Source organism: Streptomyces sp. M-16 (assembly GCF_052114405.1).
Taxonomy (GTDB): Bacteria; Actinomycetota; Actinomycetes; order Streptomycetales; family Streptomycetaceae; genus Streptomyces.
On sequence record NZ_JBFRER010000018.1, the window covers coordinates 1 to 55089 of the forward strand.

Genomic DNA, 55089 nt, shown 5'->3' on the forward strand with positions numbered 1-55089 from the left:
GCCCGCGCCCCGGCGGCCAGCACCGCGGCCGCCTCCGCACCGGCCAGCCGCACCACCGGCAGCTGGTGCACCCACGCCTGAAAGTCGTCCGGCAGCTCCAGCGGCTCCCGCGCCGTCACCAGCACCAGGCTCTCGGTCCGCTCCGGCACCACGGCCCGCACCTGCGCCACGTCCACCGCGTCGTCCAGCACCACCGTCACCGGGAACCCCTGGAGGTGCTGGTGGTACAGCTCGCCGAGCCGGCGCACCTGCTGCTCCGCCGTGGCCCCCTCCCGGAAGAGGAGCTGCTCGCGCGGGGCACCCAGCCGGTTCAGCAGGTGCAGCAGCGCCTCCCGCGTCGACAGCGGGGGCTCACCGGGAGCGGAACCACCGCGCAGGTCGACCAGGCAGGCCCCGCGGAACTGGTCCCGCAGCGCGTGCGCCGCCCGCAGCGCCAGCGCGGTACGGCCCACCCCCGGCTCGCCGTGCAGCACCACCACCACGGGACGCGTCTCGGTGCTGGCCCGGGCGGCCTGCACCCACTGGGCGATCCGGGTCAGCTCCGCCCGCCGGCCCGTGAACAGGTCCCCGGCATCCGGCAGCTGCGCGAACGACTGCTCCAGCATGCTGCGCCTGCGGGCCTCCGCACTGCGGTCCGCCCCGCGCAGCGGCTGCGCCGCCCCGGCCCCGGCCCCGGCTCCGACACCGCCGCCCCCGGCGCCCGGGGCCCCGCCCGCCGTACCGTTGCGGATGCCGCGCGGCGGGGTGCGCACCGCACGCTGCTGCTCCAGGAAGGGCCGTATCCCCCGCACCTCCAGCGCCGTCAGCCACTGGAGCCTCAGCTGCTCCGGCCCGCCGGGGCGTCCCGCGACCCCGGCGCGGCGGTTCGCGGCGGGCAGGTGCACGGCGGTCACCTTCGCCACCGTCGTCGCCGCCCCCGCGACGCCGACGACGACGCCCGCGCTGAGCGCCGTACCGGCGGAGACGCCGAAGGCCAGGTCCGCCCCGGCCGCGGCGGCGGCCGCGACCGCCGTTACCAGCAGGGCCGTCGAGGTGTTCCCGCGCCGGAACGCCTCGCCGAGCGACTCCTCCCCGGCCGCGGCCTCGTCCAGGGCCGCCACGTACGCCCCGTACTCCTCGGCCGCCGCCGCGGCGAGCCCCTCCAGGGCCTCCCGTCCGCGCGCCAGCAGGGCCTCCCGGCCGACCGGAGCGTCCGCCCGCCGGACCTCCTCCTCGACGGCCCGCACCAGCAGCCGTTCGGCCTCGACACGATGGCTGTCCCGCATCGGCGTCCTCCTCGGAGCGTTCCGTGCAACGTGCGCCAAGTGTGCTGCGGGACCACCGTGAGCGCGAGTGAATCTGAGCTAGATCAGAGGGAGTTGACGCCTCTTCGGTCGTCCTGGCGCATATATGTACGCCCCGGCCCCGCCGTTGGCCCGCTTAGGCTCGACGCATGTCCCGACGCCGGACGCCCACCCTGCCGACCGCGGCCCTGTGCGCCGCCCTCCTCGCCGTCCCGGCCTGTCAACACGCCCCGCCCGCCCGCGGGTTCACGATCCGCTACGAGGAACCCGCCCCGGCCGACGCGGCGGACGCGGCACTCCTGCGCACCCGGAAACCGGCCGAACGGGCCGTCACCGCCCTCAACGCCTACCTCGACCTCCCGAAGCCGGTCACCGTCCTCGCCCGCTCCTGCGCCGGCGAGGGCACGGGGTACGACCCGGACACCCGCCGCATCGAGCTCTGCTACGACGACGTGGCGCAGGAGCGGGAGCTCCTCACGGACGAGGCGGCCGTCGCCGACGTCGTGACCGAGACCGTCCACCACGAAGCCGGGCACGCCCTCGTCGACGCCCTGGACCTGCCGTTTCCCTCGGCCCGCGCCGAGGAGGACGCCGCCGACCGGTTCGCCGCGCTCATGCTGATCCGCGAGGGGCCGGACGGCGAGCGGGCACTGCGGACCGCCGCCGAGGAGTACCTCCTGACGGCCGCCGCCGGCCCGGAGGACGACCCCGAACACGCCCCGCCCGCCGAACGCGCCGCGACCCACCTGTGCCTCTTGTCCGAAGCCTCCCCGACCCGCCACCCCGACCTGGCCCCCCGAGCCCACACCTGCACCCCGGACTGGCCCACCACCCGCGACACCTGGACCCACGACCTGGCGCCGCTGCTGCGCTGATGTCGGATCCGGGCGGTGCGGCCGGGCGGGCCGCCCCGACCGCGGAGCCCAGGCCGAGCCGCGCAAGTACACGATCCGGCACGGCTGAAGGGTCGCGTACGAGGCGGCATGGTATCCGCAGGTAGGGCATCTGGTCCCGAGGCGGAGAATTCCCGATCACTCCGCGAAGAACCAGGATGCGGGCGCTATCGGTGAACGCCGAAAGCGGAGCGGCTTCTCCGTTCCTTACAGGACACCAAGATCGACCGTGATGGAGAAGGGCGCGATGGCCTTCACCGTGCCGGTGAACATCTCGCCGTCCCTGTAAGCCCTGGTGGCGGGGTCGAGGACGTAGGTGTAGACGATCGGGAGGCCGGTGGCGGCCTGCTCGACCCGCCAGTAGAAGGGAATGCCGGCCTTGGCGTACTGGTCCACCTTGACGATCCGGTCAGTGGTCTCCGAACCGGGCGACACGACCTCGACGACCAGGAGTACGTGCTCGGGGCGGGTAGGCGTGAGGTCGATGGTCTCCGCCCGGTAGACGATGACGTCCGGACGGCGGTTGGTGAGCGGGACGTCCTGCAGGCGGACGTCGAAGTCCGTGTCGGCGTTCCAGTCCGGCCCTGCGGCGGCGTCCAGCGCATTGGCCAGGAGCCGCGCCAGCCGGTTGTGCCGTTTGGAGGCGCTCGGACTCACGACGACCATCCCGTCCACGATCTCGATGCCGGCGCACTGCTCCTCGGACCAGGAGTCGTACTGTTCCGCGCTGATCTGCGCATGCATCCACGCGGGCGCCACCATCTCGGCGGTCATGGTGTACCTCCTTCGAGGGGCCTCGGCAGGTCCGGCGCTGGTGCGCCCAGCCTACTGTTCCGAGGTGTCGGGCCGCCCGACTTGGAGAAGCGCCGGGAGAAGTTCGACGCCGACCCGCAGGGGGGGGGCAGCCGCCCACCACGTGGTGACTCATCAGTGACATTCAGCCAGGCGGGGCAGGCCCGTGAGGGTTTCGTCGGTCGCGTCAGGCGCTGTGAGAGGCTGGGTCGTATGAACCGGTTGGCTGGTGTGACCTCGCCTTATCTGCTTCAGCACGCTGACAATCCCGTCGACTGGTGGCCTTGGTCGCCGGAGGCCTTCGAGGAGGCGCGGCGGCGCAATGTGCCGGTGCTGCTGTCGGTCGGATACTCCGCGTGTCATTGGTGCCATGTCATGGCGCACGAGTCCTTCGAGGACGGACCGACCGCCGCCTTCATGAACGAGCACTTCGTCAACGTCAAGGTGGACCGCGAGGAGCGGCCCGACATCGACGCCGTCTACATGGAGGCCGTGCAGGCCGCGACCGGGCAGGGCGGCTGGCCCATGACCGTGTTCCTGACGCCGGACGCCGAGCCCTTCTACTTCGGCACCTACTTCCCGCCCGAGCCCCGCCACGGGATGCCCTCCTTCACGCAGGTGCTCGAAGGCGTGCGGACCGCCTGGGCCGGGAGGCCCGAGGAGGTCGCCGAGGTCGCGCAGCGGATCGTACGGGACCTGGCCGGGCGGCAGCTGGACTACGGCAAGGCCGGCGTGCCCGGTCCCGAGGAGCTGGCCGGGGCGCTGCTCGGGCTGACGCGGGAGTACGACGCCGTGCGCGGGGGCTTCGGCGGCGCGCCGAAGTTCCCGCCGTCCATGGTGCTGGAGTTCCTCCTGCGCCACCACGCCCGCACCGGCTCCGAGGGCGCCCTCCAGATGGCCGTCGACACCTGCGAGGCGATGGCCCGGGGCGGGATCTACGACCAGCTGGGCGGCGGGTTCGCCCGGTACTCCGTGGACCGGGAGTGGGTGGTGCCCCACTTCGAGAAGATGCTCTACGACAACGCGCTGCTCTGCCGCGTGTACGCCCACCTCTGGCGGGCCACCGGATCGGACCTCGCGCGGCGGGTCGCGCTGGAGACCGCCGACTTCATGGTCCGTGAACTGCGCACCGAGCAGGGCGGTTTCGCCTCCGCCCTCGACGCCGACAGCGAGGACCCGGTCAGCGGGAAGCACGTCGAGGGGGCCTACTACGCGTGGACGCCGGCGCAGTTCGCCGAGGTGCTCGGCGAGGACGACGGGGCCCTGGCGCAGGCGTACTTCGGGGTGACGCGGGAGGGCACCTTCGAGCACGGCGCCTCGGTGCTGCAGCTGCCCCAGGACGGCCCCGCCCTCGACGCGGAGCGCCTCGCCGGGATCAAGGAGCGGCTGCTCGCCTCCCGCGCGCGGCGCCCCGCGCCCGGCCGGGACGACAAGGTCGTCGCCGCCTGGAACGGGCTGGCCATCGCGGCGCTCGCCGAGTGCGGGGCGTACTTCGAGCGCCCGGACCTGGTCGAGAGGGCCACCGAGGCCGCCGACCTGCTCGTGCGGGTCCACATGGACGGTTCCGCCCGCCTGGCCCGCACCAGCCGCGACGGCAGGGTCGGTCCCAACGCCGGGGTGCTGGAGGACTACGGCGACGTCGCCGAGGGCTTCCTGGCGCTGGCCTCCGTCACCGGTGAGGGGGTGTGGCTGGAGTTCGCCGGATTCCTCGTGGACCTGGTGATGGCCCGCTTCGCCGCCGAGGACGGCTCGCTCTACGACACCGCGCACGACGCCGAGCGGCTGATCAGGCGACCGCAGGACCCCACCGACACGGCCGCTCCCTCGGGCTGGACGGCCGCCGCCGGGGCGCTGCTCTCGTACGCCGCGCACACCGGTTCGCAGCCCCACCGCACGGCGGCCGAGCGGGCGCTGGGCGTGGTGCACGCCCTCGGGCCGCGCGCCCCGCGCTTCATCGGGCACGGCCTGGCGGTGGCGGAGGCGCTCGTGGACGGGCCGCGCGAGGTGGCCATCGTGGGGCATCCGGACGATCCGGCGCGGGCCGCGCTGCACCGGACCGCGCTGCTGGGGACGGCTCCCGGGGCGGTGGTGGCGGTGGGTCTGCCGCGTGCGGCGGACGGGAGCGGCGGGGAGTTCCCCCTTCTGGCCGAGCGCACACTTGTTCGCGACCTTCCGGCGGCGTACGTGTGCCGACACTTCGTCTGCGCGCGGCCTACGACCGAACTGGTCGAATTGGCGGATCAGTTGGGTGCGGTTCGTCCCTGAAGCACCCGGAGTGCCGTCAATTCCGCTTGTCGTACATCAACTCCGAAACGTGGTTTTTATCTGGGCGGCGCCTCCGCTTCACGTTCCCTGCCTAATCTCATGGCTTCGGGATTCGCCGAGCCGCGCACTGGGGGGTGCGCACGAGGGGGAAGCGGAGGCGGCGGGCCGGGGGGCCCGTGGTCCGCCTCCGGGGGGTTTTCCATCGCCGCCTGGGGTTGCGGCATGTCTGTGGGGGACGGTTTGTACACTTCTGTGTTCATTGCTGCCATTTCTCTGGCGCTCTTCTGGATGGCCGCCTTCACCCTGTGGTGGCAGATGCACGCGTGGCGCACGCCGGAGACGCTCGCGTCGACCCGGTTCGACCGCCCCGACGGCGGCGGCCGGCTGGCCTTCTCGCTGCTCCTGCCCGCCCGCCACGAGCAGGCCGTCCTGGAGCACACGATCGACCGGCTCCTCGAATCGAGCCACACCGACTACGAGATCATCGTGATCGTCGGCCACGACGACCCCGAGACGGCGGCCGTCGCCGAACGCGCCGCCGCCCGCGCGCCCGAACGCGTCCGCGTCGTCACCGACCACCACGAGGCGAAGAACAAGCCGAAGGCCCTCAACACCGCGCTCCCGCACTGCCGGGGCGACATCGTGGGCGTCTTCGACGCCGAGGACCAGGTCCACCCGGAGCTCCTCGCCCACGTCGACCACGCCTTCCGGGCCACCGGGGCGGACGTGGTGCAGGGCGGGGTACAGCTGATCAACTTCCACTCCAGCTGGTACAGCCTGCGCAACTGCCTGGAGTACTTCTTCTGGTTCCGCTCCCGGCTCCACCTGCACGCCGAGAAGGGCTTCATCCCGCTCGGGGGCAACACCGTCTTCGTGCGCACCGAGGTGCTGCGCGAGGCGGGCGGCTGGGACCAGAACTGCCTCGCCGAGGACTGTGACCTGGGCGTGCGGCTCTCCTCCGTCGGCAAGAAGGTGGTCGTCGCCTACGACTGCGACATGGTCACCCGCGAGGAGACGCCGGGCTCGCTGATGAGCCTGCTCAAGCAGCGGACCCGCTGGAACCAGGGCTTCCTCCAGGTCTACCGGAAGAAGGACTGGCGGCAGCTGCCGGGCCGCGGCCAGCGCTGGCTGGCCCGCTACACGCTGATGACCCCCTTCATGCAGGCGGCCTCCGGAGTGATCATCCCGGTGAACTTCGCCGTCGCGGTCTTCCTCGACGTGCCGGTCGGCATCGCGATCATCACCTTCCTGCCCATGATCACAGCGCTGGTGACCTTCGTCTTCGAGATCGTCGGCCTCCACGACTTCGGCCGCCAGTACGGCCTGCGGGTCCGATTCGTGCACTACGTCAAGCTCGTCGTCGGCGGCCCCTTCTACCAGGTGATGCTGGCGGGCGCCGCGATCCGCGCGGTCTGGCGCGAGCAGCGCGGCCGCAACGAGTGGGAACTGACCAGCCACACCGGCGCCCACCTGACCGGGGCGACGGCCTCCACCGCTTCCACCGCGATCCGAGAGGACAGCCACCGGTGACCGCCACCCTGCCCACGGCCACTGATCCCCAGCCTCAGCCCGGACCCGGCGAAGCCTCCGCCGGCGAAGCCTGCGCCACCCTGCCCGTCCGCCCCCGGGCCGGCGCGGGCGCCGCGACCGCGACCGCCACCTCCGCCTCCACCRCAACCTCCGCCTCCACCGCCATCGAGCCCAGAGTCCCCGCCCAGCGCCGCCCCGACGGACCCGGCACCGGCACCGGCCCCGGCACCCGCCCCGGCGGCGGCCTCGGCGTCCGCCCTCCCGCGCCCGCCCGGCCCCTGGTCCGCTTCCGTTCCTCCCGCCCCGACCTGCTGCTCTGCGCCACCCTGCTGCTGGCGATCCTCCTCGTCCAGGGCTGGAACATCACCCACTTCCCCACCCTGAGCGACGACGAGGGCACGTACCTCGCCCAGGCCTGGGCCGTCCAGCAGGGCAAGGGCCTCGCCCACTACACCTACTGGTACGACCACCCTCCGCTGGGCTGGATCCAGGTGGCCGGGCTGACCTACCTGCCCTCCCTCTTCGTGCCCGACTGGATGACGGTCGCGCCGATGCGGCTCTCGATGCTCGCCGTCTCCGGCGCCAGCGCGGTGCTGATCTACGTGCTGGCCCGCCGGCTCTGGCTGCCGCGCTGGGCGGCCGGACTCGCGATGGCCCTCTTCGGGCTCTCCCCGCTCTCCGTCGTGCTCCAGCGGGAGATCTTCCTCGACAACCTCGCCGTGATGTGGATGCTGCTGGCCTTCTGCCTCGCCGCGTCCCCCAGCCGCCACCTCTGGCACCACTTCGGCTCGGGTCTGGCCGCCGCCACCGCCGTCCTGACCAAGGAGACGATGCTGGTGGTGCTCCCGGCGCTGCTGGTGACGATGTGGCGCCACAGCCACCGCGACACCCGCAAGTTCGCCGTCACCGGAGCCGTCACCGCCTGCGCCCTGATCGGGCTCTCGTACCCGCTGTACGCCCTGCTCAACGGCGAACTGCTGCCCGGCGCCGGACACGTCTCCCTCATCGACGGCATCACCTACCAGATGGGCCGCCCCGGCTCCGGATTCATCCTCGACCCCGGCTCCGGCTCGTACGGCGTGTTCCGGTCCTGGCTCTACTACGACACCGTCCTGCCGCTCGGCGGGCTCGCCGGCGCCGTCCTGCTGCTGGCCACCACCCGCTGGTCGGTCACCGCGCGGGCCCTGGCCGGACCGGCCCTGGCCGCCGTGCTCCTCGCGCTCGTCGCACTGCGGCCCTCCGGCTACCTGCCCGCCATGTACGTCATCCAGGCCCTGCCCTTCCTCGCCCTGGTCCTCGCCGCGGCGGCGGCCAGCGTCACCCACGCCGTCCTGCGCCGCCGCAGCACCCCGGGGGAGCGCCGCGCCCTGGTGTGCGCGCGCTGGGCGCTGACCGTCGTCCTCGCCGCCTCCGCCGCCGTCTACGTCCTGCCGCGCTGGTACGACGGCAACCGCACCGCCCTCACCGTCGACGCGAACGCCCCCTACCGGCAGGCCGCCGCGTGGCTCGCCGCGGTCGCCGAACCGGCGAACACCCGCGTCCTCGTGGACGACGCCCTGTGGCTCGACGCTGTTCACCACGGTTTTGCACCCGGAACGGGCGCCATCTGGTTCTACAAGGCGGACCTCGACCCGGCCGTCACCAGGACCCTGCCGCGCGGCTGGCGGGACATCGACTACGTCGTCTCCTCGCCCACCGTGCGTCGTGATGCGGCGGACCTGCCCAACGTGAAGGCTGCACTGGAGCATTCGACCGCGGTCGCCGTCTTCGGTACGGGCGAGGACCGTGTCGAGATCCGCCGCACCGACCGCGAGAGTGGGAGCTGAACCACCATGAGCGAGGACCTGTGGCCCCCGCGCGCCCTGGACGCGCCGGAGGCCGTCGCGGGGCGGGCGCCCGCCCCCGGCAGCGTCACCGTGATCATCCCGACCTTCAACGAGGCGGCGAACGTGGAGGAGGTGCTGAGCAGGCTCCGCAGCTCGCTGCCCGCCGGCCCGCCCTGCGAGGTGCTCTTCGTCGACGACTCCACCGACGACACGCCGGCCGTGATCGAGAAGGCCGCCGCGGACTGCCCCTTCCCGGTGGCGGTCCTGCACCGGCAGGTCGCCGAGGGCGGCCTCGGCGGGGCCGTCGTCGAGGGCGTCAAGCGGGCCGGCTCCGAGTGGATCGTCGTCATGGACGCCGACCTCCAGCACCCTCCCCACCTCGTCCCCGAACTGGTCGGCGAGGGCACCCGCACCGGCGCCGACCTGGTCGTCGCCTCCCGCTACATCGCCGGCGGCAGCCGGGCGGGCCTCGCCGGCAGCTACCGCGTCGCCGTTTCGCGCGGTGCGACCTGGCTGGCCAAAGGCCTCTTCCCGCGCGCCCTGCGCGGGATCAGCGACCCGATGAGCGGCTTCTTCGCGATGCGCCGCTCCGCGGTGAGCGCCGACGCCCTCAAGCCCCTCGGCTACAAGATCCTGCTGGAACTGGCCGTCCGCTGCCGCCCCGCGAAGACCGCCGAGATCCCCTTCGTCTTCCAGGACCGCTTCGCCGGGGAGTCCAAGTCCGGTGCCCGCGAAGGGATCCGCTTCCTCGCGCACCTGGCCGCCCTGCGCTCCGCGAGCCCGCTCGCCCGGATGATCGGCTTCGGCCTGATCGGCCTCTCCGGCTTCGCCCCGAACCTGCTGGCCCTGTGGCTACTGACCCACGCCGGGGTGCAGTACCTGGCCGCCGAGGTCCTCGCCAACCAGGCCGGGGTGCTGTGGAACTTCCTCCTCATCGAGACCCTGCTCTTCCGTGACCGCCGCCGCCACCGCCACTGGGCGGACCGGATCGGCCGCTTCGCCCTCCTGGCCAACGCCGACCTGCTCCTGCGGATCCCGCTCATCGCGCTGTTCGTCGCCCGGCTCGGCCTCGGCGTCCTGCCCGCGACGGCCCTCGCGCTCGTGACCACCTTCGTGCTGCGCTTCGCCGCCACCGAAGCCCTCGTCTACCTGCCGCGCGGGCCACGTGCGGCGGCCTCACCCAGGAGTTGAGCCGCACCGAAAGGACACCCCGCATGCAGAGGAAGATCCGACGGAGGTCAGGGCGCCGGGCCGCCCTCCTCGCCGTCGGGGCGATGACCGCCGGCCTGCTGCTCACCGCACCACAGCAGGCCACGGCCGGACCGCCCAACCTGCTCACCAACCCCGGTTTCGAGACCGCCGGACCGGCCGGCGCCGACATGCCCTCCTGCTGGGAGAAGTCCGGCTGGGGCGACAACGACTTCACCTTCGCCACCGTCGCCGACGCGCACGGCGGCACCAAGGCCATGAAGGTCTCCCTCACCCGCCGCGTCGACGGCGACCGCAAGGCCCTGGTCACCGAGAACGCCACCTGCGCCCCCACCGTCACACCGGGCAGGCAGTACGACCTGTCCGCCTGGTACAAGTCGAACACCCCCGACGTCTCCGTGACCGTCTTCCGCCACGACACCACCGCCGGCTGGCAGTACTGGACCGACCTGCAGAACCCGCCGGTCAGCGCCGCGTGGGCGCGCACGCAGGTCCGTACGCCCACCGTCCCGCCGAACACCGACAAGATCACCTGGGGGCTTTCTGTCTACGGCGTCGGCACCCTCACCAGCGACGACTACGCGGTGGAGGAGGCCGGGGCCGTCCCTCCCCAGCCCGCCTGCACGGGCACGCCCGACCAGTGCGCCAAGGGCACGTGGGAGGTGATGGCCGCCCAGAACCCGGTCCGCTCGATGCACGCCGTGGTCCTCAGGAACGGCAAGGTGCTCCTGATCGCGGGATCGGGCAACGACATATCCCAGTTCAACGCCGGGACCTTCACCTCCGCCGTGTACGACCCGGTGGCCGGCTCGGTCAGGACGATCCCGACGCCGGTGGACATGTTCTGCTCCGGCCACGTGCAACTGGCGGACGGCCGGGTGCTGGTGATGAGCGGCAACAAGGGCTACCCGTCCGCCGACGGCAAGATCGGCTACCAGGGGCTGAAGGACTCGTACGTCTTCGACCCGGCGACCGAGACGTACACGAAGACCAACGACATGAACGGCGGCCACTGGTACCCGTCCGCCACGATCCTCGGCAACGGCGACGTGATCACCTTCGGCGGTCTGAAGGAGGACTCCACCGGCAACGTCACGGCGGAGAAGTTCTCGGCGGCGCAGGGCAGGTGGCTGCCGATGAACCAGGTCAACCAGACCTGGTCGTACTGGGGCCTGTACCCCTCGATGATCCTCATGCAGGACGGCCGGCTCTTCTACTCCGGCAGCCACACCTTCGGCAACGGCACCGCCGGATCCGGCTCCTCGATCTACGACTACGACGCCAACACCGTCACCGACGTGCCCGGACTGCGCGGTAAGGACGCGCGCGACGAGTCGGCGAGCGTGCTGCTGCCCCCGGCCCAGGACCAGCGGGTGCTGACCGTCGGCGGCGGCAACAACGAGACCAACCCGCCCGCGAACCGTCTCACCGACATCATCGACCTCAAGAAGCCGAGCCCCGGATACACCGCGGGCCCCGACCTCCCGCAGGGCCTCGTCGACGTGGGCGCCGGCAAGCGCCCGCAGACCGGCGCCGAGGGCAAGATGTACGTGTCCGCCGTGCTGCTGCCCGACGGCAAGGTGCTGGAGACCGGCGGCGGGCTGCACGACCGGGCCGACCCGGTCTTCGAGGCCTCCTTCTTCGACCCGGCGAACAACACCTACCAGCCGGGCCTGGCCACCGACCCGATCCCGCGCACCTACCACTCGGGCGCCTTCCTGCTGCCCGACGGCCGGGTCATGTCGGTCGGGGACAACCCGGGCAACGGCACGTACAACCACGCGGTGTCGATCTACACCCCGCCGTACCTCTTCAAGGGCCCGCGCCCCCGGCTGACCTCGGTGATCGACACCGAGTGGGTCTACGGCGACACGCAGCGGATCACCGTGGACCGGCCGATCGCCAAGGCGGAACTGATCCGCCCGGCGGCCGTCACCCACTCCTCCGACCCCAACCAGCGGTTCGTGGACCTGCCCATGACCGTCGTCAACAACACCACCATCGACCTCAACGTCACCAGCAACCCCAACCTGGCGCCGCCCGGCTGGTACATGCTCTTCGGCGTCGACGCGAACGGCGTCCCCTCGGTCGCGACCTGGGTCCACCTCGGCGGAGCCCCGGCGCTCGCGGCCGCGCAGGGGCGGCGACCGAGCGCCCACGAGCACTCCTTCGCGGACGAACTGGCCGCCCCGAAGCCCAACCCCCAGCAGCGCGACGCCGCCCCGGTGGCCCCGACCGTGGCCGGCTGCGACCGCCACTACGGCACGGCGAGCCTGTGCGTCCCGGCGAACTTCCCGGCGGAGGTGGAGAAGACCACCCGGGCGCGCTGCGACTGGCTGGCCTCCCACCTGTTCCCCCGGCGGATGAAGATCAACGGCAGCGATCCGCTGCGCCTGGACCCCGACGGCGACGGTCAGGCCTGCTAGCAGGCCCCGCCTGCCGGTCCCGGCCCGGCAGGCCCCGCCCCCGTACCGGCCCGGTACGGGGGGCGGGGCCTGCGCCGTCGCCCGGAATGCGGGACCCGGTCCGCCGTGCGATAACGGCACCATGAAGCAGCTCCCGACGGCCACGGCCGCAGAAATCAAGATCAGCTTCGTCGGAGCGGAGGCCGGGACCGCGTTCGACGCGCTGGAGCTCGACCGCGAGGAGGGCCGCTCGCGGGCCGTCCACTTCTGGGACCGGCCGGTGAAGTCGGCCGGCGGCGCGATCGGGCTGCCCCTGCTGGACCGGGGGCTCGTCCTGCGCCTGCGCCGGGACGAGGCCGGACCGGGGTCCAAACACAAGGCGGACCTGACCGTCAAACTGCGCCCGTGCACCCCGCTGCCGCAGCCCTGGCGGGAGGAGCGCGAGGAGGAGCACTGGGAGTACCGGATCGAGGAGGACCGGGCCGGGCCCGATTTCGGCCCCGTCCTGGCGGCCTCGCTGGAGGCCGGCCGGGAGTTCGACGAGGCCCTCGACACCGAACGGGGCTCCCTCGGCGATCTGGTCACCAAGCCGCAACTGGAACTGCTGGAGGCGGCCGACGCGGACGGGGAGGACCTCGACGCCCTGACGGCGCTGGGCCCGGTGCACGCCGTCAAGTGGAAGCAGGACTGGGACGGGCTGCCCGGATCCGTGTCGATCGAGGAGTGGACCACCGACGGCGGACTGCGGTTCCTGGAGGTGTCGGTCCGCGCGGACGTCGCCGACGCGCCCCGGGTCCAGGACCTGCTCGGGGACGGCCTGCGCGACCGCGGCCTCACCCCGCCGCGGACGGGCGAGACGAAGACCCGGGCCGTACTGACCGCCCTCGCCCGCGACCTCCTGCACTGACCCGCCGCGCCGACCCGCCGCGCCGACCCGCCGCGCCGACCCGCCGCACTGACCCGCCGCGCCGACCCGCCGCGCCGACCGCCGTGCCGGGGACGGTGTCGCCCCCGGCAGGCCGTCAGCCCCGGTGCGAGTAGGCGGCCAGGGAGATGCCGACGTAGTGGGCCACGAAGGCCGCCAGCGTCAGGGAGTGGAAGACCTCGTGGAAACCGAAGAACCGCGGAGAGGGGTTGGGCCGCTTGATGCCGTAGATCACGCCGCCCACGCTGTAGAGCAGGCCGCCCACGACCACCAGCACCAGGACCGTGATGCCGCCGGTGCGCAGGAAGTCGGGCAGGAAGAAGACCGCGGCCCAGCCCATCGCGATGTAGCAGGGGGTGTAGAGCCAGCGCGGTGCGCCGACCCAGAAGACGCGGAACGCGATCCCGGCCGCCGCCGCGAGCCACACCGCCCACAGCAGGGTCCGCCCGGTGGAGTCCGGCAGGAGCAGGACGGTGAGCGGGGTGTAGGTGCCCGCGATGATCAGGAAGATGTTGGCGTGGTCGAGGCGGCGCAGGATCGCTTCGCCGCGCGGCCCCCAGGTACCGCGGTGGTAGACGGCGCTGACGCCGAAGAGCAGGCAGGCCGTGAGCACGTACACTCCGCAGGCCACGCGTGCCCGGGTGGAGTCGGTGAAGGCCATCAGCACCAGGCCCGCGACCACCACGGCGGGGAACATTCCGGTGTGCAGCCAGCCCCGCATCAGGGGCTTGGCCTCGGTCTCCACCCCCGGCGCTGCCGGTGAGGCCGCTACGGCGGCGGCGTCAGAAGTCATGACCGACATGCTACCTACGGGTCCGTAGGTTCCCGGTAGCGCTCTTTACGGAAGATTGACGGACGTGTCGATGCTCACGTGAGAGGCCCTCTGGACATATGCGCACATCCACCGGATGATCAGATGAGTGCGGTCGGCACCGGATGAGCGGAGCGCGAAGCATCCGGGTCGCAGCCCCCACGGGGCATACACCAAACAAACCCCTCAACAAGGAGCAATCGTGGCGCGCGACAACGCGGCTCCCACTTCCGGTTCGACACTCCCCACCGATCACGCAGAGCTGGTCTCCTGGGTGGACGAGATCGCAGCCCTCACCCAGCCGGACCGCGTCGTCTGGTGCGACGGCTCCGAGGCCGAGTACGAGCGCCTGTGCGAGGAGCTCGTCTCCAAGGGAACGTTCAAGAAGCTGGACGAGGCCAAGCGCCCGAACTCCTACTACGCCGCCTCCGACCCCTCCGACGTCGCGCGTGTCGAGGACCGGACCTTCATCTGCTCCGAGAAGGCGGAGGACGCGGGCCCCACGAACCACTGGAAGGCCCCTTCCGAGATGAAGGAGATCTTCTCGGGCGAGCAGGGCATATTCCGCGGCTCCATGAAGGGCCGCACGATGTACGTCGTGCCCTTCTGCATGGGCCCCCTCGGCTCCGAGCTCTCCGCGATCGGCGTCGAGATCACCGACTCCGCCTACGTCGCGGTCGCCATGCGCACCATGACCCGCATGGGCAAGGCCGTCCTCGACGAGCTCGGCACCGACGGCTTCTTCGTCAAGGCCGTCCACACCCTCGGCGCTCCGCTCGCCGAGGGCCAGGAAGACGTGCCGTGGCCGTGCAACACGACCAAGTACATCTCGCACTTCCCCGAGACCCGCGAGATCTGGTCCTTCGGCTCCGGCTACGGCGGCAACGCCCTGCTCGGCAAGAAGTGCTACGCGCTGCGCATCGCCTCCGTCATGGCGCGTGACGAGGGCTGGCTCGCCGAGCACATGCTGGTCCTCAAGCTCACCCCGCCGCAGGGCGAGGCTGAGGCCCCCAAGTACATCGCGGCCGCGTTCCCGTCCGCCTGCGGCAAGACCAACCTCGCCATGCTGGAGCCGACCATCCCCGGCTGGACGGTCGAGACCATCGGCGACGACATCGCCTGGATGCGCTTCGGCGAGGACGGCCGCCTCTACGCGATCAACCCCGAGGCCGGCTTCTTCGGCGTCGCCCCCGGCACCGGCGAGCACACCAACGCCAACGCCATGAAGACCATGTACGCCAACACCGTCTTCACCAACGTCGCGCTCACCCCCGACGGCTCCGACGTCTGGTGGGAGGGCATGACCGAAGAGGCGCCCGCGCACCTCATCGACTGGAAGGGCAACGCCTGGACCCCGGAGTCCGGGACCCCGGCCGCGCACCCCAACGCCCGCTTCGCCGTCCCGGCGTCGCAGTGCCCGACGATCGCCCCCGAGTGGGAGGACCCCAAGGGCGTCCCGATCTCCGCGATCCTCTTCGGCGGCCGTCGCGCCTCCGCCGTCCCGCTGGTCACCGAGTCCTTCGACTGGAACCACGGCGTCTTCATCGGCTCGAACATCGCCTCCGAGAAGACCGCCGCCGCCGAGGGCAAGGTCGGCGAACTGCGCCGCGACCCCTTCGCCATGCTGCCCTTCTGCGGCTACAACATGGGCGACTACATGGCCCACTGGGTCAAGGTCGCGGCCGACAAGGACCAGGCCAAGCTCCCGAAGATCTACTACGTGAACTGGTTCCGCAAGAACGACGCGGGCAAGTTCGTGTGGCCCGGCTTCGGCGAGAACAGCCGCGTCCTGAAGTGGATCGTCGGCCGCCTCGACGGCACCGCCGAGGGCGTGGAGACCCCCATCGGCATCCTGCCGACCAAGGACTCCCTCGACCTGGACGGCCTCGACCTCCCGGCCGAGGACCTGGACTTCCTCCTCACGGTCGACAAGGAGGTCTGGCGCGAGGAGGCCGCGCTGGTCCCCGAGCACCTGAACACCTACGGCGACCACACCCCCAAGGAGCTGTGGGACCAGTACCACGCGCTCGTCGAGCGCCTGGGCTAGTCCCCGGCCCCACCCCCCCAGAACCGAGGCCGGCTGTCCCCGGCCGAGGACCGACGCGGGATTCCCCGACCTAGGGCTCCCTGCGACCTTCCAAATAGGTCGTGTGCGTCTGCTGACGGCGGGCTTCCACATCGTGGAGGCCCGCCGTCACGCGTTCCGCCTCCTCGAACAGCACCGACAGCTGCCGCTCCAGGTGCCGCTCCGGAGATTCCCCGCCGGGCGTCAGCCGGGTCCACCAGCGGGTCCGGTTGTACGTGTCCACGCACTCCGGCACGTCCAGCCGGATCGCCCGCGACAGCGTGTGCACCGCCTCCGGCTCCGTGGCCAGCACGTCCGCCACCCAGCCCGGATCGAGCAGCGCCGCGTACAGGTCCAGCAGCTCGCTCAGCTTGCCCTCGGCGGCCGGCGGCAGCTCCACCTCCGCCACGTACTCCCGCAGCCGGCCCAGGTCCTCCCGTACGATGCCCAACTGCTCGGCCGGATCCGGGAAGTACGGGGTGTCGATCCGCGCCGGCGGGGCGATCAGGGCGCCCGCCGCGTACAGGCCCGCGACCACCACGGGCCAGTACGCACCCGCCACCCCGGCCAGCGTCAGCCCCAGCCCGACGAGCCCGCCGACGCCGCCGGCCAGGTTCTTGCCCGACTCCAGGTACCCGAGCACCCGGGCCCCGGCCGACGCGCCGCCGGACGCCCTACTGGTAGCCACGGATCTCCTCGAAGGCCCCGTCCAGCGAACCGTTCCCGTCGGTGGCGTCGAAGAGACGGCCGCCGGTCAGCTCCGTGATGTGCGTGAGCTCCTTGCGGTCCGAGTCCCCGAACAGCACCGCGAAGACGGGAGTGTGCTTCTGCCCTTCCGGCAGCCCCGCGTAGAAGGAGTCGAAGTCCTGCACCTTGTCCCCGCTCTGCCCGTCCGTCATGAGCACGATCGAGGTGAACGCGTCGGCGTTCCCCTGCCCCAGGTGCTGGTACGCGGCCTTCAGACTCCCGTACACGGCCGTGCCCCCCTCCGGTCGGAGGGACCCCACGTCACCCCGGATCGCCTCCAGGGCCGGCCCCGGGTTCCCCGGTTCGACGACGTGCGTCAGCACCTGCTTCACCTTGTCACCGAAGGGCAGCAGAGTCACCTCCTCGCGGTCCCTGAACCGCTCGCCCGTCCCCGAACTCCCGCTCCCCGTAAGGTCGGTGAGCGCCGACTTCAGCCGGCCGATCCGGTCCTGCTCCGCCATGGAACCCGAGGTGTCCAGCACGTACACCGTGCGCGACGGCCGGCGCAGCTCGTTCTCGTACGAGGCCAGCAGGCCGTCCGCCACCGACCGCGAGCCCGGGAACGGCAGCTCGCGCCGCCGCTCCCCGTCCAGCCCGGCCGCCGGGGTCACCCCGGCCGCCACCGGCCGCCGGAAGGTCTTCTCCGTGATGGCCTTCTGCGCGGCGTCGCCCCGCAGGTAATCCGTCAGCAGCCGGCCCGACTCGCGCGCGCCGGACGGGGCCGAGGTCAGCAGCGTCAGCGGATAGTGCGCCGTCACCACCCCGTCCTTCGGCCGGATCACCGTCAGCGGTTCCTTCGCCCGGTCGTTCATCGACAGCAGCACCGACTCGTAGTTGACCAGCGCGTCCACGTCGCCGCGCTTGGCGTACGCCGTCACCAGCCAGCCCGAGGAACCCGAGGTCAGCTTCTGCCCCTTGAAGAACTCCCGCAGCCGCGGCTGCGCCGTGCGCACGTCGGCGTCGGTCAGCGCCGACTGCGCGCCCGACAGGCCCGAGGCCACCGACACCAGCGCGGAGAAACCGGAGTTGGAGTGCACCGGATCCGTCATCCCGTACGTCAGCTTCCCGGCGGCGACGGCCTCCTCGACCGCCGACCAGGTCACCTCCTGCGGCTTCCAGCCCAGCCGGGCCAGCGCCTGCGGCTTCACCCCGACCGCCACCGGCGAGGACATCACCGGCGTCTCGTTGGCCAGTTTCGACGCCGCCTCCGGGCGCAGCCGCAGGTAGTCGTTGGACGAGAGCCAGATCGCGTCGTACTTGCCGTCCGCCTTGCCGGAGGCCACCTGCTCCGCCGCGTCCAGCGTCCCCGACCAGGTGAAGTCGACCGAGACGCCGGTCGCCGCCTTCGCCGCCTTCAGCACCGGCTCCATGTCGGTGAGCTCGCTGGAGGCCAGCACCCGCAGCCTGCCCTCCTTGTACTCCTGCTGCTTCGGCCCGCCGCCCGAGGACCCCGACGACTCCGACGACCCCGAGGACCCCGAACCGCCGGAAGCCGCCGACGGGCCGCCGGAGGTGCAGCCGGCCGCCCCCAGCAGCGTCGCGGCCAGGGCCACGGCCGCCATCAGCCGCGCGCGCGTGCGCGCCGTACGCGGGCTCATCGCTCCCCGCCTTCCAGGGCGCCCGCGGTCCGCGTCCGGGCCAGGTGGGCCGAAGCCGACCGGAGCTCGCCCGTCAGGGACTCCACCGTCGCCGCCATGTTCTCCGTGGCCTGCACCTTGAAGGAGTCGATCGCGTCGAGGGTCTTGTAGATCTGCGCGAACGCCGTCCGCAGCGTCTCCGCCCCCACCGCCGGGTCCGCCGCGATCCGCTGGATCTCCCCGCTCTGGGTGGCCAGCATCTCCGCGTTCCCCCGGATCAGCTCCTCCGTCGTCCCCTTCAGCGCGTTGACCTGCTCGACCACCGTGCGCTGGTGGTCCAGTGCCGCGGCCAGCATCACCGCGATCCGCAGCGCCGACACCGTGGTCGTCGCGGCCCGGTCGACGCCCTTGATCAGCTCGTCGTTGTTGCGCCGCACCACGTCCATCGCCAGATAGCCCTGGGCGCAGACCGCCAGCTGCGTCAGCAGGTCCTGGTGTTTCTGCCGCACCGGGAACAGCACGTCCGCGCGCATCGAGTCCGCGGCGTGCGGATCCGTCCGCTCCGTCTCGGCGATCCGCTGTTCGACGGCGGCGTCCAGCGCCTCCGTGAGCACCGCGTGTTCCTGGAGCCTGCCCATGGTCTCCCACAGCCGGGCCCGCTCGGTGTGCAGGGCCGCGTTGTCGCGGCGCAGCTCGTCCTGACCGCCGCGCAGCGCGCCGACGATCCGGTTGAGGGTGGCCTGCGAGGAGGCGTACTTGGCCACGTGGTCGCGCAGCCGGTTCCCGCCGGGCAGCCTGGCGAGCAGCCGGCGCGCCCCCTTGGCGGGCCCGTCCCGCGGATCGAGGTCCTCGACGGTGCGCCGCAGCTCGACGAGCGAGCCGGCGACCCGGCCCTGTGCGTCGCCGCCCTCGGCGCCGAGCGAGCGCACGGCCCGGTCCAGCATCCGGTTCGACTGCTGGGCGGCGTCGCGCATGTCGGCCGACCCCAGCGCGGCGATCTCGCCGATCCGGGTGGCGAACTCGGGGGAGCGGACGTCGATCGCGGCGAGCAGGCCGACGTACTCCCCGGCCCGGCGGCTCATCTCCTCCCGCACCCCGTCCTCCAGCGGGACCAGCCCGGAGGCCTGCTCCCGGCGGACGGGGGCGACGGGCTCCGGTGCCGTGAGGACGAGCGGGGCGTCCTCGGGCGGTGTCAGTGTCATGGCGTGTCCCCCTGCCCCTTGGCGCGTGCGGCCAGCGCCATCAGGACCTTGACGGTCGGTGCGCCGACCTGGCGGATCCCGGTCAGCCCCGGATTGAGGTAGCCCGGGTACGGCGCGGTCGCGGTGGTGAACTCGGCGACGCCCTCCTGCGGGCGGAAGCCGTGGCGTACGGCCAGCTCGCGCAGCTTCGGATCGGTGGCGAGGAGGGTGCCGAGCTCCTTGGCCTTCTCGCTGATCGGTACGAAGGTGTGCGGGGAGTTGACGGTGGTGTCCGGGTACAGCACGACCATGTTGGCGGCCTCCCCGGTGGCCTGCTTCTGGATCAGGAGCGAGGCCACCTGGGACTCGTAGGCGAGGATCAGCGGCTCGCCGCTGCCGCTGATGAACGCCCGGAAGGGGTCGTCGGTGCTGGGCTCCAGCGCTCCCTGGACCGAGATCAGCTTGCGGAGCAGGGGCGCGGTACGGGCGATCCCGGCGTCGTCGGAGACGACGGTGCCGCTGTTGGCGACGTTGGAGGTGGCGGCGATGAACAGGGCGCCGGAATTGGAGGTGGCGGGGTCGGTGGTCCTGATGAAGACCCGTCCGGCCAGCTCGGTGAAGGCGTTCGCCCCCGTCAGCTGCTGCCAGTTGCGGTCCTCCTCGGCGGCCTTCAGGTAGGGCTCCATCAGCAGGGTGCCGGAGTTCTTCCCCGACATCCTCACGAGCCCGTTGTCGGCGAGCACCTTGGCCGCGTTGGCGCGGGCGATGACGACGAGGGGGGAGAAGAAGGGCTTGGTGGTCTGTGCGCCCTTGACCCCGGCCGCGGCCTCGATCTCCTGCGCCGGCTCACTGCTGCTGGGGAAGGCGAAGTCGTACTCCTTGAGGGCGAGCTGGTCCATGGCCCAGGAGCCCGATGTTTCGGTCTTGACGGTGTAGCCCTTGGCCGCGAGGGCCTTGGTGACGTCGGGGTCGCGGAAGAACTCGGACTTCTCCGACCCGATGACGCCGCGCACGCTCTTCGTTGGCGTGCGGTCTGGCCCTTGGCCCCCGATGACGATGACGGCGATCACGCCGCCGATCAGGAGGACCGCCAGAGCGATTCCCAGGATGCGTCTCACGGGTGCAGCGTGCTCGCGGAAACCCACATTCCGCGGCGGGTCCGGTGAACGCAGGGTGGCCAGGCGGTCCCACTTCGAAATGCTGTGTGGGCCCGCGGGTGCTGGTGGGCCGGGCGGGGGCCGAGGAGGATCGTGCCATGGGCGTGAGCGCGTTGAAGTGGCAGGGCTGGCTCGTCGGCCTGGTGGGACTGGCGGGCCTGCTGGTGTTCGCCCCACTGGGCCTCTACGTATGGGCCAGCGGCGGCGACGGCCCCGCCGTGGCGCCGCCCCCGCCGGACGTCCGGGTCACCGCCTGCCGCGTCGACCCGGCGAGCCGTCGCGTGGTGGCGTCGGTGGAGGCACGGGGCACGGGCTCGTACGTCGTCACGGTCGAGTTCCGCGACCGCGAACCCCCCGCCCCCGACGCCCGCACGGCCCGCGCCCTGATCGGAGTCCCGGGCCTCAGCCCGGCCGCCCCGGCCCAGTCCGAGGCCATCGGTCCGGTCTGGCCCCCGTCCACGGGCCCGTGGTGCGGGATCGCCGGGGTGGCGCCCGCACCTCCGTCCCGCTGAGCCCCGGGCGGTCGGATCCCGTTTCTCCGTGCGACCCCCAATTGCTATCGTCTCGGGGGTCGTTCAGGGAGCCCAGGGGGAAACATGTCGGATCCGTCGCAGCCGCCGGCCTCGGTGCCCGCGCTTCAGCCCCCCACGGGGCCTTCGCGGGCCAAGCTCTGGGCGGCCGGGGCCGCCGTGGTGAGTGCCATCGCCGGTGTGGCGAGCGCGATCGCCGCCTTCTCCGGCAACCCGACGGCTCCGGCGGCCGTCGCACCCCCCACCGGGGTCTCCCTCCCGGCGCCGCAGACCGGTTCGGGTCCGGCCGCGGGGGGCACGGGTGCGGGTGGCACGGGTACGGGTACGGGTGCGGGTGCTGCCCCCGCCTCCGTCCGGTGGTCGGGCAAGATCGTCCTCGGCCTGGAGGGCATCGACCTGACCCAGAACCCGCCCCGCAGGGGCGACGGTTCCACCTTCGGCTACCGGCCGGCCGCCGCCCGCAGCGGGTCCAGCTCGATGACGGTCAAGGGCACCGCCGCCCTCTGGACGGACGCCTCGGCGCCGACGCCGCAGGGCTGCAAGGACCTCCTGGCCACGCAGTCACGCTCCGAGGTCGTCGTGGCCGAGGGCGACAGCGTCTGCCTCGTGAACGAGAAGTCCCCGATCGCCGTCCTGAAGGTCACCGCGACCCGCTACGACGAGGGCACCTACGGCCTGATCGAAGGCGAACTGACGACCTGGAACCTTCGCGGGACCGGCTGATCGCCGAGTCGGCCCCGGGTGTGTGGCACCCGGTCCGGAGCCTCCGCGGCCCCGGACCGGGGCCGTCAGTGGGCGCCGGCCAGGTCGACGGAGTCGAGGGCGGCGGCGTGCGCGTCCATGCGCTCGGCGGCGAGGATCGCGGCGGCGGTGTCGGCGCGGGACGCGGCGACGAGGAGGGCGCGGGCGGCGAGGTCGTGGGCGCGCCGGTGCAGCACCGCCGGGTCCTCGTCGGAGGCCCCGGCGGCGCGGGCGGGGCGGGCCCCGCGCAGACGGGTCACCTGGGCGGCGATCTGCTCGGCGGCCTCGCCGAGCGCGAGCTCGTCGGTCAGGGTGAGCAGGGCCGACAGGTGTCCCGCGAGCTGGATGTCCAGCTCCTCGCCACGGCTGCGGCGCGGGTAGTCGGATGCGCCGTGGTGGCCGCCCTCGCGATGGCGGACGACCGGCTTCGTGCGGATCGGCTCGTACATGAGGAGGCCTCCTGCTGGGTCAGGAGACCATCCTACATTGGAACCGGTCTAAAGTTGAGTTGAATCCTGGTGGAGTGTGGCTGGAACGCCCCCGGGAGTGCTCCGCCGGGGGCGCCCCGCCTCTCTGCGGCCGGCCCCCGCGGCCGGCTGTTCTACGGCTGGCTGTATCCGTCCAGGAAGTTGCCGATCCGGGTGACCGCGTCCGCGAGGTCCTTCGCGTTGGGCAGCGTCACGATGCGGAAGTGGTCGGGCTCGGGCCAGTTGAAGCCCGTGCCGTGCACGACCATGATCTTTTCGGCTCGCAGCAGGTCGAGGACCATCTGCCGGTCGTCCTTGATCTTGTAGACGGACGGGTCGAGCCGCGGGAAGGCGTAGAGCGCCCCCTTCGGCTTCACGCAGGTGACGCCCGGGATCTGGGTGAGCAGGTCGTACGCGACGTTGCGCTGTTCCAGGATCCGGCCGCCCGGCAGGACCAGGTCGTTGATCGACTGCCGGCCGCCGAGGGCGGTGGCGACGGCGTGCTGGGACGGCATGTTCGCGCACAGGCGCATGTTGGCGAGGATCGTCAGGCCCTCGATGTACGAGGCGGCGTGCTTCTTCGGGCCGCAGACGGCCATCCAGCCGGCCCGGTAGCCCGCGACGCGGTAGTTCTTCGACAGTCCGTTGAAGGTCAGCGTCAGCAGGTCGGGGGCGATCGCGGCGGTGTTGGTGTGGGTGGTGCCGTCGTAGAGGATCCGGTCGTAGATCTCGTCGGAGCAGACGACCAGGTTGTGGCGGCGCGCGATGTCCGTCAGCCCGCGGAGCATCTCGTCGTCGTAGACGGCGCCGGTCGGGTTGTTCGGGTTGATGATCACGATGGCGCGGGTGCGGTCGGTGATCTTGCGCTCGATGTCGGCGAGGTCGGGCATCCAGTCGGACTGCTCGTCGCACCGGTAGTGCACGGCGGTGCCGCCGGCCAGGCTCACGGAGGCGGTCCACAGCGGGTAGTCCGGGGCCGGGACCAGCACCTCGTCGCCGTCGTCGAGCAGCGCCTGCATCGACATCTGGATCAGCTCGGAGACGCCGTTGCCGAGGTAGATGTCCTCGACGTCCAGGTCGATGCCCTTGGTCTGGTAGTGCTGCATGACCGCACGGCGCGCCGACAGCAGCCCCTTCGCGTCCCCGTAGCCGTGGGCGTTGCCCAGGTTGCGGAGCATGTCCTCAAGGATCTCCGGCGGGCACTCGAAGCCGAAGGCCGCGGGGTTGCCGGTGTTGAGCTTGAGGATGCGATGACCTGCAGCTTCGAGCCGCATCGCCTCTTCGAGGACGGGGCCGCGGATCTCGTAGCAGACATTGGCGAGTTTCGTTGACTGGATCACCTGCATGACGGGAGCTTACGGGCCCCCGCGGCCGCCCGCTTGGTCATTTCGGCCGAACGTGGTGTAAGGAAATGTCCCGTTTCGCGCGATGGGTGGGTGGTGGCCCGGTCCACCCTTTGAAACGGCGGCGCGCCGCCTCCGTGACCTGCGGAATGAGTGGGGGCCGGGCCGGGGGCGGCGCAGGTGTTGCGCTCGTCACTTGAGGCGGGTTCTAGTGGGGCTGCGGCCGGGGTCGGGCGGTTGACGCGACGGCGGGTGCGAGGGCCGACGGAACGGCCGGTGCGAGTGGTGCGAGTGGAGGGGTGGAAGTCGTGGGGGATGCGGTGGGCGGGTCCGGGGGAGGGGCCGGGGGACGGGCGGTCGGGGGTGTGCCTGAGGGGCGGCGCGGGGGTGCCGGGGCGCCCGACGCGGCGTCCGTGTTCCGGTTCGCCACGGAGCTCTGCGCCTGGGTGGCCACCCCCTGGGCCCTGGCCGGTTGGTCGGCCTGGGCGGCGGCGGGCTCCGTGGTCGTGCTGATCGGCCTGCCGACCCTCTTCGCCACGCCCGGCGACAAGACCCAGGTGATCGTTCCGGTGCCGGGCGCGGTGACGGTGGCCCTGGTGCTGCTCCAGCTGGTGGCGGCGGTCGCGGCCGCCTGGGCGGCCTGGCCGGCCTGGGCGGCGGTGACCGTGACGGCCCTGGCGACGACCTGCCTGGTCACGGAGCGCAGGCGCTGGGGGCGGCTGCTGGGGGGCTCGGGGGGCTAGGGGGGCTTCGCGTGCTGGGTGGGGTCGGGGGTGGGCGGGTGCTCCCCCGGTCCGGGTCGGAAGAGTGCTGGGGGCGTCCCACCAGTCCACTGTCCTTCCGTGTCGGGCCGGTCCCTCAAGGGCGCTCCTTCGTCGCGTCGCTTCGCGATGGCCTTCGGCCACCCTTGACCGACCGTCCCGCCACGGAATGCCAAAGACTGTCGGGAAGCCCCCAGGGAAACGGCCGGGAGGGAAGCAATGGCATGGGGGCGGATCAGAGACCCTCGACCCCTCCCCGCCTGGGCAGACCCGAGATGCGGGCCCCCTCGTTCTGATTCCGGGCCGGGGGCCGCCAGACCACACCGAACGGCGACCGGAGCGGCCGGCGAGCCCCCCATGACGGCATGCACGTCGGATCGCTACGCGCTTCTCCCGGCTTGGCGTCTGCGATCCGTCCGGGGCTGGGCATAAGCGTCAACTAACGTGCTCTCACCATGAATCAATTGCCTGCGGATCCGACGGTGTTGCACCCGTTTCCCGACCAGCCGCGCGTGGTGCTGCTCAAGCCGCTCGTGACGTCCGGGCTGATCGAGGTCGGGGAGTACTCGTACTACGACGATCCGGACGATCCGACCGCCTTCGAGACCCGCAACGTGCTCTACCACTACGGGCCGGAGAAGCTGGTGATCGGGAAGTTCTGCGCCCTCGGCACCGGGGTCCGATTCATCATGAACGGCGCCAATCACCGGATGGACGGTCCCTCCACGTTCCCGTTCCCCGTCATGGGCGGGTCCTGGGCCGCGCACTTCGACCTGCTCACAGGACTGCCCGGCCGGGGCGACACCGTGGTCGGCCACGACGTCTGGTTCGGCTACGACACGATGGTGATGCCCGGGGTGCGCATCGGTCACGGGGCGGTCATCGGCTCGGGCGCCGTCGTCGTCGACGACGTTCCCGACTACGGCATCGTCGGCGGGAATCCCGCACGCCTCATCCGCACGCGCTACGACGGTGCCGATGTCGCCCGCCTCCTGCGGGTGGCCTGGTGGGACTGGCCCGTCGAGCACATCACCGAGCACGTCCGCGTCATCATGTCCGGCACCGTCGACGAGCTGGAAGCGGTCGCACCGCGCTGAATCAGGTGTTGGTGTTGAGGAAGCCGATGACCACGGAGCCCCACCAGCAGGCCTGCGACACGAGGGCGGTCACCCCGCCCCAGAGCAGGAGCCGACCGCCGACCGGCAGGGTCGCTTCCTCCATCCGACGGCCCAGCAGGCCCGCCTGGAGTCCGTTGAGGGTGAGTACGGCGACCAGCCCGAGCTTCGTGAGGGTCAGTGGGGAGTGCACGTCGGGGTGCAGCATCATGCCGCTCGCGACGAGGCCCCCGAGACCGGCCCAGATGGGCACGTGCAGCCGCGCGGTCGCACCGATCACCTCGGCGAGGGTGCAGCGCCCGGTGGCCCAGAGGAATCCGTAGTAGTCGAGCGACAGGACCGCACCGAAGCCGAGCACGAGGGAGGCGAGGTGCACGAAGAGCGCGGCGGAATGCAGCGTCCCGTCGGTCTGAATGTGGAGCGAGAACCACAGGCCGGCCGTCAGTACGACCATCGCGCACACCGCGCCCGCCGCCACCGTCCACCACGAGTCGAACAGGCGGACAGGACGGGCGGGAAGTCTGACGGCAGGGGACGACATGTGAGCTGACTCCGAGGGAAGGCCACGGCACTGTCTGCCGCGTCGTGACAAGGTAAGGCTTACCTAAAGACTCTTTTCCGTCAATCCGCGTCCACGACCCAAGACCCCCGCTCCGCTCTGGGCGAAGGGGCCTGCCCCGGACCCGCAAGCCGTGGTCCAGTGGGCTGATGGAGATCTTGGTACTGGGTGGAACGGCATGGGTGGGCCGCGAGATCTCGCGGCAGGCACACGGACGGGGGCACCAGGTGACGTGCCTGGCCCGCGGGGAGAGCGGCGGGGTGGCCGAGGGCGCGCGTCTGGTGGCCGCCGACCGGCGCGACCCCACGGCGTACGAGGCCCTGGCGGGCCGTGACTGGGACGCCGTGGTGGAAGTGTCCTGGCAACCCGGCTTCGTGCGCGGCGCGCTGGCGGCCCTCGGCGGCCGCGCCCGGCACTGGTCGTACGTGTCGTCGGTCAGCGCGTACGCCGAGCACGGGCAGCTGGGCGCGGATGAGTCGGCCACGCTGCTTCCGGCGGTCCAGCAGGCCGAGGCCGGCCGTGAGGTGTACGGGGAAGCGAAGGCGGCCTGCGAGAAGGCCTCCACAGCCGCGGTGGGGGATCGGCTGCTGATCGCGCGGGCCGGGCTGATCGGCGGTCCCGGCGACGGGAGCGGCCGCACCGGCTACTGGGTGGCCCGCGCCGCCCGCGACCCGCTGGCGCCCATGCTGGTCCCGGACTCCCCGGACCTCCTGACGCAGGCGATCGACGTCCGGGACCTCGTGGCGTGGCTGCTGGACAGCGCCGAGAAGGGGACGACCGGCACGTACGACGCGGTAGGCCCGGTCGTGCCCTTCGCCGAGTGGGTTTCCCTGTCCCGGGAGGTGGGCGGGCACACCGGGCCGGTCGTGCAGGCCGACCCCGACTGGCTGCTCGCGCAGGGCGTGGAGCGGTTCATGGGGCCGGAATCGCTGGCCATGTGGATGCCCGACCGGGAGTGGGCCGGCTTCAGCGCGCGCAGCGGAGCGGCGGCGGTCGCGGCCGGCCTGCGCCACCGCCCCCGGGTCGAGCTGCTGAGGGACACCCTGCACTGGGAGCGGGAAGCGGGCCTGGCCCGGCCGCGCCGGGCGGGCCTGAGCGCTGAGCGCGAGCGCGCCCTCCTGAAGGCCCTCGCTCCGTAAGCCCCGGCCCACCAGGTCGACACCGGACGGATCGCAGACGCCAAGCCGGGAGAAGCGCGTAGCGATCCGACGCGCATGCCGTCATGGGGGGCTCGCCGGCCGCTCCGGTCGCCGTTCGGTGTGGTCTGGCGGCCCCCGGCCCGGAATCAGAACGAGGGGGCCCGCATCTCGGGTCTGCCCAGGCGGGGAGGGGTCGAGGGTCTCTGACCCGCCCCCATGCCATTGCTTCCCTCCCGGCCGTTTCCCTGGGGGCTTCCCGACACGGAAGGACAATGGACTGGTGGGACGCCCCCAGCACTCTTCCGACCCGGACCGGGGGAGCACCCGCCCACCCCCGCCCACCCCCGCCCACCCCCGACCCCACCGGCACGCCAAGCCCCCGCCCTGCACAAGGTCCTCCCATGACCCGGATGATCCCCTCCCGGTGATCGGTGTCGCGCAGCTCTACGCCCGCGACCAGCACCGCTGGAGCATCTGGAGCATCCAGTGAGGGTTGTCAGTGCCGCCGCCTAATGTGGGAGGCGTGAACCCGATCAGGATCATCGCCGGAGACGCCACGAGCCCGCAGGCCAAGGGGCCGAAGCTGATCGCGCACGTGTGCAACGACATCGGCGGGTGGGGCAAGGGCTTCGTGCTCGCCGTGTCGCGGCGATGGCCCGAGCCGGAGGCCGCGTTCCGGGCCTGGCACCGGGGGAGGAGCGGGAACGACTTCGGGCTCGGGGCCGTGCAGGTGGTGCGGGTGCGGCCCGACGTGTGGGTGGCCAACATGGTCGGCCAGCGCGGGATCCGGACCGGCAGCCACGGGCCGCCGATCCGCTACGACGCCGTCGCGCGCTGTCTCGCCACCCTGGCCGACCACGCCGTCGAACTGGGGGCCGGCGTCCACATGCCCCGGATAGGCTGCGGGCTCGCCGGCGGCAAGTGGGCCCGTATCGAACCGCTGATCACCGACGCCCTGTGCGCCAGGGACGTGGAGGTGACGGTCTACGACCGGAGTTGACTGCCAGTCACACCCCCACCCAACACCCCGAACCCGTACCCGTACCCCAACTCGCACCCCCGTGGCAGCATCGGGGCATGCGCTACCGATATGCCGTAGAAGCCGACGCGTCGGCCCTGGCCGGGCTGTTCGCCGCCAATCACCACGACGCCCTGACCGAGGAACAGCGGGCCGAACAGGGCTTCGTGCAGGGGGCCTTCGGGGTCGAGACCCTGCACGGGATGGCCCGGGACCGGGAGCTGTTGGTCGCTGATGCCGGGCAGGGGCGGCTCGCCGGACTGCTCGCGCTGTCGGTGGCCCGGGACATGGGCGACCCGCCGGCGGCGGTGCTCGGACTGCTGCACGCGCAGGACGGCTTGGACTGGCACGGGCGGCCGCTCGGCGAGGTGCCGTGGCTGCTGTACGGGCCGGTCGTGGTCGACGCCGCGTTCCGCGGACACGGGGTGGCCCGGGGGCTGTTCGGGATGGCGCTCGACGCGGCGGTGGGGCGGGCCGAGCTGCTGGTGGCCTTCATCGAAGCCGGGAACGCCTCGTCTTGGAAGGTGCACGTCGACGCCTTCGGGATGATCCCGCTCGGGGAGTACGTCGTCGACGGCCGGACCTACACGGCGGTGGCGGTGGCGGTGCCGGTTGCTCCGCTGGGCCAAGAGGGCTCGCGGCCGGCCTGAGAAGGCACACCCGAGGGGCCTGTTCCGCGTCCTCGGCCCGCGGCGCCCGGGAACGCACCGGACGACGCGGGCCCAACCGGGAAGATCTGAAAGGGACGGCCTAGCGCGGCTCGTGGGCCGCCTGCCGGCAGGCGCCGTTCGCGGCGCCGCCGGCGACGCCGGCCGCGGTCAGCCCGTTCACGCACCCCGCCAGGTCGTTGACCACTCCACGGGTGCACGCTGCCTTGACGGCGTCGGTGACCGCGACGCCGGACATCTCGACCGTGCTCGTGCAGGCCGGGATGTCCGCGTGGGCGGTGGGGGCGGCCAGGGCGGCGCCGCCGAGCGTGAGGGTGAGGCCGGTGAGGACGCCGGCGATACGGGTCGACGTGCGCATGGAAGGCACCTGCTCTCCGGAATCGCGCGGCCGCGGAACCGGGTGTCCCGGATGCGCGGAGGAAGGGCGAAAACGAGCGGATGCGAGGGTTCCTCCCTCCCCCTTCGACGCTAGAGCAGCTCCCCGCCGCCCGCACCCGCGCTCCCCGCCGCCCGCACCCGCGCTCACCACCCGCACCCGCGCTCACCGTGCGGACGTCCAGCCCTGGCCACGTAGCCTCTCGAAGCCGTCGAGGAGGAGGTCCAGGGCGAACTCGAACTCGAACTGGTCGTCACAGCCGCCCCCGACGGTGGAGCCCCCGTCGTGCGCGGCCGCCGCGGCCAGCTCCGCGATGCGCGGGTAGCGCTCCGCCAGTCCCGGGTCCGGGGGGCCGGACGGGGCCTCGGGGCCCTCGGGGTCCGCGGGCCCCGAGGTGGTGAACAGTTCCTGGCTGAAGCCGAGCAGGCGGCTGCCCATGGCGTGCATGACGTGGTGCGTGAGGTCGGCGGAGAGACCGCCCTCCCGGAAGATCCCGGCCATCGAGTCCAGGTAGTCCAGCACTGCCGGGGTCGGCCCGGTCCGTGACTCGATGACCCGGGCCGCCCAGGGGTGGCGCAGCAGGACCCGCCGGGCCGAGAGGATCCGGGCGCGGACGGTCTGCCGCCAGTCGGGGCCCGCGCCGGGCGGGTCGATCTCGCCGACGACGGCGTCGGTCATGCCGTCGAGCAGTTCCTCCTTGTTGGCCACGTGCTTGTAGAGCGCCATCGGTACGACGTCGAGCTCCTGCGCGAGCCTGCGCATGCTGAGCGCGTCGATGCCGGTTCCGTCGGCCAGCGCGACGGCGGCCCGCAGTACGCGCTCCCTGTTGAGGGGCGTTCGTTGCGTGGTGCGGTGCGTGGCTTCCTGCCGGGTCATTCCGGGCCCCTTCCCTCGTTCGGCCTTGACGAGTGTACGCCGTACACCTATGGTCGACCCCAGGTGTACGCCGTACACCCAGGAGGGGGACCGATGATGATGAGTCCGGACCGGAGAACCGCGGTGGTCACCGGGGTGCTGTTCCTGCTGACCGAGGTCGCCGCGATCGCGGGGGCCGCCCTGTACCGCCCGCTGCTGGGCGCGGCGGACGGCCGGCTCGCGCAGGGCGCCGACACGAGGGCACTGCTCGGGGCCCTGTGCGAGGTGGTTCTGGTGGCGGCGGTGACCGGGACCGGGGCGGCGCTGTTCCCCGTGCTGCGGCGCCGCGGCGAGGGGGTGGCGCTGGGGTACGTCTGCGGGAGGCTGCTGGAGGCGGCCATCATCGCGGTCGGGATCGTCGCGGTGCTGGGGCTCGTCACCCTGCGGCGGGACTCAGGGGGCGCGGCGGGTGCCGCGGCCGACGCGGCGCTGGTGGCCGTCCACGACTGGACGTTCCTGCTCGGGCCGAACATCGCCCTCGGGATGAACACCGTCCTGCTCGCGTCCCTGGCCTACCGCGCGCGGCTCGTGCCCCGCCCGCTGGCCCTGCTCGGGCTGGTCGGGGGGCCGCTGATCTGCGCTTCGGCCGTCGCCGTGATGTTCGGGCTCTACGCGCAGCTCTCCGTGCCCGGCTCCCTCGCCGCGCTCCCGGTGTTCGCCTGGGAGCTGGGGTTCGCGGGGTGGCTGATCGCCAGGGGGTTCGGGCCGCACGGCTCGTCCGCCCTGGACGGCCGAAGGGGTGATCGTGCCGGACACGCCGGATCGGCGTCCCGTGGTGAATCGATTCGCCACGCGCGGGCCTCCTAGGGTCGGCTCCGCAGTCCCACTTGATCATCTTCGAGAAGGGATCACTTCCCGCATGAAGCTCCGCAACGCCGTCGCCGCCACCCTCGGCGCCCTCGCGATCACCCTGTCGATGTCCGGCTCGGCCCTCGCCGCCGAGGGCGACTTCCACTACACCTACCAGGCGGAGGACGGCCAGGTTCACGAGGCCGCACTCAGCAACCCGGCCAACGACACCTGTGTCAACCTCTCCGGCATCGAGTCCGACGAGGCCCCGGCCGGCTACGGTCCGCAGAACTCCACCGACGCCTACGTGGTCCTCTACCTCGGCGCCGACTGCAACGAGGAGAGCCCCACGTCGGTCCTGCAGCCGAAGGGGCAGCGCGCCACCGACGACATGAAGGTCCGCTCGGTGAAGTTCACCACCGAGCGCCCCAGCCTGCGCCTCATGCCTCGATGATCACCAGCGGGACCTCCCGTGGCCGGGACGCCTCGCGGTAGTCGTCGAACGGCGGCCACAGGGCCGTCATGGCCTCCCAGTACGTTTCCCGCTCCAGCGCCGTCGCCGTGCGCGCCCGGGCCGGGAAGACGTCGGCGCCCACCTGGAGGCGGACCTCCGGGTGGGCGGTGAGGTTCCGGTACCAGGCGGGGTGGCGCGGCCCGCCCGAGCCGACGGCCACGACCAGGTGGCGGCCGGCGTCCCGCCCGTAGATCAGCGGCGTGCGGACCGTGCGGCCGGTCGCCCGGTCGAGGGTGGTGAGCAGCAGGGTGGGGACACCGTGCCACAGGTGGCCGTCCGCGCCGCCGCTCGCGACGTACGTCCGGACGTGGTCCCGGCGAGGTCCGGGGTGCGGGTCCGTGGGGCGGTCCCAGTCGACGGTGACGACGACGCTGTTCATCTGACCTCCGTGGCGCGGCCCCCGGACGGCTAACGACCTCCGTCGATTCCGGATGCGGCACACCGGCCGGGCACGGGGGCGGCCCGTCCGCCGGACGCCGGGGCCGGCCGGCCCGGGATGACCACGGTCAGCCCGGTACGACCACGGCCGCCCGCTCGATCACGACGGGGACCAGCTTGCGAGGTCGCCGAGTGCGGGACGCTGGTCCGGGCCATCGCCACGGCCCGGGGTGAGGCCCCGGGCCGGACCGTCGGCAGTGCCTTCGAGCGGCCGCTAGGGCAGATAGCGCTCGATGACCTGCGGCCCCTCCTTCTCCATCAGTTGGCGCGCCTTCTCGACCCGCTCCGGTGTCACGTCCTGCCCGGTCGCCATGACCAGGTCCTCGGGGTCGTACGGTCGCTCCCCGCCCGTGAAGAGCCGGTCCGACCGGGTGGGCTGCTGGTCCGCTTCACTGTCCATCGGTACCTCCTCGTGCCCCCTCAGGCCCCCATACTCCGGCCCCGGCCCCATGAACGCACCTCGGGACGCCGGACGCCGCACGGGGCCCCGGACCGGGCGCCGCACGGGCCCCCTGCCGGGCGCCGGATCAGGCCCCGGATCCGGCGGCGGTGAGGGTGGCCACGGCGCCGACGGCGGTCAGCAGTCCGCAGATCCAGAGGTTGACCGCCTTGTGCTCCCAGAACACCGCGACGAACTCGCGCAGCGTCGCGCTGGGCAGGAAGTACCGCGCGGTCGGCGAGCCCAGCACCTGTCCGTTGACCCCGGCCTTGCGGGCCATCATCGCGGCGCGGAAGGCGTGGAAGTTGTTGGTGACGACCACGCACCGGTAGCCCGGGTCGGCCGCCTCCATGATCTGCCGGGAGAACAGCATGTTCTCCTCGGTGGTGGTGGACCGGTCCTCCAGCACGATGTGCTCGGCCGGAACCCCCTCGGCGATCAGCCAGTCCGCCATCGCCCGCGCCTCGGCGACCTTCTCGTCGGTGCCCTTGCCGCCCGAGGGGAGCAGCACCGGCGGGCGGCCGCCCCGGGCGATCTGGGCCTCGTAGATCTCCTGGYCCTTGCGCAGGCGCGAGGCCAGCAGGGGCGGCACCCGTTCGCCGCCGATCAGGCCGGAGCCCAGCATGACCACGTGGTCGACGTCGCCGCGCACCTTGATGCGGCCGTAGAGGAAGGCGTAGCCGAAGAAGCACAGGAAGACGAAGGAGACGTAGCCGACGACGAGGGTGAGGGTCGCCGCGATGCCGGCGAGGGTCTTGGAGCCGGTCCAGGCGACCGTGACCAGCAGGGCGATCATCCCGAAGATCCCGAGCCCCGCCAGCAGGGACAGCAGGTTGGCCGGCCGGCCCCCCTCCTTGCGGACCATGGTCATGCCGTTGCGGACCAGGAAGACGCCGAGGGCCAGCACGCCGACCGCGGGCACGAAGAAGACGAGCACGAACAGGGTCAGCGCGGCCCACGGCGGCAGCGCCGTCAGCTGGAGGAGCATGACGAACGAGAGGGAGGCGAAGGTCAGTCCCAGCAGGACCGCGTTGCGGAAGCGGCGGCGGTCCTTCCAGGCGCTGACGCAGAACACGAGGAAGAGGAGGGCGGGGAGGACGAAGGCGGCGACCATGGCGTTCATCGTATGGGCCGTCGGTGAACGGGAGTCCGGCGCACGGAGCGGCCCGCCAGGACGTCCGTACGGCGTCCGTCGCGGATGACGGGAAGGCCGTCGATCAGTACGTGCGGGATGCCGTGCGGCAGCGCGCGCGGCGCCTCGAAGGTGGATCCGGCCGCGACCGTCTCCGGGTCGAAGAGGACCAGGTCGGCCCGGAACCCCTCGCGCACCAGGCCCCGGTCGGGCAGGCGCAGCCGTGCCGCGGGGCGGCCGGAGAGGTGGGCGACGCATTCCTCCAGGGAGAGCACGCCGAGTTCGCGGACGTAGCGGCCGAGGTAGTGCGGGAAGGTGCCGTACGCGCGGGGGTGGGGCTTCGCGCCGTGCAGGATGCCGTCGGAGCCGCCGGTGTGGGTGCGGTGGCGCATGATCGTGCGGACGTTGTCCTCGTGGCCGACGTGCTGGAGGACGGTCGGGCCGAGCCGGTCCGCCAGCAGGAGCCGCCGGGCGGTGTCCCAGCCGTCCAGGCGGGTGCCCACGTGGCCGGCGAGGGCCGCGGAGGTGGTCCCGGAGACCTCGATCGCCGACCAGTCCACGGGCACCCCGTGGCAGCCGTCGGATCCCTCCGCTTCCATGGCGTGGCGGATCCGGTCGGCGGTGGCGTCGTCGCGCAGCCGGGCCAGGACCGCCTCGGGGCCGCCCTCGTTGGCCCAGCCGGGGAGCAGGGCGACGAGGGTGGTGCAGCCGGGGGTGTACGGGTAGCTGTCGAGCGTGAGGTCGGCCCCCCGGGCGAGGGCGGTGTCGAGGAGGTCCAGCAGTTCTCCGGCCCGGCCCTCGTTCTCGCCGAAGTTCATGGTGGCGTGGGCGAGGTGGAGGGCGCAGCCGGCCTCGCGGGTCAGGTCGAGCATCTCGGCGTAGGCGTCGAGGGCGCCGCGGCCGTACGAGCGGTGGTGCGGGCAGTAGTAGCCGCCGTAGCGGGCCACCACCCGGCACAGTTCGGTGAGTTCGGAGCCGGACGCGTACATGCCGGGGGTGTAGGTGAGTCCGGAGGACAGGCCGACGGCGCCCTGCTCCAGTCCCTCGGCGACGAGGGAACGCATGCGGTCGAGTTCGGCGGGGGTGGCGGGGCGGTCGTCCCAGCCGAGGGCGTACGCGCGGACGGTGCCCTGGGGGACGAGGTAGGCGGCGTTCACGGCGATGCCCCGGCCGCCGAAGCCGTGGTCGAGGCGGTCGAGGTAGCCGCCGACGGTGTGCCAGTCGAAGTCGACGTCCTCGCCGGTGCCGTTCCAGCCGGCGATGGCGGTGCGCACCCCGGTGAGGGTCCGCTCGTCGGCGGGGGCGTACGAGAGCCCGTCCTGGCCCAGGACTTCGAGGGTGACGCCCTGGGCGGCCTTCGCGCTGTGGTCCGGGTCGCGCAGCAGCGCGAGGTCGCTGTGGGCGTGCATGTCGACGAACCCGGGGGCCAGGACCAGCCCCCGGGCGTCGATCGTGCGCCGTCCGCCGCCCGGGATCCGGCCGATCCCGGCGATGCGTCCCTCGTGGACGGCGACGTCGGCGGTGTACGCGGGCCCGCCGGTGCCGTCGGCGACGAGGGCACCGCGGATGACGAGGTCCACGGTCAGAAGAAGGTGCGGACGAATTCGGTGACGGTGCCGTCGGACTGCACCAGCGGGATCAGCGGCCACTTCTCGAAGATGGTGCAGGGGTGCGACATGCCGAGGGCCACCCAGTCGCCGACCTGCACGTCGTCGGCGGAACCGGTCTCCAGCCAGGCGTGCTGGTCGGACAGTTTGACGACGCGGATCCCGGTGGCGGGCCGCTCCTCGCCGGTGAGCGCGTCGCGGACCAGTTCGGCGTCGGGCAGGCCGAGGTCGTAGGCGATGTCGCGCTTGCCGGCGTTGACGAAGGCCTGGGTGGGGGAGGGGCGGGAGACGACCTGGGTCCACAGCCGGAAGGCGGGGCGCAGTCCGCCCTCCTCGGGTACCCGGTTGAAGGGGGTCAGCCGGGTGTACCAGCCGTGGTCGTGGGAGACGTACGCGCCGGAGCGCAGCAGCCGCAGCACGGGCCGGGAGAGCTCCGGGATCGCGGCGAAGACGTCGGCGACGGCGTCGAACCAGGCGGAGCCGCCCGCGCTGACGACGATCTCCTCCAGGTCGGGGGCGAACCGGCCGGCCTTGTCGAACTCGACGGCGAGGCCGGTGAGGCGGCGCAGGTAGGCGTGGACGGAGTCCGGGTCGGCGCCCGGCACCTCGGCCTCGTAGCCGGCGATGCCGGTCAGGCGCAGGGTGGTGGTCGCGGCGACGGCGTCGGCGACGGCGCGGCAGTCGTCGTCGGTACGGGCGCCGGTGCGGGCGCCCTCGCCAGCGCCGAGTTCGACGACCACGTCGAGGACGGCGCCGCGGCCCTGGAGGGCGCGGTCCATGAGCTGGACGCCGCGGACGGAGTCGACGTAGCAGACGAAGCGGAAGTCGGGGTCGGCGGCGAGTTCGGCGGCCACCCAGTGCAGGGCGGCGGGGTCGACGAGCTCGTTGGCGAGGAAGATCCGCCGGATGCCGAAGGCGCGGTAGACGCGGGCCTGGTGGGGGACGGCGGCGGTGATGCCCCAGGCGCCGTGTTCGAGCTGGCGCTCGAAGAGCTGCGGGGCCATGCAGGTCTTGCCGTGCGGCGCGAAGGCGAGGTCGTGGCGGCGGGCGTACTCGCCGAGGGCGGTGAGGTTGTGCTCCAGGGCGTCCGCGTCCAGGGTCAGGACGGGGGTGGTGAATCCGCCGTCGTACAGGTCGCGGGCCTGGGCGGCGAGTTCGCCGACGGTGAGGCCGGCGCTCTGGGCGTCCGGGGGGAGCCCCTTGAACCGGTGGTCGACCGGTTCGTCGGCGAGCCGTCGGACTGCGTCGCTGGCCATGCGGATGCCTCCTCGTACCGTTGCGTGATGCGCAACGAGCGTTGCGGGTGGTGCTTGTGGTGTCTAACATCCCGGATGACGACGGGTCAACGGCGCCCGGTTCCGGAGCGGGCCGGCTGGACCGGCGGGCAGCGGGGCGGACCGGCGTACGGACAGGCCCGCGGACCGGGGTACGGACAGGCCCGCGGACCGGGGTACGGACAGGCCCGCGGACCGGCGTACGGACAGGCCCGCGGACCGGACGAGCGGACGGGACGGGAGGGGCGTGGCATGAGCCAGTCGGTGGAGCGGGCGCTGCGGATCCTGCCCGCGCTCGCGAAGGGACCGGCGGGCCTCGGCGAGGTGGCCGACGGACTCGGCGTGCACAAGAGCACCGCCCTGCGCCTGCTGCGCACCCTCCAGGCGCACGGCCTCGCCTACCGGCAGCCGGACGGCCGCTACCGGCTGGGGGCCCGCCTGTTCGCGCTGGCCGCCGAGGCCGTCGAGAACCTCGACGTCCGCGACGTCGCCCATCCGCACCTGGTCGAGCTGAACCGGCTCACCGGGCACACCGTCCACCTCGCCCTGCACCAGGACGACGAGGTGGTCTACGTCGACAAGGTCGACAGCCGCTACCCGGTCCGGATGTACTCGCGCATCGGCCGCCCCGTCCCCCTCACCGTCGCCGCCGTCGCCAAGCTGCTCCTGGCCGACCTGCCGGAGGACGACCGGCGCGCGCTCGCGGGGCGGATCGACTACCCGCGCTACACCTCCCGGTCGACCCCGGACGCGGAGGCGTTCCTCGCCGAGCTGGCCCTCGTACGGGAGCAGGGCTGGGCCGCCGACCTGGGCGGGCACGAGGAGGCCCTGAACTGCGTGGGCGCGCCGGTGCGCGGGCCGGGCGGGCGGGTGGTCGCGGCGATGTCGGTCTCGGCTCCCGGGGTGGTGGCCGGCGCCGGAGAACTGCTGGAGCTGTTGCCCCTCGTGCGCCGCACTGCCGACATCATCAGCCGGGAGTACTCCGGCACCGCGCCGGAGCCGCACCGAGAGCCAGAAGACGAGGACCTTCCGTGAGCGAGAAGACCGCCATCACCCCCGACACCCACACCGCGCCGCCCGCGAGGTTCTCGCACGGCGTGCGCAAGGGCAACATCCTCCAGGTCGCCGGCCAGGTCGGCTTCCTCCCGCACGTCGAGGGGCAGCCGCCTACGCCGGCCGGGCCGACGCTGCGCGAGCAGACCCTGCAGACGCTGGAGAACGTCCGCTCCGTGCTGGAGGCGGGCGGCGCGGGCTGGGACGACGTGATGATGATCCGCGTCTACCTGACCGACACCGCCCACTTCGCCGAGATGAACGGGATCTACAACACCTACTTCGAGGAGCAGGGCCTCAAGGAGGCCCCGGCCGCCCGCACCACGGTGTACGTGGGGCTGCCGGCCGGGCTGCTGATCGAGATCGACGCGCTCGCCGTCCTGGGCTGAGCGGCCGGGCGGGGCGCCCCCCTGGCGGTGGGGCGCCCCCCTCGCGCGGGCTCCGCGCGCGGCGTCCGGCGGGGCTGGGAGCCGTACGGGCTCAGGAGCAGTACTGGGCTTCCTTGCCGATCGAGCGGTACATGCAGTCGGCGTTCTCCAGGAGCTGGAGCACGGCCTCCTTGTTGCGCGAGGTCTCGCGGTCGATGACCTCGTCGGGCGGGTAGAAGCCGCCGCCGCTGCCGGATTCGGAGGGGTACATCTCGAAGGTGTAGGCGAAGACCTTCTGGTTGCCCCACAGCCAGTCGTCGATCGTGCCGTCGGTGATGTACAGGTCGCTCGACTGCTCGGGCGTGTAGCCGTTGCTGGCCGCCATGCCCGTGCCGATCTTCTTGTAGGCGGCGAGGTCGTCGGCGGTCATGCCGGGCGCGGTGTCGTTGTACGTCCAGCCGAAGGGCCACAGGACCAGCTGGCTGTACGTGTGGAAGTCGATGGCGGCCTTGATCTGCTGCTTGCCGCCGACGACGCGGCTGCGGACGAAGTCGGAGACCGCCTTGACCTCGGGGGCGGAGGCGGCGGCGGGGCCGCGGTAGGTCTCGGAGCTCTTGCTGGAGCTGGAGCCGCCGCAGCAGCCCCACTTGTAGTCCCAGTTGCGGTTGAGGTCGGTGCCGACGGCGGAGGAGCCGCTGTTGGGCTGCCGGTTCTTGCGCCAGGAACGGTAGGAGCCGGTGGCGATGTCGTACTCGCCGCCGTCCGGGTTGAGGTCCGGGACGATCCAGATCTCGCGGTTGTTGACCATGTTGGTGATCCGGGGTTCGGTGCCGTACTTGGACCCGAACTCCTTGAGCAGGTAGAGGGCCATCTCCACCGTGAGGTGCTCGCGGGCGTGCTGGTGGGCGGTGAAGAGGACCTCGGGCTCGGCCTCGTCGGTGCCGACGTTGTCGCTGATCTTGATGGCGTAGAGGTTGCGGCCCTCGTACGACTTCCCGATGACCTGCTTGCTCATGATCCCGGGGTACTGGGCGATGCGCTGGTCGATCTCCGCGTTCGCCTCGGCGTAGTTGTGGTAGTTGGAGTCCGCCGACGGGAAGTCCATCGGGTTCGCCTTGGTGCCGCGCTCGCCCCGGTCCGGCGGGCCGGGCAGAGCGGTGAGTCGGTAGCCCCTGGCCCGCAGCTCCTTGGCCTGCGCGGGGTCGGCGCTGACCACGACCGAGCGGGCGTCCACCTCGTCGATCGAGACGCCGGAGCTCAGCAGGGCGGTGCGTTCGGCGGCGGTGGACGGGCCCTGGATCTCGTACTGGACGACGGCCTCGTCCTGCGTCGCGGTGGACGGGGTGGGCGGGGGTGCCGCCGTCGCGCTCATGCCGTAGGCGGGCGCGCCGAGCGCGAGCGCCAGGAGGGCCGCCGTGACGGCGGCCCTTCCGCGGTGGTGGAGCCGCATGCGTTCTCCTGGGTGGGAGTGTGGGGGTAGCCGTGCGGACGCGCACAGCGTGCTCTCGTGGCATGTTCCGGTCAAGAACCCCGTCTTTCCGGGGAACCCGAACCGGCCACCCCCACACCTACCGCCTACGGGAGGCCGTGGACCTTGGGACCCACCGCGTTGGACCAGGCACTACCCGCCTTGGCGTCCCAGTTGGTCGACCAGGTCATCGCGCCGCGCAGCCCCGGGTACGTCTTCGACGGCTTGAAGGAGCCGCAGCCCGTGCCCTTGGTCAGGCAGTCCAGGGCGTTGTTGACGATCGCCGGGGAGACGTAGCCGCTGCCCGCGCCGCTGGGGGAGGCCGGGACGCCGATGCCCACCTGCGAGGGGTCGAGCCCGCCCTCCAGCTGGATGCAGGCCAGCGCCGTCAGGAAGTCGACCGAGCCCTGGGAGTAGACCTTGCCGTCGCAGCCGTTCATCGCGCCGCTGTTGTAGTACTGCATGTTCACCACGGTCAGGATGTCCTTGACCGCCAGCGCCGTCTTGAAGTAGCCGCCCTGGGTGGACTGCATGTCGATGGTCTGCGGGGCCATCGTCAGGACGAGCGAGGGGCCCGCCTTGGCCGCCAGGGCACGTAGCGCCTGGGCCATGTACGTCGGGTTGAGGCCGTTCTCCAGGTCGATGTCGATCCCGCTGAAGCCGTACTCCTGCATCAGCGCGTACGCCGAGTCCGCCAGGTTGTTCGCGGACGCGGAGTCGTTGACGGAGATGGTGCCCTTCTCGCCGCCGATGGAGAGGATGACGGACTTCCCGGCCGCCTTCTTCGCCGCGACGTCGGCCTTGAACCGGTCCACGGTGTATCCGCCGAGCCCCGCCGAGTCGAGGTTGAAGGAGATGGCGCCGGGCGTGGCCGTGGCGTCGGCGAAGGAGACGGCGATGATGTCGTACTGGGAGGAGACGTCGGAGAGCTTCTGGACGGTCGCGCCGTTGTTGAAGTTCTGCCAGTAGCCGGTCAGGGCGTGCCGGGGCACCGACGGGTTCGGGTTCGGGCCGCCGCCCCCGGTCGTGGTGCCGGTGACCGCCGCCGACTTCGGGCCCTCGCCCGCCGCGTTGTACGCGCTCACCTGGAACGCGTACGAGGTGGCGGCGGCCAGCCCGGTGATCTGGGCGGAGGCGCCGGACACCGTCTGGACGCGGACGCCGTCCTGGTAGACGTGATAGCCCGTGGCGCCGCTGACCGCGTTCCACGAAAGGGTGAGCCCGCTCGCGCTCTGGCCGGAAACGGCCGTCCCCGAGGGCGCGCCCGGCACGCTCGGGCCGGGATCGGTGCCGCCGCCCCCGTCCGGGCCGAAGACGCTGAACTCGTCGATGGTGTAGGCCGGCTGGCCGTACCAGCCGTGGGTCCAGACGGTGACCTGGGTGGTGTTCGGGCCGGTGGTGAAGGTGGTCGACAGCTTCTGCCAGCCGGAGCCGGAGCCGGGGGTCCAGGTGGAGACGTCCTGGGTCCCGGTGCCGCTCGCGCCGAGGTAGACGTACGAGCCCTGGACCTGGGTGCTCAGCGTGTACGTGGAATTCGGCTTGACCGTGACGGTCTGGCTGCACTGCGCGTTGTCCGAGCCCGCCGGGGTGGCGCGCAGGGCGCCCGCGCCGGCGTAGACCGGAGTGGTGACGGCGGCTCCGCTGCCGCCGGAACAGGACCAGTTGGCGAGGCCGGACTCGAAGCCGCCGTTGCGGGCGACGTTGACGTCGGCGGCCTGGGCGGTGCCCGCCGCGAGGGCGGTCAGCCCGCCCGCGGTGAGGGTGGCGGCGCCCAGCAGGGCGAGGGAGCGTATGCGGTTCACGTGGGCTCCGTGGGGGGAGGAAGGGGGGAAGCGGAAGGAGGGGGAGTGGGGGTCCCCCGGAACGAACTGCCGGCGCAGCCAAGTTGGTCCAGACCAATCCTCGTGTCAAGGGTCTTTGCGAAGTGGCTTGAATCGTTCTGGCTTCCGCTCCCTGTTGTCCGGGTTTCCCGCCACCTGTGACAACCCCTTCCGGCACGGGAATCACCAAGCCCCTGACCGGCCAGGGGTGACGCGGTTATGGTGCTGGGGCAAGGGGGGAGCGCGTCGGTCGTTTGCGGTCGCGCAGCATGTGCGCGTACGTGACGGCCGTGCGAACAGGCGTCGCGTACAGGGTGAACGGGGGGATTCGCGTGCCGACCGCCATCGCTGTCACCAGCGCCGACCTGGTGCTGCCCGCCCCCGACCGGCACACCCCCGGCGCCGCCGTCCTGCGCCCGCCCGGCGAGGCCGACCTGGAGGGCGCGCTCGCCGAGACCTCCGCCCTGCTGGAGCGGCACGGCCACCTCGTGGCCGTCGTACCGCCCTGGCTGCCGCCCGCCACCGTGCGCCGGCTGCACACCGTCCGGGCCATCCTGGAGACCGACCGGATCGCGCTCCTCGACATCGATCTGCCGCCCCTGGGCACCGCCGTGCTGGTGCGTCAGCTGCGCCAGCTCACCGTCTGCGACTTCAGCCCCGGGGTCATCGCCTCCGCCGCACGCCTGCTCTCCCACTACATCCACGCGGGCGCACTGCTGGGTACGGTCGCAAAGCTGGACCGGGTCCCCGTCGGGCTCAAGGCCCACGCCCGGTCCTGGTCGCCGAGCGCCCAGTTCGCCGTACTGGCCCACCCGACGCCGCACCTGGCCCGGCTCGGCCCCGCCGGAGCCGCCTCGCAGGCCGCGCTGCCGCCGGGTCCCGGCTTCGCCACCCACCTCACCTTCGCGCGCGGAGCACTGGCCTCCGACTGGGTGACGGCCGAACTCGCCCCCGCCTGGCAGGTGCAGGGCGTCATGGAGAACCCGCTGCCCGCCGACTCCGCCGCCTGGTGGGCCACCCCGAAGCTCGTCGAGTTCGCCGCCGCCATCCCCGACCTGTCCGTCCTCTACCAGCTGGTCGCCTCGGTCCGCCGCGAGGAGTGCCGCTGGTGCGGCTTCGAGCTCATCGGCGACCGCTGCGGATTCTGCGCCGCACCACTGGCCACACCCCCGCCCGAGGCCCCCGCCCGTACCGGAACCCGCTCCAGAACCTGACCGGCCCGCCCCCGAACGAACCGAAGAACGGCGAGGTAGTACGGCCCATGAACTCACGCCAGCGCCGCGGCGTCATCCTGCTCCTGCTGTCGGTCCTGTGCGCCCTCGCGGCCTTCGCCGGGGTCCTGGTCGTGATCGGCGACGTCAACTCCAAGGTCGGGTCCGAGGTCGTCGCCTACCGCGTCAAGGGCGACATCGCCCCGTACAGCCCGCTCGCGGCCGGCCAGTTCGAAGAGGTCAAGGTCCCCAAGCGGTGGCTCTCCGACACCGCCGTCACCGACCTGGGCGCGCTCCAGGGCAAGATCGCGCTCACCACCCTGAAGCGGGGCTCGCTGCTCCAGAGCGACATGTTCGTCGACAAGCCGCAGCTCCAGGCCGGGGAGCAGGAGATCGCCATCATGATCGACGCGGCGACGGGCGTGGCCGGCAAGATCACCTCGGGCGCCAAGGTCAACATCCTGGCCACCTTCAAGGGCGCCAAGGACACCGACCCCGCCCGCTCGGTCATCATCGTCGCCAACGCCCGCGTCCTGGGCGTCGGCAAGCTCACCGCCCTCGACAAGGACAGCGACAGGAAGGGCCCCGCCGAAGCCGTTCCGATCACCTTCGCGCTGAACACCAAGGACACCCAGCGCGTCGCGTACGCCGAGTCCTTCGCCGAGCACGTCCGCCTGGCCCTGGTGGCCCCCGGCACCGACTCGACCCCCGGCCCGAGCGACCGCACGTACACCCTCGACGGGGACAAGTGAGGCCCGGATGACCACCCGAATCCTCCCCGCGGCCGGCGACCCGGACGCCGCCCGCGCCATCGTGGCGCTGCTCAGCCAGCTCCCGGACGCCGAGCCCGCCGCTCCCGTCCCCGATTCCACGACCCTCCTGGACACCCTGTTCCGGCTCGCCGCGGACTCCCTGGACGAACTGCCCGAGGTGGTCCTCGTCCACGAACGGATCGGCCCCGTCCCCGCCCTGGAGCTGATCCGCGAAGTCGCCCTGCGCTTCCCCGCGGTCGGCGTGGTGCTGATCTCCTCCGACGCCGGTCCCGCCCTCTTCTCCGCCGCCATGGACTCCGGCGCGCGCGGCCTGATYGGCCTCCCCCTCGCCTACGAGGAACTCGCCGCCCGCGTCCAGGCCGCCGCCCAGTGGTCCGCGGGCGTACGCCGCCACCTGGGCCGCGGCCCCGAGGCGCCCGCCGGGCCGGGCGGCCGGGTGGTCACGGTCACCGGCGCCAAGGGGGGCGTGGGCGCCACGTTCACCGCGGTGCAGTTCGCGCTGGCCGCCGCCGCGGCGGGCCGGCGCACCGCCCTGGTGGACCTGGACCTCCAGGCCGGGGACGTGGGCTCGTACCTCGACGTGCAGTTCCGGCGCTCCATCGCCGACCTCGCCGGCATCCAGGACATCTCGCCGCGCGTCCTCCAGGACGCCGTCTACGAGGACCGCACCGGCCTGGCCCTGCTGCTGGCCCCGGCGGACGGGGAGCGGGGCGAGGAGGTCGACGAACGGGCCGCCCGGCACGTCATCGGCGCCCTGCGCGACCGCTATGAGCTCGTCGTCATCGACTGCGGCACCCAGGTGACGGGCGCGAACGCCACCGCCGTGGAACTCGCGGACCTGGCCGTCATGGTCACCACCCCGGACGTGGTCGCCGTACGGGCGGCCAAGCGGATGGTCCGGATGTGGGAACGGCTCCAGGTGCGCAAGGCCGAGGACACCACGATGGTGGTCAACCGCTGGAGCAAGCACACCGAGATACAGCCCTCCCTCATCGAGAAGATCACCAAGACCCGGCCCACCCGCACCCCGGTCCCCGCCGCCTTCAAGGAACTCCAGGCGGTGGTGGACGCGGGCCGGGTGCAGGACCTCGACAACCGCTCGACGGTGAAGCAGGCCCTGTGGACCCTGGCCGGCGAACTGGGCCTCCTCGCCGCCCCCGACGCCCCGGCGGGATCCCCGGCCCCCGCCGCCTCCGGCTCCGGCTCGGCCCTCGCCCTCCGCGCGGCCGGCCCGGTGGCCCGGCTGCGGCGCGGCCGGGAGGGCTGAACGGTGACCGCGCGCGGGTCCGTACGCGGGGGGCGGGGGTGGCGCCGGGACCGGGGGCAGGTGGCCGTCGAGTTCGTCGGCATGGTCCCGCTCATCCTGCTGCTCGTGGCGGCCGTGTGGGAGTGCGTACTGATCGGGTACGCCTTCTCGCTGGCGGGCAACGCGGCGGACCAGGGGGCGCGGGCGGGGGCGGTGAAGGGGGCGGGGGAGTGCGCGGCGGCGGCGTCCAAGTACATCGGGAGCAGCTGGAACATGGGTACCCCCCACTGCCGCCGGGAAGGTGACGTGTACAAGGCGACGGTCGAACTCCAAATCCCGGTCCTCTTTCCGGGGCTCGGCTTCGGCGCCATCGACGGCACGGCCGGCGCGGCGATGGAGAGGGAGGAGTGACATGAGAAGGCGTCGCATCCGCTCCGACCGCGGCCAAGTAGCCATCGAATACATCGGATTCGTCCCGATCCTGCTGTTCGTCGCGCTCTGCGGGATCCAGCTGGGCTGGGTCGCCTACGTCCACGAACAGGCGGACACGGCGGCGCGCACGGCGGCGCGGGTGGAGGCGCAGCACCGCGGCTGGGGCGAGGCGGCGGGGCTCGCCGCGATCCGCTCGGGCCTTCCGGCGACGGTGTCCGTACCCGGCGGCGGTGACGCGATCACCGCGACCGTGACCATCAAGGTCAACTCCATCATCCCCGGCCTCGACCTCCCGGACGCCAGGGCCACCGCCGTCATGCCCAACACCGACCCGGACGGAGCCCGACCGTGAGCCTGCGTTCCCGGGTCAGTACCCCCGACGACCGCCACAGCCCCCGCGAGGACGGCCGCCTGGTCTCCTCGTACCGGGCCAAGCTCCTCGAAGAGATCGACCTCGCCGAGATGTCCGCGCTCGCGCCCGCCGAGCGCCGCGCGCGGCTGGAACGCGTACTCGGGCACATCATCAGCCGCGAGGGCCCGGTCCTGTCCACCGCCGAGCGCGCCCAGCTGATCCGCCGCGTCGTCGACGAGGCCCTCGGGCTCGGTGTCCTCGAACCGCTCCTCGAAGACGCCTCGATCTCCGAGATCATGGTCAACGGCCCCGATCAGATCTTCGTCGAGCGCTCCGGCCGGGTGGAGCAGCTCCCGATCCGCTTCGCCTCGCACGAGCAGCTGATGCAGACCATCGAGCGCATCGTCTCCACCGTCAACCGCCGTGTGGACGAGGCCAATCCGATGGTCGACGCGCGCCTGCCCAGCGGCGAGCGCGTCAACGTCATCATCCCGCCGCTCTCCCTCACCGGCGCCACCCTCACCATCCGCCGGTTCCCGCGCGCCTTCACCCTGCCCGAGATGATCGCCCTCGGCTCCCTCGACGAGCAGATGCTCCTGCTCCTGTCCGGGCTGGTGCAGGCGAAGCTGAACCTGATCGTGTCCGGGGCCACCGGCACCGGCAAGACCACCCTCCTCAACGCCCTCTCCGGGCTGGTCCCGGAGGGCGAGCGCATCATCACCATCGAGGACTCCGCCGAACTCCAGCTCCAGCAGGCGCACGTGATCCGTCTCGAATCCCGCCCCGCGAACGTGGAGGGCAAGGGCCAGATCACCATCCGCGACCTCGTACGCAACTCCCTGCGCATGCGCCCCGACCGCATCATCGTCGGCGAGGTCCGCGGCGGCGAGACCCTCGACATGCTCCAGGCCATGTCCACCGGCCACGACGGCTCCCTCGCCACCGTCCACGCCAACAGCTCCTCGGACGCGCTCACCCGCCTGCAGACCCTCGCCTCCATGTCGGAGGTGGAGATCCCCTTCGAGGCGCTCCAGGACCAGATCAACAGTGCCGTCAACGTCATCGTGCAGCTCACCCGCTTCGGTGACGGCTCGCGCCGCATCACGGAGATCTCCATCCTCGAATCCCACGGCCGCGAGCCCTTCCGGATCACCACCGTCTGCCGCTACGTGGCCCAGCCCATGGGCGCCGACGGACGCGTGCACGGCTACTTCGCGTACGCCCCCCTTCCCCGCCGGATCGCGGAGCGCCTCTACATGAACAGCCAGCCGATCCCCCAGGCCTTCGGCGTCGCAGAGCCCGACGCCCTCCTCGACCCGCTCACCCACCGGACCGTCCTGTGAACGACCTCGTCCTCCTCACCCTCGGCGCCACCCTGCTCGCCGGGCTGTTCACGGCCCTCGGGGTGCACGCCTACTCGGCCGGGCTCGCCCAGCGCGCCGCCCTCATCGAACGCCTCTCGGCGAGCGGCGAACCCCCACCGACCGGACGCAGGCGCCGCTTCCGGGGCGTCGACCGCCGCCTGCGCAGGACGGCGCTGGGCCGCCGCATCGAACTGAAACTGGCGACCACGGGACTGGACCTCACCCCCGGCGAGTTCTTCGTCTACATGCTGCTGGCCGTCGCGGGCACGTGGCTGGTCTGCTCCTCCCTGCTGGCCCCGTTCTTCGGGCCGGTGGCCGGACTGATCGGCCTCTGGTCCGCCAACGCCTTCCTGAACTGGCAGCGCGCCCGCCGCACCGAACGCTTCATCAACCAGCTCCCCGAACTGGCCCGGATCCTCGCCAACGCCACCCAGGCCGGTCTCGCCCTGCGCACCGCCATCGGCATGGCGGCGGAGGAACTGGAGGCCCCGGCGGGCGAGGAACTGGCCCGGGTCGCGGACCGCCTCGCCGTCGGGCACTCCATCGAGGAGTCCCTCGGGGAGATCGTCGACCGGCTCCCGTCCCGCGAACTGGTCGTCCTCGTCTCCACCCTGGTCCTCTCCGCCCGCGCGGGCGGCGCCATCGTGGGCAGCCTGCGCAACCTCACGGTGACCCTGGAGCAGCGCAAGGAGACCCGCCGGGAGATCCGTACGCAGCTCTCGCAGGTGACGGTGACGGCGTACCTGGTACCGGCCATCGGACTGGGCTCGCTGCTGCTGGTGAACGCGATGATGCCGGGCGCCCTGGACCGGATGACCGGCGCGCTGATCGGGCAGGTCGCTGTGATCGTCGCCCTGGGGCTCTTCGCGCTGGGCTTCGTCCTGATCCGCCGGCTGTCGAAGATCGACGTGTGAGGGGGCTGACGCCGCGATGACCGCCTACCTCCCCCTCCTCCTCGCCCTGGCCGCGGCCCTGTCCGTCTTCGGTGTCCTGCACGGCATCCGCCTCTACCGCGCCGACGTCAAACTCCCGACCGACCTGGCCCTGGCCCTGGAGGTCGGCGCCACCCGCGCCACCGCCGTCGGCTCGCTCGTGGACCGCCTCGGCATCCGCTGGGCGCCGCTGGTGCTGCGGCTGATGGGCGCCAAGCAGGTGGCCCGCAAGCGCCGCCAGATCGACATGGCGGGCAACCCGGCCGGCCTGACCATCGACCGCTACGCCGCCCGGCGCGCGGTCTACGGATTCCTGGRCGGACTCGGCGCCCTGGCCATGCTCGTGAACGGGCGGCTCGTCCTCGCCCTCCTCATGGTGGCCTTCGGCCTGTTCTGGATCGAGGTCGGCCTGTGGTCGGCCATCCGGGTCCGCCGCGACCACATCGAGCGGATCCTCCCGGACTTCCTCGACGTCCTCGCGGTCGTGGTCAGCGCCGGACTCGGCTTCCGCCAGGCCCTGGAGCGCGTCGCGGACAAGTACACGGGCCCCTGGTCCGACGAGATCCGGATCACCCTGCAGCAGATGGACATGGGCGTCAGCCGCCGCCAGGCCTTCGACGACCTGCGCCGGCGCAACGACTCCGAACAGGTGGCCCAGTTCGTCACCGCCCTCCAACAAGGCGAGGAACTGGGCTCCCCGATCGTGGACACCCTCATCGCCATCGCCGAGGACATGCGCCGCACCGACGCCCAGAACGCCCGCCGCCGCGCGGCCCGCGCCGTCCCGAAGGCCACCTTCGCCGTCACCATGTTCATGCTCCCCGGCACCCTGATCCTGCTGGTCTGCGGGTTCGTCTACGGAGCCAACGTGGACTTCGGCGCACTGCTCGGGGGCGGGTGAGCCGCCATGACCGCACTGCATTCACCGGCACTGCATTCACCGGCACTGCGCGCGCCCCGCGGACGGGGCGCGGCTCCCGCCCCCTCCCTCGCGGTCCAGGCGAACGCCCTCCAGTGCCTGTGCCGGCAGGTCATGGCCTTCCGGCTGGTGATGATCGGCCTCGGCGCCCCCTTCTCCCTGGGCCGGACGGCATCCGGGGGACCCACGTACCTGGTGTCCGGCGCGCTGCTGGCCACCTTCATGCTGTCCTACGTCCTCTTCCGCGACTGGGAGCGCTTCGGGCCGCTGCTGCTGCGCCACCGCTGGCTGCTGGCGGTGGACATGGTCCTGAGCGGGCTCCTGCTGATCGTGGCCACCCCCACCTCCCCGGTCGGGCTGGTGGCCCTGTGCACCCCGCTGCTGGCCGGGCTGGTCTACGGATGGCGGGGCTCGGCGGTGTACGCGGCCGCGCAGGCGGTGGCGGTGGCCGCGCTGGGCGGCGGCTTCGTGCTCTGCCTGCTGTGCGTGGTGGCCGGGGCCGCCGGCTCCGGGCTGCGGGAGCTGCTGCTGCGCTTCGGGGCCGCCGTACGGAGCCTGGCGGCGGCCGAGGCGGTCCGGGACGAGCGGGAGCGGATGGCCCGGGAGATGCACGACTCGGTGGCCAAGACCCTGCACGGCCTGGCGCTGGCCGCCGACGCCCTCGCCCGGACCCCCGACCCGGCGGCGATCCGCCGCCAGGCCGAACTGGTCGCGGACGCGGCCCGCCGCGCCTCCGCGGAATCCCGGGCCCTGCTGACGGAGCTGCGCGCGCCCGGCGCCGCCCTCCTGCCGGGGCTGCGCGCCCTGGGCGCGGAACTCACCACCACGGGCACGCTGCCCGTCCTTCCCCCGGGGGTGGTGCACCAGCTCCTCTCCGTCGCCGGGGAGGCGGTGGAGAACGCCCGCCGCCACGCGGGGGCCTCGCGCGTGGAGATGTCGGTGTGCGCGGGGCCGTCGGCGCTCACGGTGACGGTCGAGGACGATGGCGTCGGCCTGCCCCCCGTACTGCCGGCCGGGCACTTCGGGGTCCTCGGCATGCGGGAACGCGCACGGTCCATCGGCGCCGCCTTCGAGGTCGGCCCCCGCACCGCGGGCACCGGCACCCGGGTCCGCCTGACCCTGCCGACGGGGGGCCGCACGTGACCGCCCTGCGCGTCCTGATCGCGGACGACAACCCGGTCGTCCGCGCGGGCCTGAGCAGCCTCCTGGCCACCACCGCCGACCTCGTGGTCGTGGCGGAGGCCCGGGACGGCCACGAGGCCCTCCACCTGACCCGGCTCCACGGCCCGGACGTGATCCTGCTGGACGTCCGCATGCCGGGAGTCGACGGCATCTCGGCCCTGCCGCACCTCGTGTGCCTGGCACCGGTGCTGATGCTGACGTACAGCCAGGAGGCCGATGTCGTCCGCGAGGCACTGCTGTTGGGCGCGGGCGGCTACCTGGTCCACGGCGAGTTCACGCCCGACGACCTCCTGCGCGCGGTCCGGGACACCCGCGCCGGCCGCGCCCATTTCACCCCGACGGCGGCGACCGTCGTGCTCGCGGAACTCCGGTCCTCTTCGCAACAGCAACGAAATGTGGGACAGTCTACGGAGCGCGTGCACAACTCCGTTGCTTTCGGGCTGAGTTCGCGGGAGGTGGAGATCATGGATCTGATCGCGTCCGGCATGAACAACCAGCAGATCGCCGGCGCCTGCTTCATCAGTGAGAAGACGGTCAAGAACCACATCAACCGCATCTTCGCCAAGCTCCGGAGCACCTCCCGCAGCCAGGCCATAGCCCGATGGCTGGGAACCGCCCGTCCAGGGGTGACCGGTCATGGGTAGACGGAGTGCGCAGTGGGTCCGTATTTGGGCCCCGGGACCCTTGGTGACGACCGGTAACTCGTCGTACCGTCCGCAAATCAACAGCGGCACCGGCCCGGGAGGGAACCCCCATGTCACACAACAGGCTGCTGAAGGCATCGGTCGAGGCGAAGCTCCGCCTGAACGACTGGACGGACACGGCGGTCACACGCCTCCGCAGGCGCTACGCGAACCCCGATCGGGGGCAGACCGCGTTCGAGTACCTGGGCATCATCCTGGTGGTCGTGGTGATCATCGGGGCGATCGTGGGCTCGGGTATCGGTACCGAGATCACGACGAAGATCAAGAAGGCAGTGCAGGACATCAAAGCCGGCTAGTGGCGCCCTTCGGCAAGCTTGACGCCAGTCGAGGGCAGGCCTTCCCCATCTACATCGTGGTGGTGGCGGGTCTGCTCTTCGCTGCGCTTGCCCTCTTCGTCGTCGGCCAGGCCTCCGTCACGCGAAGCGACGCGCAGGGCGCGGCTGACGCTGCTGCGCTGGCGGCGGCCGGGGAGGCCCGGGACGGCGGGTTGGCCGGTCTGGATCTGGTTGAACTGAAGCCGGGCGACTGGGTGAAGCTCCTGACGGGCGACCTCCTCACCGGTAAGGGTGCCTGCGCCGCCGCCGTCGACTTCGCGGCCAGGAACGACGCCCAGGCCACCTGTGAATCGTCGCTACCCCGCTTCGCCGTCACGGTGGAGACGAACCGCACGGTGGGCGAGTCGGTGATCCCCGGAACGGACGGCATGCACGGCGAGGCCCGAGCAGCAGCGGTCATCGAGCCCCTGTGCACGCTGGGATCCGCACCCACCCCCACCCCCACCGCGACGCCCCGGCCCGACCCCACCGCCACGGCATCTCCCGGGCCGAGCGCCCCGCCGGTGCCGGCCCGGGTCAAGCTGCGGTGCAAAGGGGGCAAGTCCATCGACATCGACCCGTTGAACCCGGGATCCCTGCGCGAGCTGGCGCGGTCCCTGTTCAACGTGCGACTGGTCGAGTGAGAGCCAATGAGAGACAAGGAAGCGGCTTACATGAGCATTCGGCACACGGTGAAGGTCCGCGGGGGAGCGGCCACGGCGGTCGTGGCGATCCTGGCCCTCGCGTTGGCCGGTTGTGGGAGCGGGGAGAAGCCGAAGGCGAAGGACGTGCAGAGCGCTTCGTCACCGAAGTCTCAGGGTGGTTCGTCCGCTACGACCCCCACGGGCGGGGGTGGCTCCGCACCGCTTCAGGTCCTTGCGTCGGTGAACGGTTCGGACGGCTTGACCCTCGTCATCAATTCCGTGCAGCGCGACGCCGGTGGATTCGTCACCGTGAACGGACAGATTAAGAACGGCGGCAGTGAGAGCTTCGCGGGCACGTCGGCATGGCGTGGCATCGAACTGAAGGGAAGCGGGGAATCTGTGGCAGGGGCGACCCTGGTCGACAAGGCCGGAAAGAAGCGCTATTACGTGCTCCGTGACACGGAGTCCAGGTGCCTGTGCACCACGGGGATCTCAAGCGTCGCCGCCGGACAGAGCGTGGCCTTCTTCGCCCAGTTCCCCGCCCCACCAGCCTCCACCACCGAGGTCGAGTTCAGCCTTCCCACCTTCGCCACGGCAACCGTCAAGATCTCTGGGTGACGCCATGACAAAACGCCACCGCACCGCCGCCGCCACGGCCGTAGCCGGGCTGATCATCGCCGGGGTTCATTTCGTCGGCGCGGCCAGCGCCCACGCCGACGACGTCAAGCCGTCCACGCCGCCCGGCACCGAGCCGTCCGCCTCCGCGCCCGTGCCGATCGACTCCGCCTCACCCGGGCTGAAGATCCCCCAGGGCGGGACCCTCGCCCCCGCCAAGGTGCTCGACATCGCCGAGGTCGTCGAGGACCTCGGCGGGGAGCAGCGGCGGCAGGAGACCAACCAGACCGTGATGATGGCCCTGCAGTCCGAGGTCCTCTTCCCCGAGAACAGCGCCGTCTTCAACGCCCAGGCCGCCGCCCGCATCCAGGCCATCGCCAACGAGATCAACACCCAGAAGGCCACCCGCGTCCGCGTCTTCGGCTTCACCGACGACCAGGGCAGCTACGAGCACGGCAAGGAGCTCAGCAAGCAGCGCGCCGACGCCGTGCAGGCGGAGCTGGCCAAGACCGTCACCGCCCCCGGGGTCACCTACGACGTCCGCGGCTACAGCGAGGACTACCCGATCGCCGACAACAGCACCGAGGAAGGCCGCAAGAAGAACCGGCGCGTCGAGATCACCTTCCCGCGCAGCACCGGCGGCTAGCCGGGCGGCCCGTCAGCCGGTCAGGCGTTCCGCCATCGCGCGCGCCCTGCGCGCCGGCTCCGGGCCCGGGGAGAGGGCGGCCACCGTGATCGCGCCCTCGATCAGGATCAGCAGGTCGTCGGCCGTGGCGGGGGAGTCCGGGACGAGTTCCGCGAGCAGTGCGCGCAGGTCCGCCTTGTGGCGGCGTACGGCGTCCAGCACCCCGGGCGGCCCGCCGTCGCCCAGCTCCCCGTACGCGTTCAGGAAGGCGCAGCCCCGGAAGTCCGGCTCCGAGAACCACCGCTCCAGCCAGTCGAAGACCGCGCCGACCGGTTCCGGGGCCCCCGTGACCGCCTCCCGCAGGCTCCCCGTCCAGCGCCGGTCGCGCCGCTCCAGATAGGCCGTGACCAGGGCTTCCTTCGCCGGGAAGATCCGGTACAGCCGTTTGAGCGGCACCCCCGAGCCCGCGCGGATGCGGTCCATGCCGACGGCCTGGATGCCGTGCGCGTAGAACAGCTCCTCCGCCGCGTCCAGCAGCCGGGTGCGGGCCTCTTCCTCGTCCATGGGGGCAGCGTAGCCCAAACGGCCTTGCGGAGAGAACGATCGTTCTCCTAGGCTTGAGAACGATCGTTCTCCACGACCGAGAGGGGACTTCCGCATGTCCGGAACCACCGCCGTGCGACCGCCCGTTCCGCCCTTCACCGAGGAAACCGCCCGCGCCAAGGTCCAGGCCGCCGAGGACGCCTGGAACAGCCGCGATCCCGAACGCGTCGCCCTCGCCTACACGGAGGATTCCGTCTGGCGCAACCGAGACCGCTTCCTCACCGGCCGGGCCGAGATCCGCGCCTTCCTCGCCGACAAGTGGCAGCGCGAGCTGGACTACCGGCTCCGCAAGGAGCTGTGGGCGTACACCGGAAACCGCATCTCGGTCCGCTTCGAGTACGAGTGGCACGACACCGCCGGCCAGTGGTGGCGCAGCCACGGCAACGAGCAGTGGGAGTTCGACCCCGACGGCCTGATGCGCCGCCGCGAGGCCAGCATCAACGACGTCCCGATCACCGCCGCCGAGCGCCGGATCGCCTGATCCCGCCGGGTGCGGTTCTGTGGAGTCATGGCACAGGTCCGCGCGAACGGCACCACCCTCTTCTACGAGGCCACCGGGAACGGGGAGCCCCTCGTCCTGGTCCACGGCTCCTGGAGCGACCACGACGGCTGGCGGGCCGTCGTGCCCCGCCTCGCGGAGCGCGCGCCGCTGCGCGTCGTGTCCTACGACCGCCGGGGCCACAGCCGCAGCGAGCGCCTGCCCGGGCCGGGCAGCCGGGTGGAGGACGAGGAGGACCTGGCCGCCCTCATCGAGGCCCTCGGCCTCGCTCCGGCGCACGTGGCCGGGAACTCCTTCGGCGCCTCCACCGCCCTCGGGCTCGCCGCCCGCCGCCCGGAGCTCTTCCGCAGCGTCACCGCGCACGAACCCCCGCTCCTCGGCGTCGTCGCCGACGACCCCGCCCTCCGGCCGCTGATGGAAGCCACCCGGCTCCGGATCGAGGGGGTCCTCACCGAGTTGCGCGCGGGCGACGACCGGGCGGGGGCCCGCCGCTTCGTGGAGGAGGTCGCCGTCGGCCCGGGGGCGTGGGACCGGCTGCCGGAGCCGCTGCGCGAGACGTTCGTGGCCAACGCGCCGACCTTCGCGGACGAGCAGGCCGACCCGGCCTGGGCCGACCTGGACCTCACCCGCCTCTCCCGCTACACCGGTCCCGTGCTGCTGACCCGGGGCACCGAGAGCCCGCCCTGGTTCCCGGTGATCACCGACCGGCTCGCCGCCGCGCTGCCGCAGGCGCGGGTCACGGTGCTGGAGGGCGCGGGCCACGTCCCGCACGTCTCCCACCCCGACGTCTACGCGGACAACCTCGCGGCCTTCCTCGCCGCCGGGGCGGACTGACCCGGAGCCCCGGAGGTCACCCCTCCAGCAGATGGTCCGCCTTCCCGGCCTTGATGTCGCGGATCAGCTGACGCAGCGATTCGGTCGAGTCGGTGAGGTAGGCCGCCTCCGCTCCCGCGACGGCGATGTAGCTGTTCCCGTCCCCGTCGACCCCGATCCGGTAGCAGGAGTTCCCCTCACCGCAGAACGGCTCTTCCCAGGTCACGTCCGGCATCGAGGTCAACCTTCCAGGAGGTGGTCGGCCTTGCCGGCTTTGATGTCGCGGATCAGCTGGCGGAGCGATTCGGCGGAGTCGGTGAGGTACGCCGTCTCTGCTCCGGCGACGGCGATGTAGCTGTTGCCGTCCCCGTCGACCCCGATCCGGTAGCAGCTCGCGCCCTCACCGCAGAACGGCTCTTCCCAGGTCACGTCCGGCATGGCAGCCCCTTTCACAACTGGCGTGCGATGGTGTGGATGAAGGTCCGGGACTCCCCGGGAGGCAGGGCCATTCTCTCCAGCAGCTCGAAGTGGGCCCGGTACTTGTCCAGTTGCGCTTCCGCGTACAGGAAGTCAGGGCCGTGCGAGTTGTCCACCTGTACGGTGTCGAGCAGCCTGGTCGGGCCCTCCGCGTAGAGCACGGTCTGACCGGCACCGGGGAAGC

Annotated in this window: 58 protein-coding genes (1 of these 58 only partly in view); 35 read left to right on the forward strand and 23 right to left on the reverse strand. The window is 72.3% G+C overall.

What is annotated here, in order from left to right:
* The coding region (locus tag AB4039_RS10970; protein WP_442270589.1) for an AAA family ATPase at window positions 1–1265 on the reverse strand (1265 nt) is incomplete at its 3' end.
* 167 nt (window positions 1266–1432) lie between these two features.
* On the opposite strand from AB4039_RS10970, the gene AB4039_RS10975 reads away from it, so the two are divergent.
* Window positions 1433–2158, forward strand: coding sequence for a DUF4344 domain-containing metallopeptidase (locus tag AB4039_RS10975; RefSeq protein ID WP_442270590.1), 726 nt, complete (start codon window positions 1433–1435; stop codon window positions 2156–2158).
* A gap of 225 nt (window positions 2159–2383) precedes the next feature.
* On the opposite strand, the gene AB4039_RS10980 is transcribed toward AB4039_RS10975, so the two are convergent.
* On the reverse strand, window positions 2384–2950 hold the full coding sequence (locus tag AB4039_RS10980; RefSeq protein WP_442270591.1) for a Uma2 family endonuclease: 567 nt from the start codon (window positions 2948–2950) through the stop codon (window positions 2384–2386).
* Between the two features lie 231 nt (window positions 2951–3181).
* Between AB4039_RS10980 and AB4039_RS10985 the strand changes: the two genes are divergently transcribed.
* The 6 genes from AB4039_RS10985 to AB4039_RS11010 all read left to right on the forward strand — a co-directional run bounded on the left by AB4039_RS10985 (window position 3182) and on the right by AB4039_RS11010 (window position 13110).
* Window positions 3182–5233 carry a thioredoxin domain-containing protein gene (locus AB4039_RS10985; RefSeq protein WP_266841407.1) on the forward strand — a complete coding sequence of 684 codons (2052 nt, stop codon included), beginning with the start codon at window positions 3182–3184 and terminating at the stop codon, window positions 5231–5233.
* A 240-nt stretch (window positions 5234–5473) separates the two neighbouring features.
* The gene (locus AB4039_RS10990) at window positions 5474–6763 is read left to right on the forward strand and encodes a glycosyltransferase (protein ID WP_266841408.1); all 1290 of its coding nucleotides are present in this window, start codon (window positions 5474–5476) and stop codon (window positions 6761–6763) included.
* Window positions 6764–6927: 164 nt separating this feature from the next.
* Window positions 6928–8589 (forward strand): ArnT family glycosyltransferase, encoded by a 1662-nt coding sequence (locus AB4039_RS10995; RefSeq protein WP_442270628.1) that lies wholly within the window; start codon window positions 6928–6930, stop codon window positions 8587–8589.
* A gap of 6 nt (window positions 8590–8595) precedes the next feature.
* Window positions 8596–9780 (forward strand): glycosyltransferase, encoded by a 1185-nt coding sequence (locus tag AB4039_RS11000; RefSeq protein ID WP_442270592.1) that lies wholly within the window; start codon window positions 8596–8598, stop codon window positions 9778–9780.
* A 23-nt stretch (window positions 9781–9803) separates the two neighbouring features.
* Window positions 9804–12224: a galactose oxidase-like domain-containing protein gene (locus AB4039_RS11005; protein WP_442270593.1), complete on the forward strand. Its 2421-nt coding sequence runs from the start codon at window positions 9804–9806 to the stop codon at window positions 12222–12224.
* Window positions 12225–12345: 121 nt separating this feature from the next.
* Window positions 12346–13110: a hypothetical protein gene (locus AB4039_RS11010; protein WP_266841411.1), complete on the forward strand. Its 765-nt coding sequence runs from the start codon at window positions 12346–12348 to the stop codon at window positions 13108–13110.
* 115 nt (window positions 13111–13225) lie between these two features.
* On the opposite strand, the gene trhA is transcribed toward AB4039_RS11010, so the two are convergent.
* Window positions 13226–13921 (reverse strand): PAQR family membrane homeostasis protein TrhA, encoded by a 696-nt coding sequence (gene trhA, locus AB4039_RS11015; protein WP_266841412.1) that lies wholly within the window; start codon window positions 13919–13921, stop codon window positions 13226–13228.
* A 220-nt stretch (window positions 13922–14141) separates the two neighbouring features.
* Between trhA and AB4039_RS11020 the strand changes: the two genes are divergently transcribed.
* Window positions 14142–15986, forward strand: a complete 1845-nt coding sequence (locus AB4039_RS11020; RefSeq protein WP_266841413.1) for a phosphoenolpyruvate carboxykinase (GTP) — start codon at window positions 14142–14144, stop codon at window positions 15984–15986.
* Between the two features lie 70 nt (window positions 15987–16056).
* Here AB4039_RS11020 and AB4039_RS11025 read toward each other — a convergent pair whose 3' ends face one another.
* From AB4039_RS11025 to AB4039_RS11040, 4 genes are read right to left on the reverse strand one after another with little or no spacing between them, the layout of a single operon-like run.
* Window positions 16057–16692, reverse strand: coding sequence for a hypothetical protein (locus AB4039_RS11025; RefSeq protein ID WP_266841414.1), 636 nt, complete (start codon window positions 16690–16692; stop codon window positions 16057–16059).
* Window positions 16679–18349 (reverse strand): substrate-binding and vWA domain-containing protein, encoded by a 1671-nt coding sequence (locus AB4039_RS11030; RefSeq protein WP_442270594.1) that lies wholly within the window; start codon window positions 18347–18349, stop codon window positions 16679–16681. The genes AB4039_RS11025 and AB4039_RS11030 overlap by 14 nt, the downstream gene beginning before the upstream one ends.
* Complete coding sequence (locus AB4039_RS11035) at window positions 18346–19530, reverse strand: toxic anion resistance protein (RefSeq protein ID WP_266841416.1); 1185 nt, start codon at window positions 19528–19530, stop codon at window positions 18346–18348. The genes AB4039_RS11030 and AB4039_RS11035 overlap by 4 nt, the downstream gene beginning before the upstream one ends.
* A complete protein-coding gene (locus AB4039_RS11040) occupies window positions 19527–20627 on the reverse strand; it encodes a hypothetical protein (protein WP_442270595.1) in 1101 nt (366 codons plus the stop codon). The genes AB4039_RS11035 and AB4039_RS11040 overlap by 4 nt, the downstream gene beginning before the upstream one ends.
* Window positions 20628–20770: 143 nt before the next feature.
* On the opposite strand from AB4039_RS11040, the gene AB4039_RS11045 reads away from it, so the two are divergent.
* Both AB4039_RS11045 and AB4039_RS11050 read left to right on the forward strand, forming a co-directional pair.
* On the forward strand, window positions 20771–21178 hold the full coding sequence (locus AB4039_RS11045) for a hypothetical protein (RefSeq protein ID WP_266841418.1): 408 nt from the start codon (window positions 20771–20773) through the stop codon (window positions 21176–21178).
* Window positions 21179–21262: 84 nt separating this feature from the next.
* On the forward strand, window positions 21263–21919 hold the full coding sequence (locus AB4039_RS11050) for a hypothetical protein (protein ID WP_266841419.1): 657 nt from the start codon (window positions 21263–21265) through the stop codon (window positions 21917–21919).
* A 65-nt stretch (window positions 21920–21984) separates the two neighbouring features.
* Here the strand turns inward: AB4039_RS11050 and AB4039_RS11055 are convergent, their stop codons facing one another.
* Together AB4039_RS11055 and AB4039_RS11060 are read right to left on the reverse strand one after the other, a co-directional pair.
* Window positions 21985–22386: an SCO4983 family protein gene (locus tag AB4039_RS11055; protein ID WP_266841420.1), complete on the reverse strand. Its 402-nt coding sequence runs from the start codon at window positions 22384–22386 to the stop codon at window positions 21985–21987.
* A 152-nt stretch (window positions 22387–22538) separates the two neighbouring features.
* On the reverse strand, window positions 22539–23750 hold the full coding sequence (locus tag AB4039_RS11060; RefSeq protein WP_266841421.1) for a pyridoxal phosphate-dependent aminotransferase: 1212 nt from the start codon (window positions 23748–23750) through the stop codon (window positions 22539–22541).
* Window positions 23751–24160: 410 nt separating this feature from the next.
* On the opposite strand from AB4039_RS11060, the gene AB4039_RS11065 reads away from it, so the two are divergent.
* The gene (locus AB4039_RS11065) at window positions 24161–24490 is read left to right on the forward strand and encodes a hypothetical protein (protein WP_266841422.1); all 330 of its coding nucleotides are present in this window, start codon (window positions 24161–24163) and stop codon (window positions 24488–24490) included.
* A gap of 473 nt (window positions 24491–24963) precedes the next feature.
* Window positions 24964–25605, forward strand: coding sequence for a CatB-related O-acetyltransferase (locus AB4039_RS11070; RefSeq protein ID WP_266841423.1), 642 nt, complete (start codon window positions 24964–24966; stop codon window positions 25603–25605).
* A gap of 1 nt (window position 25606) precedes the next feature.
* On the opposite strand, the gene AB4039_RS11075 is transcribed toward AB4039_RS11070, so the two are convergent.
* Window positions 25607–26164, reverse strand: coding sequence for a hypothetical protein (locus AB4039_RS11075; RefSeq protein ID WP_266841424.1), 558 nt, complete (start codon window positions 26162–26164; stop codon window positions 25607–25609).
* A gap of 167 nt (window positions 26165–26331) precedes the next feature.
* Between AB4039_RS11075 and AB4039_RS11080 the strand changes: the two genes are divergently transcribed.
* From AB4039_RS11080 to AB4039_RS11090, 3 genes are all read left to right on the forward strand, one after another.
* Entirely contained in the window at window positions 26332–27321 is a 990-nt protein-coding gene (locus AB4039_RS11080; protein WP_442270596.1) for an NAD-dependent epimerase/dehydratase family protein, read from the forward strand.
* A gap of 523 nt (window positions 27322–27844) precedes the next feature.
* Entirely contained in the window at window positions 27845–28321 is a 477-nt protein-coding gene (locus tag AB4039_RS11085) for a macro domain-containing protein (RefSeq protein ID WP_442270597.1), read from the forward strand.
* 77 nt (window positions 28322–28398) lie between these two features.
* Window positions 28399–28989 carry a GNAT family N-acetyltransferase gene (locus AB4039_RS11090; RefSeq protein WP_442270598.1) on the forward strand — a complete coding sequence of 197 codons (591 nt, stop codon included), beginning with the start codon at window positions 28399–28401 and terminating at the stop codon, window positions 28987–28989.
* A 100-nt stretch (window positions 28990–29089) separates the two neighbouring features.
* Here AB4039_RS11090 and AB4039_RS11095 read toward each other — a convergent pair whose 3' ends face one another.
* Both AB4039_RS11095 and AB4039_RS11100 read right to left on the reverse strand, forming a co-directional pair.
* The gene (locus AB4039_RS11095; RefSeq protein ID WP_442270599.1) at window positions 29090–29365 is read right to left on the reverse strand and encodes a hypothetical protein; all 276 of its coding nucleotides are present in this window, start codon (window positions 29363–29365) and stop codon (window positions 29090–29092) included.
* A 183-nt stretch (window positions 29366–29548) separates the two neighbouring features.
* Complete coding sequence (locus AB4039_RS11100) at window positions 29549–30259, reverse strand: TetR/AcrR family transcriptional regulator (RefSeq protein ID WP_442270600.1); 711 nt, start codon at window positions 30257–30259, stop codon at window positions 29549–29551.
* 93 nt (window positions 30260–30352) lie between these two features.
* Here AB4039_RS11100 and AB4039_RS11105 point away from each other — a divergent pair, with 93 nt between their 5' ends.
* On the forward strand, window positions 30353–31105 hold the full coding sequence (locus AB4039_RS11105) for a DUF4386 domain-containing protein (protein ID WP_442270601.1): 753 nt from the start codon (window positions 30353–30355) through the stop codon (window positions 31103–31105).
* A gap of 52 nt (window positions 31106–31157) precedes the next feature.
* A complete protein-coding gene (locus AB4039_RS11110; RefSeq protein WP_442270602.1) occupies window positions 31158–31541 on the forward strand; it encodes a hypothetical protein in 384 nt (127 codons plus the stop codon).
* On the opposite strand, the gene AB4039_RS11115 is transcribed toward AB4039_RS11110, so the two are convergent.
* The 5 genes from AB4039_RS11115 to AB4039_RS11135 all read right to left on the reverse strand — a co-directional run bounded on the left by AB4039_RS11115 (window position 31528) and on the right by AB4039_RS11135 (window position 36473).
* Window positions 31528–31980 carry a nitroreductase family deazaflavin-dependent oxidoreductase gene (locus tag AB4039_RS11115; protein ID WP_266841860.1) on the reverse strand — a complete coding sequence of 151 codons (453 nt, stop codon included), beginning with the start codon at window positions 31978–31980 and terminating at the stop codon, window positions 31528–31530. The two genes, AB4039_RS11110 and AB4039_RS11115, sit on opposite strands and share 14 nt — an antisense overlap.
* 273 nt (window positions 31981–32253) lie before the next feature.
* Window positions 32254–32439, reverse strand: a complete 186-nt coding sequence (locus AB4039_RS11120) for a hypothetical protein (protein WP_030226344.1) — start codon at window positions 32437–32439, stop codon at window positions 32254–32256.
* A 127-nt stretch (window positions 32440–32566) separates the two neighbouring features.
* Window positions 32567–33601 carry a YdcF family protein gene (locus AB4039_RS11125; protein ID WP_442270603.1) on the reverse strand — a complete coding sequence of 345 codons (1035 nt, stop codon included), beginning with the start codon at window positions 33599–33601 and terminating at the stop codon, window positions 32567–32569.
* Window positions 33598–35190: a D-aminoacylase gene (locus AB4039_RS11130; protein WP_266841864.1), complete on the reverse strand. Its 1593-nt coding sequence runs from the start codon at window positions 35188–35190 to the stop codon at window positions 33598–33600. The genes AB4039_RS11125 and AB4039_RS11130 overlap by 4 nt, the downstream gene beginning before the upstream one ends.
* 2 nt (window positions 35191–35192) lie before the next feature.
* The gene (locus tag AB4039_RS11135; RefSeq protein WP_442270604.1) at window positions 35193–36473 is read right to left on the reverse strand and encodes an alanine racemase; all 1281 of its coding nucleotides are present in this window, start codon (window positions 36471–36473) and stop codon (window positions 35193–35195) included.
* 270 nt (window positions 36474–36743) lie between these two features.
* On the opposite strand from AB4039_RS11135, the gene AB4039_RS11140 reads away from it, so the two are divergent.
* Entirely contained in the window at window positions 36744–37526 is a 783-nt protein-coding gene (locus tag AB4039_RS11140) for an IclR family transcriptional regulator (RefSeq protein WP_266841867.1), read from the forward strand.
* Complete coding sequence (locus AB4039_RS11145) at window positions 37523–37933, forward strand: RidA family protein (RefSeq protein ID WP_030226332.1); 411 nt, start codon at window positions 37523–37525, stop codon at window positions 37931–37933. The genes AB4039_RS11140 and AB4039_RS11145 overlap by 4 nt, the downstream gene beginning before the upstream one ends.
* A gap of 91 nt (window positions 37934–38024) precedes the next feature.
* On the opposite strand, the gene AB4039_RS11150 is transcribed toward AB4039_RS11145, so the two are convergent.
* Both AB4039_RS11150 and AB4039_RS11155 read right to left on the reverse strand, forming a co-directional pair.
* Complete coding sequence (locus AB4039_RS11150) at window positions 38025–39362, reverse strand: M14 family metallopeptidase (RefSeq protein WP_266841870.1); 1338 nt, start codon at window positions 39360–39362, stop codon at window positions 38025–38027.
* Between the two features lie 125 nt (window positions 39363–39487).
* Entirely contained in the window at window positions 39488–41182 is a 1695-nt protein-coding gene (locus tag AB4039_RS11155; protein ID WP_442270605.1) for a chitinase, read from the reverse strand.
* 350 nt (window positions 41183–41532) lie between these two features.
* Here AB4039_RS11155 and AB4039_RS11160 point away from each other — a divergent pair, with 350 nt between their 5' ends.
* The 14 genes from AB4039_RS11160 to AB4039_RS11225 all read left to right on the forward strand — a co-directional run bounded on the left by AB4039_RS11160 (window position 41533) and on the right by AB4039_RS11225 (window position 52534).
* Window positions 41533–42414: a hypothetical protein gene (locus tag AB4039_RS11160; RefSeq protein ID WP_266841873.1), complete on the forward strand. Its 882-nt coding sequence runs from the start codon at window positions 41533–41535 to the stop codon at window positions 42412–42414.
* Window positions 42415–42461: 47 nt separating this feature from the next.
* On the forward strand, window positions 42462–43163 hold the full coding sequence (cpaB, locus tag AB4039_RS11165) for a Flp pilus assembly protein CpaB (RefSeq protein ID WP_266841875.1): 702 nt from the start codon (window positions 42462–42464) through the stop codon (window positions 43161–43163).
* A 7-nt stretch (window positions 43164–43170) separates the two neighbouring features.
* Entirely contained in the window at window positions 43171–44451 is a 1281-nt protein-coding gene (locus AB4039_RS11170) for an AAA family ATPase (protein ID WP_266841877.1), read from the forward strand.
* Between the two features lie 3 nt (window positions 44452–44454).
* Window positions 44455–44841 (forward strand): TadE family protein, encoded by a 387-nt coding sequence (locus tag AB4039_RS11175; RefSeq protein ID WP_442270606.1) that lies wholly within the window; start codon window positions 44455–44457, stop codon window positions 44839–44841.
* A gap of 1 nt (window position 44842) precedes the next feature.
* Window positions 44843–45214 carry a TadE/TadG family type IV pilus assembly protein gene (locus tag AB4039_RS11180; protein ID WP_442270607.1) on the forward strand — a complete coding sequence of 124 codons (372 nt, stop codon included), beginning with the start codon at window positions 44843–44845 and terminating at the stop codon, window positions 45212–45214.
* Complete coding sequence (locus AB4039_RS11185; RefSeq protein ID WP_442270608.1) at window positions 45211–46557, forward strand: CpaF family protein; 1347 nt, start codon at window positions 45211–45213, stop codon at window positions 46555–46557. The genes AB4039_RS11180 and AB4039_RS11185 overlap by 4 nt, the downstream gene beginning before the upstream one ends.
* On the forward strand, window positions 46554–47492 hold the full coding sequence (locus AB4039_RS11190; RefSeq protein ID WP_266841883.1) for a type II secretion system F family protein: 939 nt from the start codon (window positions 46554–46556) through the stop codon (window positions 47490–47492). Before AB4039_RS11185 ends, AB4039_RS11190 begins: the two co-directional genes overlap by 4 nt.
* A 16-nt stretch (window positions 47493–47508) precedes the next feature.
* Window positions 47509–48411: a DUF5936 domain-containing protein gene (locus AB4039_RS11195; RefSeq protein WP_442270609.1), complete on the forward strand. Its 903-nt coding sequence runs from the start codon at window positions 47509–47511 to the stop codon at window positions 48409–48411.
* A gap of 6 nt (window positions 48412–48417) precedes the next feature.
* Window positions 48418–49572, forward strand: coding sequence for a sensor histidine kinase (locus AB4039_RS11200; RefSeq protein ID WP_442270610.1), 1155 nt, complete (start codon window positions 48418–48420; stop codon window positions 49570–49572).
* A complete protein-coding gene (locus tag AB4039_RS11205; RefSeq protein ID WP_442270611.1) occupies window positions 49569–50255 on the forward strand; it encodes a response regulator in 687 nt (228 codons plus the stop codon). The genes AB4039_RS11200 and AB4039_RS11205 overlap by 4 nt, the downstream gene beginning before the upstream one ends.
* Before the next feature lie 110 nt (window positions 50256–50365).
* Window positions 50366–50611 (forward strand): hypothetical protein, encoded by a 246-nt coding sequence (locus AB4039_RS11210; protein WP_442270612.1) that lies wholly within the window; start codon window positions 50366–50368, stop codon window positions 50609–50611.
* Entirely contained in the window at window positions 50611–51273 is a 663-nt protein-coding gene (locus AB4039_RS11215) for a pilus assembly protein TadG-related protein (RefSeq protein WP_442270613.1), read from the forward strand. Before AB4039_RS11210 ends, AB4039_RS11215 begins: the two co-directional genes overlap by 1 nt.
* Window positions 51274–51303: 30 nt before the next feature.
* The gene (locus AB4039_RS11220) at window positions 51304–51891 is read left to right on the forward strand and encodes a hypothetical protein (RefSeq protein ID WP_442270614.1); all 588 of its coding nucleotides are present in this window, start codon (window positions 51304–51306) and stop codon (window positions 51889–51891) included.
* A gap of 4 nt (window positions 51892–51895) precedes the next feature.
* A complete protein-coding gene (locus tag AB4039_RS11225) occupies window positions 51896–52534 on the forward strand; it encodes an OmpA family protein (RefSeq protein ID WP_442270615.1) in 639 nt (212 codons plus the stop codon).
* Window positions 52535–52546: 12 nt separating this feature from the next.
* Here AB4039_RS11225 and AB4039_RS11230 read toward each other — a convergent pair whose 3' ends face one another.
* Window positions 52547–53077 carry a TetR/AcrR family transcriptional regulator gene (locus AB4039_RS11230; protein WP_266841895.1) on the reverse strand — a complete coding sequence of 177 codons (531 nt, stop codon included), beginning with the start codon at window positions 53075–53077 and terminating at the stop codon, window positions 52547–52549.
* Window positions 53078–53171: 94 nt separating this feature from the next.
* On the opposite strand from AB4039_RS11230, the gene AB4039_RS11235 reads away from it, so the two are divergent.
* Window positions 53172–53597 (forward strand): nuclear transport factor 2 family protein, encoded by a 426-nt coding sequence (locus tag AB4039_RS11235; protein ID WP_442270616.1) that lies wholly within the window; start codon window positions 53172–53174, stop codon window positions 53595–53597.
* Between the two features lie 27 nt (window positions 53598–53624).
* Window positions 53625–54449 carry an alpha/beta fold hydrolase gene (locus AB4039_RS11240; RefSeq protein ID WP_442270617.1) on the forward strand — a complete coding sequence of 275 codons (825 nt, stop codon included), beginning with the start codon at window positions 53625–53627 and terminating at the stop codon, window positions 54447–54449.
* A gap of 16 nt (window positions 54450–54465) precedes the next feature.
* On the opposite strand, the gene AB4039_RS11245 is transcribed toward AB4039_RS11240, so the two are convergent.
* The 3 genes in view from AB4039_RS11245 to AB4039_RS11255 are tightly spaced (at most 11 nt apart) and all read right to left on the reverse strand, a layout consistent with a single transcriptional unit that may run on beyond the window.
* The gene (locus AB4039_RS11245) at window positions 54466–54663 is read right to left on the reverse strand and encodes a hypothetical protein (RefSeq protein WP_266841899.1); all 198 of its coding nucleotides are present in this window, start codon (window positions 54661–54663) and stop codon (window positions 54466–54468) included.
* 5 nt (window positions 54664–54668) lie between these two features.
* Window positions 54669–54866: a hypothetical protein gene (locus tag AB4039_RS11250; RefSeq protein WP_442270618.1), complete on the reverse strand. Its 198-nt coding sequence runs from the start codon at window positions 54864–54866 to the stop codon at window positions 54669–54671.
* An 11-nt stretch (window positions 54867–54877) separates the two neighbouring features.
* Window positions 54878–55089, reverse strand: partial view of a helix-turn-helix domain-containing protein gene (locus AB4039_RS11255; protein WP_442270619.1) — the end only. The gene runs 637 nt beyond the window's last position; 212 of the gene's 849 nt are visible here — the last part of the coding sequence; its start codon lies beyond the right edge, outside the window — the gene reads right to left on this strand; it ends in the stop codon at window positions 54878–54880.

Excerpts from the sequence above, each read along its gene's own strand:
- AB4039_RS10975 (WP_442270590.1), top strand. The coding sequence starts at position 1,433 with ATGTCCCGACGCCGGACGCCCACCCTGCCGACCGCGGCCCTGTGCGCC.
- AB4039_RS10980 (WP_442270591.1), bottom strand. The coding sequence starts at position 2,950 with ATGACCGCCGAGATGGTGGCGCCCGCGTGGATGCATGCGCAGATCAGC.
- AB4039_RS10985 (WP_266841407.1), top strand. The coding sequence starts at position 3,182 with ATGAACCGGTTGGCTGGTGTGACCTCGCCTTATCTGCTTCAGCACGCT.
- AB4039_RS11000 (WP_442270592.1), top strand. The coding sequence starts at position 8,596 with ATGAGCGAGGACCTGTGGCCCCCGCGCGCCCTGGACGCGCCGGAGGCC.
- AB4039_RS11005 (WP_442270593.1), top strand. The coding sequence starts at position 9,804 with ATGCAGAGGAAGATCCGACGGAGGTCAGGGCGCCGGGCCGCCCTCCTC.
- AB4039_RS11010 (WP_266841411.1), top strand. The coding sequence starts at position 12,346 with ATGAAGCAGCTCCCGACGGCCACGGCCGCAGAAATCAAGATCAGCTTC.
- trhA (WP_266841412.1), bottom strand. The coding sequence starts at position 13,921 with ATGACTTCTGACGCCGCCGCCGTAGCGGCCTCACCGGCAGCGCCGGGG.
- AB4039_RS11030 (WP_442270594.1), bottom strand. The coding sequence starts at position 18,349 with ATGAGCCCGCGTACGGCGCGCACGCGCGCGCGGCTGATGGCGGCCGTG.
- AB4039_RS11035 (WP_266841416.1), bottom strand. The coding sequence starts at position 19,530 with ATGACACTGACACCGCCCGAGGACGCCCCGCTCGTCCTCACGGCACCG.
- AB4039_RS11050 (WP_266841419.1), top strand. The coding sequence starts at position 21,263 with ATGTCGGATCCGTCGCAGCCGCCGGCCTCGGTGCCCGCGCTTCAGCCC.
- AB4039_RS11055 (WP_266841420.1), bottom strand. The coding sequence starts at position 22,386 with ATGTACGAGCCGATCCGCACGAAGCCGGTCGTCCGCCATCGCGAGGGC.
- AB4039_RS11060 (WP_266841421.1), bottom strand. The coding sequence starts at position 23,750 with ATGCAGGTGATCCAGTCAACGAAACTCGCCAATGTCTGCTACGAGATC.
- AB4039_RS11070 (WP_266841423.1), top strand. The coding sequence starts at position 24,964 with ATGAATCAATTGCCTGCGGATCCGACGGTGTTGCACCCGTTTCCCGAC.
- AB4039_RS11075 (WP_266841424.1), bottom strand. The coding sequence starts at position 26,164 with ATGTCGTCCCCTGCCGTCAGACTTCCCGCCCGTCCTGTCCGCCTGTTC.
- AB4039_RS11080 (WP_442270596.1), top strand. The coding sequence starts at position 26,332 with ATGGAGATCTTGGTACTGGGTGGAACGGCATGGGTGGGCCGCGAGATC.
- AB4039_RS11090 (WP_442270598.1), top strand. The coding sequence starts at position 28,399 with ATGCGCTACCGATATGCCGTAGAAGCCGACGCGTCGGCCCTGGCCGGG.
- AB4039_RS11095 (WP_442270599.1), bottom strand. The coding sequence starts at position 29,365 with ATGCGCACGTCGACCCGTATCGCCGGCGTCCTCACCGGCCTCACCCTC.
- AB4039_RS11100 (WP_442270600.1), bottom strand. The coding sequence starts at position 30,259 with ATGACCCGGCAGGAAGCCACGCACCGCACCACGCAACGAACGCCCCTC.
- AB4039_RS11105 (WP_442270601.1), top strand. The coding sequence starts at position 30,353 with ATGATGATGAGTCCGGACCGGAGAACCGCGGTGGTCACCGGGGTGCTG.
- AB4039_RS11110 (WP_442270602.1), top strand. The coding sequence starts at position 31,158 with ATGAAGCTCCGCAACGCCGTCGCCGCCACCCTCGGCGCCCTCGCGATC.
- AB4039_RS11115 (WP_266841860.1), bottom strand. The coding sequence starts at position 31,980 with ATGAACAGCGTCGTCGTCACCGTCGACTGGGACCGCCCCACGGACCCG.
- AB4039_RS11120 (WP_030226344.1), bottom strand. The coding sequence starts at position 32,439 with ATGGACAGTGAAGCGGACCAGCAGCCCACCCGGTCGGACCGGCTCTTC.
- AB4039_RS11135 (WP_442270604.1), bottom strand. The coding sequence starts at position 36,473 with ATGGCCAGCGACGCAGTCCGACGGCTCGCCGACGAACCGGTCGACCAC.
- AB4039_RS11140 (WP_266841867.1), top strand. The coding sequence starts at position 36,744 with ATGAGCCAGTCGGTGGAGCGGGCGCTGCGGATCCTGCCCGCGCTCGCG.
- AB4039_RS11150 (WP_266841870.1), bottom strand. The coding sequence starts at position 39,362 with ATGCGGCTCCACCACCGCGGAAGGGCCGCCGTCACGGCGGCCCTCCTG.
- cpaB (WP_266841875.1), top strand. The coding sequence starts at position 42,462 with ATGAACTCACGCCAGCGCCGCGGCGTCATCCTGCTCCTGCTGTCGGTC.
- AB4039_RS11180 (WP_442270607.1), top strand. The coding sequence starts at position 44,843 with ATGAGAAGGCGTCGCATCCGCTCCGACCGCGGCCAAGTAGCCATCGAA.
- AB4039_RS11200 (WP_442270610.1), top strand. The coding sequence starts at position 48,418 with ATGACCGCACTGCATTCACCGGCACTGCATTCACCGGCACTGCGCGCG.
- AB4039_RS11210 (WP_442270612.1), top strand. The coding sequence starts at position 50,366 with ATGTCACACAACAGGCTGCTGAAGGCATCGGTCGAGGCGAAGCTCCGC.
- AB4039_RS11220 (WP_442270614.1), top strand. The coding sequence starts at position 51,304 with ATGAGCATTCGGCACACGGTGAAGGTCCGCGGGGGAGCGGCCACGGCG.
- AB4039_RS11225 (WP_442270615.1), top strand. The coding sequence starts at position 51,896 with ATGACAAAACGCCACCGCACCGCCGCCGCCACGGCCGTAGCCGGGCTG.
- AB4039_RS11230 (WP_266841895.1), bottom strand. The coding sequence starts at position 53,077 with ATGGACGAGGAAGAGGCCCGCACCCGGCTGCTGGACGCGGCGGAGGAG.
- AB4039_RS11235 (WP_442270616.1), top strand. The coding sequence starts at position 53,172 with ATGTCCGGAACCACCGCCGTGCGACCGCCCGTTCCGCCCTTCACCGAG.
- AB4039_RS11240 (WP_442270617.1), top strand. The coding sequence starts at position 53,625 with ATGGCACAGGTCCGCGCGAACGGCACCACCCTCTTCTACGAGGCCACC.
- AB4039_RS11245 (WP_266841899.1), bottom strand. The coding sequence starts at position 54,663 with ATGCCGGACGTGACCTGGGAAGAGCCGTTCTGCGGTGAGGGGAACTCC.
- AB4039_RS11250 (WP_442270618.1), bottom strand. The coding sequence starts at position 54,866 with ATGCCGGACGTGACCTGGGAAGAGCCGTTCTGCGGTGAGGGCGCGAGC.